The following is a 57671-nucleotide window of genomic DNA, read 5'->3' as shown; positions in this document are numbered from 1 at the left end:
ATGACCCCTGGTGAATATAAAAATGGGGGAGAGAACCTGACCATCAATTATAGCTTTGCTGAAACCCCGTTTGGTAACATCCTGGTCGCTTCTACTGCTAAGGGAATCTGTCATATCGCTTTTGCTGATGTTGCTGAAGATGCACTGGAAATTTTAAAAACCAAATTTCCCAATGCCGTTTACCGGCAATTTGCTGATGCTGCCCAACAACATGCCCTTTATATTTTTACGCATGACTGGGATCGCATCAGTGAGATTAAATTACATTTAAAAGGAACAGATTTTCAGTTGAAAGTGTGGGAGACTTTATTGAAAATCCCGACCGGACAATTGACAACTTATGGTGCAGTTGCCAAAGAGATAGGAATGCCGTCTGCTTCCCGGGCTGTAGGTTCAGCTATAGGTGCTAATCCGGTGGCCTTTATTATTCCCTGTCACCGGATAATTCAGTCTACAGGCACGTTAGGTCAGTATCATTGGGGAAGTACGCGTAAAACTGCTATAATCGGGTGGGAAGCGGCAATGGCAACCAGCGAAGCATAAGATGAAGACAGTTGAAGAAAAAATAGCAGCTGCCGACTGGCAGCGGGTTACAGAAAATATGCATGATCAGGGTTATGCTGTGCTTAAAAATTTATTAACGGCAGAGGATTGTGCCGGATTGATCAGTAGTTATCAAAATCCGGATGGTTATCGCAAGACTGTGGTTATGGAAAGATACCGTTTTGGTATCGGAGAATATAAGTATTTCAATTACCCTTTGCCAGCCTTGATCCAGTCTGTCAGAACAACAGTTTATCCCTATCTTGCTCCGATTGCGAATACCTGGATGAAGGTTCTTCATCTGGATAATCAATATCCGCTGCTTCATAAAGAATTTTTAACAAGGTGTGAAGCGCAGCAGCAGACTAAGGCAACTGTATTGATTTTGAAATATGGGCCGGGAGGATATAATACGCTGCATCAGGATCTTTATGGAGATCTTTATTTTCCGATACAACTTGTACTGTTTTTAAATGAGCCTGGAGAAGATTATGAAGGTGGAGAATTTGTCCTGACCCAGCAAAATCCCAGGGCACAGTCCAAAGTTATTGTATTAAAACCCCGCAAAGGCGATATGTTGTTGTTCACCACCAATTTCAGACCCGCAAAAGGTAGTAAAGGATATTATCAGATGAAAATGAAACATGGGGTCAGTGAGGTACAAAGTGGAGAACGTTATGCGGTTGGGATCATATTTCACGATGCATTAACTTAAATTTGATGAATCCTGTAAATTTGATCAATCATACAGAAATTAGTGCTGTCCGGCTGAGAATGCTGGTCAGACAAGGTATAATTACCTTAGGTGGAAATAAGAAACTAAAAATCTATGGGCTGCTGAACTGTAAAAGCGGAAAGCGAATGAAAGCGGAAAACAGAGTGTTTTTTACCGATGAACAGCAGGCCATAGCAAACGGATTTCGTCCGTGCGGAAATTGCAAAAGAAACTTATATAAGAAATGGATTTATTCAGTACCGGAGAATTAGTGAATTTGTTGCCTTATGATGGTGAGGTAGTTTATTATGGACAATTAATACCCGCTGATAAACTTAATTACTATCTGGAGCGGCTGATGAATGAAGTCATCTGGAAAAATGATGAAGCAGTCATTTTTGGCAAACATATCATCACTAAAAGGAAAGTTGCATGGTATGGAGATGCAGAATATGCCTATACTTATTCTAATACAACCAAACATGCCTTGTTATGGACACCGGATCTGCTGGCCTTGAAAAATTTAGTAGAGCAGCAAACCGGCGCCAGGTTTAATTCCTGTCTGCTTAATTTATACCATGATGGTGACGAAGGGATGGCGTGGCATAGTGACGACGAAAAGTCACTGGGCAGGAATACCACCATTGCTTCTTTAAGTTTTGGTGCGGAACGTAAGTTTGCTTTCAAACATAAAGAGACGAAACAAGTTGTTTCATTGCTGCTGGAAAATGGGAGTTTACTGGTCATGAAAGGAACAACACAAACGCACTGGCTGCACCGTTTGCCAAAGACTACCAAAGTTACCCGGCCAAGAATAAACCTAACCTTCAGGACTATCGTGTAACAAATTCTTTTGATCATTGTTATCTTTACTGGATATTATCAAAACCAGCGAATGATAGATGTTTCCCGGAAAAGTTTTTTAAGCGATGCCAAAGGCAAAATTATAATAGGTTTCACCCTGGCCTTCTTTGCCCTTTTTTTAGCCTGGGGCGTCAGCAAAATAGCCTTTGATGAGATGCTTGATACGGTTGATACGATCTCTACGCCTAACGTTAAGTTGCGCCTGGTTAACATGGTATCCCGGAAAATAGCAAGTCTGGATCAGCAGCAAAAAAACCTGGCTTTCAATTCACCCGGTAATTACAGCAACTTCTTTAAACAATCCGGGCAGCTCAGGCTGATGCTGGATACTTTAGGGGGGATGTATGTGGCTGATTCTGTTCAGTTGAGCAGGATTAAATCTATAGAAAAGCTGCTCGTACAAAGAGACAAACAGTTTATCAGCTACCTTAAAGTCAGAGAGGGGCTGGTCAATAATAAATCATTTACTCAGGAAGTTCAAAAGCTGAATGAGCTGGTTAACAAGGGACAGCAGCAGCAAGACAGCACCATTGTTACGACAGAAAAAAAGACTTCCACGGTTACGATATTGCCTGTTGATGAATCCAAACAACGCAAAGGATTCTTCAACCGCCTGTTTAATAAGAAAAAGGAAGAAGAAGATAAATCTTACCAGGTTACCAATGAAGAAAAGATAAAAAGGGATACCATTGCTTTAGCAGGGGAGACTGTAATCGCAAAGGGACTGGAGAAATCATTGCGTACTATAGCGAAAGAGCAGCAATTGAAAAGTGCGCGTTTTTTAGACAGAGAAGCTATTCTTGCCAATGCGAACGACGTGCTGATCCGTCAGATGCTTGATATTCTGAGAAAAGTAGAAGCAGAGGTGGTTGCGCAGATAGAGCAAAATGGTATCGCAGCAAAAGCAGTGGTGAATACCGGGATTACGAGAATAAGTTTCATTATGATCGGGTTCTTCTTATTGACCGTCGTGTTACTGTATCTGATTTTGACAGATATTACGAAAAGTAATGTTTACAGGAAAGAGCTGGAAGCCGCAAGGGACGAAGCAGAGTATCATGGTATGGCAAAACAACGCTTTCTTTCCAATATGAGTCATGAAATAAGAACGCCTTTGCAATCTATTATTGGCTATGCTGAAATCATCAGGGAGCAAGAACACCCTAAAAAGAAGGATATTGATGCGATTTACCATTCTTCTGAGCATTTGCTCCAGATTGTGAATGAGATTCTGGACTATAACCGGATTATCTCAGGAAAATTTACCTTTCAGCAAAAAACCTTTAATATCAGGGAGCTTTTAGAAGAAGTGATTATGATCATGGAGCCGCAGGCTGAGCAGAAAAACCTGAAAATGCGGACAGAAATAGAGCTTCATGATACTGATTTCGTAGTTGGAGATGCCTTTAGACTGAAACAGATTTTGTATAATCTGCTGAGTAATGCCATTAAATTTACACAAATAGGGGAAGTGCTGCTAAGCGTTTTTTACAAGCGGCAATCAGATAATCTGCATTTTACTTTCATGGTAAAGGATACGGGCATCGGGTTAACTGAAGAAGAAAGCAGTCGTGTTTTTAATGAATTTGAGCAGATTGATTCACCTGATAAAGAAGTGAACAATAAAGCAGGTGCAGGCCTTGGACTTACGATCATTAAATCACTGGTAGAAAACCAGGATGGACGGATTTATGTCAAAAGTAAACCTGGAGAAGGCAGTGTTTTTACCGTATATCTGACTTTCAAAGTCGCGGCTATACCGGTTGGAGAAAGTAAAGCACCACAGCTCAGCGAAAGGACTTATGTGAAGGATAAAGTCTGGGTTGTAGATGATGATCAGCTGATTCTGGATTTGTGTCAGATTATTTTTACGAAAAAGAACATTGCTCATGTCTGTTTTAACACACCAGCAGCTATGCTGGCTGCGGATTGGGATCCTGAAGTTAAATATATCCTGATGGACATGCGGATGCCTGAGATTTCAGGAGCAGAACTTTGCGGCCTGATGAAAGCTAAGATTCCTTTAGATGTTAAGGTATATGCAATGACTGCCCAGGTTTTACCGGAGGAACTGGAATCAGTATTGCAGCAGGGGTTTGATGGATTGATTATGAAGCCATTCCGGGAAAGTGATCTGCTTGATGTTTTCAGTACAACCACGCTGCCAGAAGATACAGTTCAGCAACAAAAAGTTAAATCAGTACCTGAAAAACAATCAACAGATGAATTTGCCGGAATTGCACTGGATACAACAGTTGTAGAAAAGATGACTTTTGGTGATCAGGAATTGTTATTGAGTATTCTGAACAGATTCAAGGAAGACTGCCAGCATGATATGGTGGAACTTCAGCAAAGTATCCACACCAATGATCAGCCTTTGGCGAGGTTAATTGTTCACCGTATTGCCGGCAGAACAGCTCAGATGGGATCAGGACAGCTTGCCGCAGAATTCCGGACGATGGAAATTGAGCTTTCTGAAATACAGGATATCAGGCAAAAGCATCAGGATAAGCTGGAATACCTAATTAAAAGACTCAGCTTACTTATGCAATTAGTAGATCAGAAAATTGGCTGAGCTTATTCGATCTCGTAACGCTCCATTTTACTGTAAAGCGTTTTTCTGTCTATATTAAGAAGTTTTGCTGCTTTTGATTTGTTATACTTCACTTTAATCAATGTTTCCAGGATCAGTGTTTTCTCATTGCTTTCATTGATTGCTTTAAGGTCTGAGCCACCTGGTTTAGGAGTCTGTTTAATGGCTAATATCATTTCATCAGGCAGTGATTCAATACCGGCAGTATCCGTAGGGGTCAGTAAAACCATCCTTTTAATCACGTTCTTCAGTTCTCTCAGGTTTCCTGGCCAGTCATATTGCAAAAGCAGGTCTTTAACCGGGCCGGAAAGATGTTGTACATTCCTGTCCAGTTCAGTATTGGAAAGTTTGATGAAATGATTGATAAACAATTCCAGATCCTTACCACGATCACGTAAAGCAGGTAAAAGAATTTTAAATTCGTTTAAACGGTGATACAGATCTTCCCGGAATTCACCGTTCTGGATGCTGGTTAGCAGGTCGTCATTGGTTGCGGTAATAATACGCACATTAACAGGGATCTTTTTAGTACTGCCCAAAGGCTGGATCACTCTTTCCTGCAAAGCTCTTAACAGTTTTACCTGGACTTCATAACTCAGGTTTCCTACTTCATCCAAAAATAAAGTACCACCTTCAGCAGCTTCGAATTGCCCCTTTTTGTCATTTACAGCGCCTGTAAAAGCACCTTTAATATGACCAAACAATTCACTTGCAGCCAGATCTTTAGAAAGGGCTCCGCAGTCAATTGCGACAAAAGGTTTAGTGTTGCGTTTACTTTGTGTATGCAAGGTACGGGCTGCATATTCTTTACCCGTTCCGCTTTCTCCCTGGATAATCACAGACATATCTGTCGGAGCAACCAGGTCTATATGTGCATATAGCTTATCTGCTGTAGTACTTTTTCCTTTAATGAAATCCTCATGTTCAACCGAAGCAGGCTGGCTCTTTTCTTCTTTTTTTTCCAGAGAGCCTTTGATGATCATCAGCAATTCATCCGGATTCACAGGTTTTGTAATATAATCTATTGCACCAAGCTGGATTGATTTTACCGCAGTTCTTACATCATTAAAACTGGTCATGATCACCACAGGATAATTTAATCCGTTTTCCCGCAAATGTGCAAGTACATCAAGACCGGTTCCATCAGGAAGACGGTAATCTATCAGAAAGAGTTCGAAATTGTGTTGCGAAATGATCTTGAAAGTACTTTTGACATCATGAACAACATGAGGTTCATGACCATGCTTTTTAAGAAAGCCTTCTAACAACTGTGAGAAAGTTAGATCATCTTCAATAATAAGTATTTTCGCCATAAGTATCCGCTTCGCTTTTTGAATATACGGCAAAAATACAAAAGCCGGAGAACTTCCGGCTTTTATATTATTTATATTTTATTGTGTGTAGCAATTATTGTTGAACCACACCGTCAGCACCTACTTTTAAGAAGGCTACTTTATCGTCTTTTTTAACATCTACTTGATAATAAGTTGATTTATCCGCATTGGTAATTAAAAAAGCTGTAGTTGGTGTCCACTCTTTATAAGCATCAGCTTTTAAAGTCGCTTTAACCGGATCAGGTAATGCTTCAACTTTAACAGGCACTTTAGCTGAACTGTCTTGTTTTACTGTATTTATTGCGCTATCTGCCGCTACTGTATATGCTGCACTGTCTGTTCTGAATGTGTTAGCTGTGCTATCTAATTTAACTGAATAAGCTGCGCTATCTGATTGGATTGCAATTGGGTTTTTAATTTCATTTGCTTTAACTGTTGATACTCCTGCGATTGCTAAAACTGCTGCTGATAAAATGAAATTTCTCATATTCTGTTTATTTAAATTTAAAATTCTAATTAACTAATTCTGTTTAGCTATGTATCATAATGGTGCCAGCGTGCCAGAAAACAGTTAATACGCTTTAGTTTAGTTATTTATGTTTTTTGACGGGAAATAACTGTGTAGACATTCTCTACAGTCTGCCCCCATAACACAGCAACTTCAGCAGAACAAATCCTTTTGGCAAACGTTATTAAGCCATAGAAACTTAATTATAACCACTATGACCTATAAAGAAATGCTGGATTCCCTGGCAGAAAAAACCGCCGAGACTTATAATTCTTATTTGCAGGCTAAAATTTCGACAGTAGTTGAGAGTGATGGACTATCTGCTGAAAAAGCTGAACAGCACAGAGCAGAGTATGAAAGACTGGAAAAGAAACTCGTTGCACTGATAGCCACGATTAAAAATGAGGAATCTGTCAATGAACAGGCTCCTGATAACTTCTACGAAGACTTTATTAAATAAAGACTATAAAACTAGTAGTCTTTATTTATATTAGGTATTTTTGAACTGATTAAATCAAAAATGTCCTATGAAGTTACCTTTAAACTACCTTGCTTTCATTATACCTGTATTTTTTATTTTTCTGCTGCTGGAATATAAACTGGCAAAGCGTAAAAAGAAAGAACACTATTTTAAACATGAAAGCTCGGTAGCTAATGTGAGTATTGGCATTGCAGAACGCCTGATCAACTTGTTTGTTACTGCTGGCTTTTACCAGGTGTTTGACTGGATATATACCAATTATGCAATTATTCATATTCCCAATACCTGGTGGGTGTGGATTATACTGATGCTGGCAACCGATTTTCTTTGGTACTGGTATCACCGGCTTGGACATGAAATTAACTTTTTGTGGGCAGCGCACATTGTTCACCATCAAAGTGAGGAATTCAACCTGACAGTCTCTGCACGGATTACTACGCTGCAAGCCTTAATCCGCAATATTTTCTATGCGGTTCTTCCCCTTATTGGCTTTCATCCGGTTATGGTTTTTACCATTCTGCTGGTACACGGCGCTTATTCATTTTTTACCCATACGCAATTGGTTGGTAAATTAGGCTGGCTGGAACATATATTAATTACGCCATCCTTACATGGTGTTCATCATGCCAGTGATGAAAAGTACCTGGACAAAAATTATGGGGATGTGTTTACTTTTTGGGATAAACTTTTCGGGACTTTTCAATTGGAAGAAGAGAAGCCAAATTATGGATTAACCCATCCATTGAAAAGCTATAGCTTTTTGTGGCAGCATTTCCATTATTATCTGGAACTTGTGGAGGCATGCAGGCGGGTTAAAAGCTTTAAAGAAAAATGCCGGATTATTTTCGGGAGCCCTGCCACACTGGATCAGGACATTCGTCCTGCCTTGGAGAAACGGTTCTTAATGCAGGGAAGAAAAGGCAATCACCAGTTTAAAATAAAAAATTACCTCAATGCCCAGGTGATTTTTTCTATTCTCCTGCTTACTGGCTTTACGGCCTGGTTTCCTGTTCTGGGTACAGTTGATAAACTATTTATTGCTGCAACGATCCTGTTGACGCTGATTAACTGTGGTGCACTGATGGAGCAACGCAAGTATATTTATGAACTGGAATGTATGCGGATAATTTTATTGTTAAGTTATGTATTAGGAAAGGCTGGTATTTTCGAATGGATTATTCTTCCGGCGGTGGTCATGTTGTTGATGGAGCAGTACTTTCAGCTTAGCAAATTATATTATCGTTATGTATTGCGTGAGGAAACGTTATATTAAATCCGTGACATTTATCAATACCTAAATCTTTTCTTAACTTTGTTTCTAATATGTTGTCTAAGAAAACAAAATATGCCATTAAAGCACTGGTGGCTTTAGGCAAGAACGTTGAGAATCCTCCAATGCAAATCGTAAGATTGGCAGAACAGGAGATGATACCCAGAAAATTCCTGGAACAGATATTACTGGACTTGCGTAATGCAGGTTATCTGTACAGTAAAAAAGGCGCGGGTGGAGGTTATAGTCTGAACAAGAATGCTGCGGATATATATTTGGTGGATATTCTAAGGATAACAGATGGACCGATCGCTATGGTTCCTTGTGCAAGTTTGAAATTTTATCGTAAATGTGATGAGTGCCACGATGAAAAAACATGTGGGATCAGAAAGACATTTATTGATGTGAGGGATGCAACTCTCGAAGTACTTTCAAAAACCTCTGTAGCAGACGTTATTGCACGTGAAAGCAATGGGGAAATGATGTTTTAAATTTATTATAAAAAAAAGACGACTATTTAAATAGACTTTATTATATTTGTTTATCAGCAAGTATATAAACCTTTAAAATAGCCGGTTATGATTTTAAATAAAATAAAAAACAGCATTCAGGAACCCCGTATTACTTTAGTAGGAGCCGGCCCCGGAGATCCTGATTTAATTAGTTTAAAAGGAGTAAAAGCGCTTAACACCGCAGACGTTGTATTGTATGATGCCTTAGTGAATGGTGCATTGCTGAATCATGCGCCGGAGCATGCCATTAAAATCTTTGTAGGAAGCCAGTCTGATGGAGAATCCTTTTCACAAGATGCAGTAAATAAATTAATGATTGATTACGCTTTGAATTACGGCCATGTCGTAAGGCTTAAAAGTGGTGATCCATTTGTTTTTGCCAAAGGTTTTGAAGAAGTAAATTTTGCTGAATCTTATAGTATTCAAACTGAAATTGTACCGGGTATCTCCAGTGCTATTGGTGTTCCCGGCCTGCACAAAATTCCAATGATCTATGGAAATATGAGCGAAAGCTTCTGGGTACTGTCCGGTGTAAATTCAAAAGGGGAAATCTCTTCAGATCTGAAGGGTGCAGCACAATCCAAAGCAACTGTTGTTGTGTTAATGGGAATTGAAAGAATCAGGGAGATTGCAGCAATTTTTAGGGCTGAAGGAAAAGACAGGTTACCTGTTGCAGTTATTGAAAATGGATCTGCACTGAATGAAAAAACAATTGTAGGCGTTGTAGAGACTATCGCAGAACTTGTTGAAGATCACAAAATTTCGTCACCTGCCTTATTAGTTTTTGGTGATGTAGTTTCTTTACATCCTTCTTTTGCCAGAATCAGAGATTTCTACCATACGCTTTCTGAAGGATAACCAATTAAATATAAATCTTATTAGTTTATAATAAAAATCCAGGAGAAATTCCTGGCTTTTTGATTTATAATCAGGCGCAAACCATTACCTTTGAATATAATGGTGAAAGCCCGCAGTTAAGCTAAATTTGATGGCTGGAGCATAACTAAATATCAATATTAGCGTTTAGAGTATAATTTAATTAACACATATGAACACATTGAAAAATAAAGTTGTATTACGTGGTCTGTTCAGTGCCGCACTTATTGCTGGATTAGGATTCAGCTCTTTTGCTCAGGCTCAGAAAGATAACTGGCATAACCTTGACTTTAAGAAAGATTCTGTATTTGGTGTAAGTACTGAAAAAGCATACCTGGAATTATTAAAAGGTAAAAAATCAACACCAGTTATTGTAGGTGTACTGGATGGTGGAGTTGACATTAAACATGAAGATTTACTGAGTGTAATCTGGGTAAATAAAAAAGAAATTGCCGGTAATGGAAAAGATGACGATAAAAACGGATATATAGATGATGTAAATGGATGGAATTTTATTGGTTCAGCGAAAGGTTCTGTAAGTCATGAAGCATTAGAACTTACCCGCGTACTGCGCAGAGATAAGGCCAGATTTGAAGGGGTAACTGCCGAAACAGTTAAACCAGCTGATAAGGCAGCATTCGAACAATATCAAAAAGAGCAGGCTGATTTCGATAAGCAAACCAATGAAGCTAAAAATGCTGTTGCAAATATCGGCGGTTTAAAAATTGCATTGGATGCAATGGTGAAGAGCATGGGTAAAGAAAATCCAACTTTAGCTGACTTCCAAAACTATAAAGCTTCCTCTGATATGGAAGGCCGTTTGAAAAACATCATGGTTTCTCAATTGCAGAATTCAACCTATGAGGATTTCTATAAAGCACAAATCGTGAAAGGTCTGGAGCACTACCAGGATCAGCTGGCGTATAATTTAAATCTTGATTTTGATCCCAGGGCTGAGTTTGTAGGAGATAATTATGCAGACAGCAAACAAAGAAACTACGGAAATAATGATGTGACAGGTCCTGATGCAAGTCATGGAACACATGTATCTGGAATTATAGCAGCAAACCGTATCAATAATATTGGTATTAAAGGAGTTGCTGATAATGTTCAGATTATGGGGGTTCGCAGTGTACCAGATGGTGATGAACGTGATAAAGATGTTGCTAACGCAATTCGTTATGCCGTTGCAAATGGTGCGAAGGTTCTGAATATGAGTTTTGGTAAAGCTTATTCATGGGATAAGAATGCCGTTGATGAGGCCGTTAAATATGCTATGTCAAAAGATGTACTGATTATTCAGGCCGCAGGAAATGACAATAAAGACCTTGATGTAGAGAAAAGCTTCCCTGACCGCAGATATGAAGGTGGTGGAACAGCAGCAGCTTATATTGTAGTAGGTGCTTCGGGATCTGCTGATGATAAAACTTTGAAAGCAGATTTCTCTAACTATGGAAAAACAACAGTTGATGTATTTGCGCCGGGTGTGAAAATTTATTCTACAGTACCAGGATCAAAATACGAAGCTTATAATGGTACGAGTATGGCTTCTCCTGTAGTTGCAGGTGTTGCTGCATTAATCAGAGAATATTATCCTAAATTAACTGCTGTACAGGTTAAGGATATCATTATGAAATCAGTTGTGAAAGTTGATCACAATGTAGATATAGAAGGTGCTGAAGGAGAAACTCCGAAATCTGTACCTTTTGCAGATATTTGTATCTCAGGTGGAATTGTCAATGCTTATAATGCTTTGAAATTAGCTGCTGATTATAAATAGAAATAAAGTTCCAATAAAAAACGGGTCTGTCTCTAAAAGAGACAGACCCGTTTTTTATTGGAACTTAAAATAGCTGTCTTGAAACATGGTGTTCATCAAGCAGACAAAGTTTCTCGTATTTGTATTCATTGACCAGATCAAACTCTTTAAGGTCAGTATAGATATTAATCAGCAGATTGAACATGAACATCGCGTTCAGCAATACATTGTTTCTTCTGAAAAGTAACAGGCATTCTTTGGTATGGTGAATGGCAATTTCATACTCTTTCCTGTTGTAATATTGCTGAGCCTGGAACATCAGTAAAATCACTTCCTGATATTTGGCGAAATTGGTGCAGTTCCTGTTCGATAAATAGACTATGATATTTTCAATCTGGTCTGTTTTCTTTCCCGGAGCACTTCTGGAACTGTACATTCCATAAACAGCGAGTATATAAATAGTGAAAGTAGTTCTTTTTGCAAATTCTCTTGGATGAAGTTTGACGATATTGGAAATTACCTCGTGGCCGGAAGTGGCATCACCAGTAAACAGGTTCACATAAAGGATCAGAAGATAGGAAATACCTTGCCTGGGATCAATATGATTTTCAGGCCTGATCCCAAAAGGGTTATCACCATTTCTTAAGCTCTCAATATTACCCAGTAAACTCCTTGCAGCGGGTTGTTCCGCATTAATCTTTGCATAGATAATTTCCAGTGCTTCTACAGGGTTGACCATCCAGTCGGTAGCATTCAGCGTACTGATATTTTTTATTCTTGCCTTGATAGCCTCTTTATCAAGCTTAATGACCTCCAGAACTCCTAATATCGAATTATAGACTAATAAATGATCATCATTACTGGCGATATCAATTAAAGCTGCAACGGCCTCCTTATAACAGGAATCAATAAAGTCGAAATTGATAAGTTTCGAGATGATGATCTCATGGAACTGATTTTCGTCCAGTACTCTGATAATGTCAGGATTAAACTTCGATCTGTATTTAATCTCTTCGGCCATGAACAGGATCAGATAATTAGTCTCGAAGCTATTCAGGTTCAATTTGAAAACAGATTTCAGTTCGTGGAAATTGCCAGTTTTAATCAGGAAACGTGTAGTCCACTGTAAAAGCTGGAAACGAACCTGATTAGCCTCGTATTCTGTATTGATATAAGTGAAGAAGTCCATGTTCACCTGGAGGTGGAACTTTTCCAGAATCTCAACAAAAAGGAAATACTCGAACATATGCGGATGCAGAAAGCGTACATATTCTTTGGGATGCGCATTTTCTGTTCTCTTTTCTTCCATCAGAATACCATCTGCCAGTAATTCCATATAGGCATTTCTGAAAGCAGAAAGTTCGGAGAGCAGGCTATCTTTTTCTACCGCATTGGTTTGTTTTCCATATTCAGTAAGCTGAATGATTTTTTTCAGGAAAAGTATCTTCTCCGTATAATAATTTGAACGGTAAATCTTTTCCTGAATAAAACGGGAAACCAGTTCATAAAAAGTAATGTTTGTATAATAGTTAAAATCGGGATCTTCTTCTTTGAGCTGATAATAGAGCTGGATATGCAATGGGAATTTCAACTGAGCTTTGAGTCTCGGATTGATTTCTTTATTGTCCAGGTAGTTGATTTTAGAAATAATCACGTCTACTTCCTTTTCCGTAAGCGGAGGGACGTTGGACAATTCATGAAGATTAAAATAGTTGCCCGGGAACCATTTTGACTTCAGGAAAGAAGAATGGCGGATGCGTTCATAAAATCTCATCCAGGTCGTAGAACGCAGACTCATCATTAACTTGATATTCTTGTAATCTTCCAGTGAACAGATCAGATTAATGATATTATCAAATAAACGGTTTTTATCTTCTTTCTTTAAAATCAGTTCGGCAAATCCATCTAACATGATAATAAACTTACCACCATGTGCCGCCTGAATATTATTAATATATTCGAGTGTGTTTTCAGCAGGGTCTATTTGCAGCTGCAACTTGAGCTGATCTTCCATATTAAGATCTGCATGGTCTTTACTGAAGAAGTTATAGGCCTGAACAAATAAGATGGTTGAATCTTTATAGGCAGCATCCTGTTTATAAAACAGGTCTTCTGCTAAATGGCTGAGTAAAATTGTCTTCCCATAACCAGGTTGTGAAATTACACTGGTGAAGATATAGTCGCCAGCATAAAACTCATCAAAATCATACGCTGCGAATTTCCGGCTGATCGTAATATCATAGGGGATACCGGATCTGTTCCTTATAGTTTTTAACGTGAACTGGGTAATCTTGTCAGCTTTATCTTTAAGATTTTTCCATTCGTCTGTAGGATGACCAGGTTGTGGCAGATCAATTACATCAACCGATGCAATGTCAACATATTCAGCAAGGGTGGTCAGGGTGAACGTAGAAAACTTATGTTTAACAACAGCGAAACCAAATAACCTTTTAATAGTCGTTTCACTTACGTTCTTGTTAAGGTGCTTACTAATCTCAATTGAGATTCTCTTACAGTCAGCAGGCGTAATAAATCGAATACCACATTTTAAGAGAATCAAGCTTTTAAGTTCGTTCAGCCGGTGACTGTATTCCATAGATCCGTTTTTTTCTATTGTATTATTCGAGTTTAGTTAAAAAGCTAGTTAGACACCAATAGTAATCGAATATACACATATACGTGATAAATGAACAGAAAGGATTTAAATAAAAAAAGCAACAAATTATCCTTTAAGCAGATAAATGCTTTTAGAATGCGTTTAAAAGCGGATGCTTGCAATTTTCTGAATTAGAAACGAAAAATTGAACAAAATGAATGGAATGAGCCGTTCATTTTGATCGGCTTAAATGAATGATTTGAACACAAGATTAGAGGTTCCCTTTACTTAAAATTGTCAGAAAGTATTAAAGTTAACCTCTAAAACTGCCGGTATGAAATATACTTCTACTCCCCGAATTTTAAAAAAATACCTCTGTCTTCTCGTTAGTATACTAGCTATAACGCTATTCGGTACACGATCGTATGCACAAACTAAAAATTACGCTACTGTAACTCCTTCTACAGGAATTGCCAGCTATAACATTGGATCGGATAATCCGAATTCCAATCCTGGTAATGTGGCATCGATCGATAATCCTGGAAATGCAATTTTGCAACCACCAGGAGCTCCGGCCACACTGAATGCCAGATATTTCAGCTTACTCGGATTAGGGTATGAAGGGGAGGCGTATATTCAGCTTAAATATGGCAGCCCGCTGATTGCTGGAAAAACTACTTATATTCGTTTTGACCAGCCTACCAATAATGGTTTAAACCTTGATTTGCTGGGAATTGTTGGAGATCTAACCGGTCTGTTCTCCAAAAGGATCGTGCAAATTGATGCTTATACTGGCGCAACCGCTGGCAGTGATGGTACGGTTATACCTGCTACTAATGTTTCAGCTACGGTTGTAACTGATGTTAATGGAAAAACTTATTTTGCAGTTACTTCATCTGTTGCTTACAATTCACTCCGGATTCGTTTAAGAGTACGGAGTAACGCACTTTCAATCAGTCTTGGAAGTTCAATTAATATGAATGTATATCCGGCATTTAATTACGATGCTGATAATTGCAGTTCTTCTATCTTTACGAGTGTAGCAGCCACAGGCCTGAATGTTTCTTTAACCAGCCTGGTTTCTAATCCTCAGAATGCTATTGATGGTAACTTGAATACTTTTTCACAACTTCAGGCAGGAGTAGTGACTTTAGGCTCATCAGTTTCTCAGACTATTTATTTAAACGGACTTTCTTCTGCAACCGATGTGGCCAAGGTCGTCTTTTCACAGGGTGGCTCTGTACTCACTTTGAACGTACTGAAAACGATTACTGTACAAGCCTATAATGGGAACACGGCGGTCGGAAATCTGAATTCACTCGGTACATTAATTAATCTTGATTTACTCGGCTTATTTACAAATAATACCCAGGTTCCAGTATTTTTTACACCGGGTGCGCCATTTGACAGGATAAAAGTTACACTGGATAATGGTCTGGCCGTAGGCGGAAACCTGCTTGCCGGAGGTTTAAATATTCACGAAGCGCAACGTACAGTACCCAAACCATTATTTGACGGTGTAACCGGCAATGCACAAACGCTATGTGGAGGTAGTACATTAACTTTAACCCCTCAAAGTCCTAATGCTGGTTATACTTATAATTTCTACAAAAAAGTTGGCCCTAATGGTCCAAGAACAGCTGCTACAGGGGTAACGGCTAATGTCCTTACAGAAACTGGCCTGGCAGCCGGAGTTTATACCTACTATGTAGCTGCTCAGAAAACAGGATGTATTGCAGAATCTGATCTGGATAGTGTAGTTGTCACTGTTAAACCAACATTGCTGTTTACTGCAACTCCACTCAGCAATGGAACAGTTGGTAAAGCCTATACGAAACAAGTTGGCCCTGCAACCAGCGGAACAGCTCCATATACTTATGCAATTGCCCAGGGGAGCGCATTGCCTTCGGGTTTAACCATGACCTCGGCAGGTTTGATCAGTGGAACACCTACTGCGGCAGCGGCAGCGACAACTTTTAGTTTGATCGCAACCGATGCCAGCGGATGTAAAGCCACTGCAATTCATACGTTAACTATCACAGGCACTTTAACTTTACCAGCGGCAACTTTGCCAAATGGTACGGTCAATAAGGTTTATCCGGATACGCAATTGCCGACTCCAACAGGAGGCAGCACACCTTATACTTATGTTGCAAGCAATCTGCCTCCGGGGATTACTTTAAATCCGGCAACCGGATTGTTAACAGGAACACCTTCAACTGCGGGTACCTATGCTATTCCGGTAACTGTTACTGATGCAGATGGAAATGTCGTGACTACTACCTATACGATTATAGTTAGAAGTCCGCTGGTACTTACAGCTTCTACTTTATCGGACGGTACAAAAGGGCTGCCTTATGCTCCTCAGATTATACCTTCAGCAACAGGCGGAAGCGGTGTCTTTACTTATAGTGCGACAGGCGTGCCGCCTGGATTAAGTTTTGATCCGGTAACCAGGGCAATTACAGGTACACCAACACAAACGGGTACTTTCACTTTCCCGGTCACTGTAACCGATAATGAAAACAATACCGCTACCCTGAACTATACCATTACCGTTAGAGATGCGCTGGCATTAGGTAATGTTGTATTTCCTGACGGAGAGGTGAATGTAGTTTATCCAACCCAGACGATTCCAGACGCCACTGGTGGAACCGGTCCTTATACCTATGCAGGTTTGAACCTGCCTCCGGGACTGACTTTTGATCCTTTAACTAAAACTGTTTCAGGAACACCTGCGCAATCCGGTACTTTCACACTTTCAATCAAAGTAACCGATGCAGCAAACAATACGATCACTGTTCCTTATACTTTAAAGGTTGCCGGTGCACTTACACTACCAACCGCTACTTTAGCAAATGGTAAAGTAGGTACTGGTTATACCTCTCCAAGTTTGCCAGCAGTAACAGGTGGTACAGGTCCTTATACATATAGCATTGCGGCAAATCAATTACCAGCTGGTTTAAGCTTCAACGCTGCAACCCGGGTAATTTCAGGAACTCCAACTGCTGGTGGTAATTATACCATTACGATGAAAGTTACTGATAATGCAGGGAATACGACCAGTACAGATTATGCATTGAATATTACTGTTGATGCACCTGTTGTAGCTGGTACTACTGTTTGTAGTGGTAACTCAGCAACTTTAACAGTTGATAATGTTACTGCCGGGGTAACTTATAATTTCTATTCTTCTACCGGGAATACCCCACTCGGTACCGGAACCACATTTACTACGCCTGCACTAACAGTGACTACCACTTATTATGCAGAAGCAGTTTCGGGATCAGCGGTAAGTGCACGTATTCCGGTTAATGTAACGGTAAACCCTGCGCCAGATGCACCAGCTGTTGTGATTAATAGTGTAACAATCAGTGCCGGCCAGACAGCAACTCTTCAGGCTACCGCTACTTCTGGTTCAACTATCAAATGGTATGTAGCAGCGACAGGTGGTATTGAACTGTTTTCTGGTGGGACTTTTACTACACCAGTGCTGAATGCAAATGCTACTTACTATGTTGGAACCTCGAATAGTTTTGGTTGTACCAGTGCAGTCAGAGTTCCTGTAGTGGTTAGTGTGATTAACGGAACAGTTAATCCAAACTGTTATGCGGCAACCAAACAAGAAAGCGGAATTACAGGTGGCTTACTTTGTGTGGCCTGTGCGATCTTTGATCCAGCCAATTCTACAGATGCTGACCTGACCAACTATACCAGGATATCTCTGCCAGCAGGTATCGGAACTACAGGATATCAGCGTCTGATTTTTCAGAATCCTGGCGTAGCAACAGATAGTGTTCGTCTTGATCTGGAAATACCATCAGGTCTGTTAGACTTATCTGTACTTGGTGGAACTACCATTAATGTGATGAATGGAGCTACTGTTGTAAGCAGCTATCCGCTAAACTCATCTTTGATTCATCTCAATTTATTAGGAGGAAACAGATTTAATGTTACTGTTGCAACAGGTGGTGTTTATGACAGAGTAGAAGTTAAAGTGAATGCAGTGTTATCCGCATTGATCAATGTATATATTTATGGGGCAGATGTTGTGGCTCCAAACCCAACTATAGTTACAGGAAATCAAACTATTTGCTCGGGCTCAACAGCGACTTTACAAGTTGCACCAATAACCGGCACAACCATTGCCTGGTATAGTGCGGCAACCGGAGGTACAATCTTATCGACCGACAATATTTTTACCACACCAGCGCTAACAGCAACTACAGTTTACTACTTACAGGTAAGTAAAAATGGTTGTGCGAATGCCACCCGTCTTCCGGTCACTGTTACGGTAACCACAGGGCTTACGCCTCCGGTTCTGGCCACAGTAGTTCCGGTTTGTGCAGGTTTACCAGCCACCTTATCCGTAGACAGCCCGGTAGCTGGAATTACTTATAAATGGTATGCGGATGCTACAGGTGGAACAGCCTTGTTTACAGGTCCGGTTTTCACAACACCTGCATTAACTGTCAATACAACTTATTACGTAGAAGCTACCAATGGAAGCTGCGTTTCAGCAACCCGTACTGCAGCAAATGTTACTGTTAATGCCCGCCCGGTTACACCACTGATTACTACTGCAATGACTACAGTAGCACAAGGTCAGCGTGTAAGCCTGACAGGAACCTCAACAGAAAACAACGTTACCTTTAACTGGTACACAGATGCTGCTGCAACTACTCCCGTATTTACCGGAGCAACTTATTTAACCCCACCACTTACCGCAACTACTACTTTCTATCTGGATGCGGTTTCTACAGTGACCGGTTGTGCCTCTTCTATCAGAGTACAACAAACGATCACAGTAGTGCCAACCGGAACACCTATACCAGTAGGTTGTGAAGGACCAGCCAGTCAGACCAATGGCGTTGGAGGTTTAGTTTCTATATTAGCCAGGGTAGATAATCCGGAATTAGCAATTGACGGAGATCAGCAAACAGGATCAACCTTAGCAATACCAGTAGGTATAGGCTCAAATGTTTATCAAAAAGCGATTTTCACAGGTCTGTCTAACGTAGGTGATACAGTACGTGTATTGTTAAATTCACCGGGTCAGCTATTGTCACTTGCGCTTGTTCCAAGTATAACTGTAACTACTTACCAGGGCAATACCAGCAACAATGATGGCGTTGCGATTAACAATCCGATTATAAACCTTAAATTATTAAGTGGTGGCAATCTGGCCCTGCTTACATTTGTTCCGGCAGCTCAGTTTGACGGGGTAGAAGTTAAATTGAATTCAGGTCTTCTGGGCGCTTTAACCTCTATTAACTTTAACTATGCTAAAAGAACAGCAACTGCACCAGTTGTTGCTTCGGCTGATGTAACTGCATGTTTAAATGGAACAGCAACTTTATCTGTGCCAGCTCCGCTGCCGGGTATTATCTATAAATGGTACGACGCCGCCGGAACTTACTTAGGTAATGACGGGGCTACTTTTATCACACCAGCGATTACTGCGGATACTAAATTCTTTGTAGAAGCATCAAGAGGGGGCTGCGGAAGTTCAAGAACTCAGGTGAATGTGACAGTTAGCCCTGCACCTTCTACTCCTTTATTACTTGCTCCATCACAGAGTACCTGTGCAGGATCAAGTATACAAATCAAAGTACAAAACCCTCAGGCAGGTGTAACCTATAACTGGTATAAAGCTGGTGTATTGGTTCCAGGGCAGACTACTGCAACATTTACTGATGTGGTTACCGCAGATGTAACTTATGAAGTAGAAGCTGTTAATGCATGCGGTACTACCTCTGCAAAAGCAGCAATAGCAGTAACTGTTGGCAGCTTAACTCCACCGGTACTTACTCCGGCAGCAGTCACTATTAACTCTGGTGAGAAAGCAGTGCTGATCGCAAACTCATCAACTACCGGCTTAACCTATCACTGGTATGGTGCTGATCCGGCTGTTACGCCAGGCACACCAGAATTGTCAACTTTGACCAATGGTGCAAACGGAATGTTTGCAACTAACCCGCTTACTGCAACTACTACTTTCTATGTAACCGCAGAAGGTACAGCAGGAACTTGTGTGTCGGCTGCCGCTTCGGTTGTGGTTACTGTAAATAATACGCCATCAAATCCAGGAACAGTTCCTTGTGAAGGGGCAACAGTTGATCTGGGCAACACAGTAAATGGACCTGCTTTATTCGCAGGTGTTTCAAATCCTGCTTTTGCTTTAGACAACGATTCTACCACAAGTTCTTCACTCTTTATCCCGGTTGGCTTAGCGAATAGTTATGTAAGTCAGCGCGTAGGTTTTGCAGGACTTTCAACTCCTGGTGATCAGGTTAAAGTGAGCCTTACTCAAACAGGGGCATTGCTTACCATGGGGCTTGCTAATAATATTACCGTAACGACTTATAAAAATGGAATAAGTAATAATGATGAAAAGAACATTACTGATCCGCAACTTAATCTGAATGTCGTTACTGCTAATAAAAACTTTGTTGTTCAATTTACTCCGGGCACTACTTTCGATGCCATCGAAGTGAAACTTAAATCCGGAGCAGCAGGTCTGCTGACCTCTATCAACCTGAATTACGCACAGCGGATTATAGCGCCTCCAACAGTTGTTGCAACTAGTGTTTCAGCATGCGAAGGCAACGCTGCAACATTTGCAGTGAGCAATCCTGTAACGGGAGTAACTTATACCTGGTACGATAGCGCAGGTGCTGTAGTGAGTAACACTGCAACTTTTAGTACACCAACAACGCTGACTGCCGGAACTTATACCTATACTGTAAACGCAACCCGTGGTACTTGTCCGGGATTAGTGAAAACAACAGTCACAGCTATCATTACTGGTTCGGCTGCGCCTGCGGTACCAGCAACAGGAAATCCGGCAACAACTTGTCTGAATACTCCTGTTACTTTAAGAGTAGATCCGGTTACGGGTGTGACTTTTAACTGGTACGATGCATTAACCGGAGGAAACCTGATTGCCTCAAATACAAATACCTTTATTACACCGTCGAGTCTGGCAGCAGGAACTACCACTTATTATGTAGAAGCCTCAAACGGTAACACTTGTGGAAATACCTCGGCAAGAACTCCGGTTGCCATTACTATTAATCCACCTGCTACCGCTGATGATATCACCGTTACCGGTGCAGAAAATTCTGTTTGCGTAGGTTCAGGTGCTGTATTAACAGCCACCAGCACATTGACTAATCCAGTATTTACCTGGTATACCGATGCCGCATTAACCAATGCAGTATTTACAGGAGCAACCTATAATGTGCCTCCGGTAACAGTAACTACGAATTACTATGTCACTGTAAAAGCAGATAACAAATGTGCAAATACAGCGGGTACGGCCAAAGTGGTTACCTTAACTGTGAACCCACCAGCTACTGCTGCTGATATTACCGTAACTGGTATACCAGTGAGTACTTGTGCAGGCACTCAGGTTACTTTAACCGCGACCTCAACTACAGTGACCAATCCAGTATTCATCTGGTATAAAGACGCTGCATTAACGATGGTGGCACAGACCGGTCCAACATTCGTTGCAACTGCATCCTCAACAAATACGCTTTATTACGTAACTGTTCAGGGAACCAACAAATGTAAAAATGCAGCAGCTGATGCAAAAATTGTTACCCTGATTGTGAATCCACCAGCAACTGCTTCAGATATCAGTGTGAATGGCATCCCGGCAATTATTTGCTCCGGATCAGGTACAACTTTAACTGCAAGCAGTCTGACTGTAGTTAACCCGGTATTTACCTGGTATACCGATGCTACTTTAATGAACGCGGTATTTACAGGTGATGTTTTCAATGTACCTGCATTAGCCACAACCAAAACCTACTACGTAACTGTAAACGGACTGAATAAATGTCCAAATCTTCCTGGACAGGCACTGGCCGTCACTTTAAATGTTAACGCTCCATTGAACTTTACAGGTAAGGCGCTAAGTGACGGCTCTACAATCAATCCATACAGTGTACAAATTGATCCTGCAACTGGTGGAACAGCACCTTATACTTATGCGCTGGCTCCGGGCAGTGCTTTACCAGCAGGATTATCCTTGTCATCTACAGGATTAATCAGCGGAACACCAACGACAGCTGGAAACTATACTTTCTCAATTAATGCCTCGGACAGTAAAGGCTGTAGTGCTCAAGGCATATTCACGCTGAATATTGGTACTACAGCTGTATTGTCACTACCAGCTGCAACCTTGCCAGACGGACAAGTAGGTACAGCTTATCCTGTACAAACTTTACCAGCTGCAATTGGTGGAACATCCCCTTATACTTACGTAACAACAGGCTTGCCTCCAGGATTAAACTTTGATCAGGCAACCAGGAACATTACAGGAACACCAACTATAGGTGGTATGTTCACCATAACCATGACAGTAACCGACGCAAGTAACAGAAATGCTTCGGCAAACTATTCGCTGAATGTGACTGTACCAGCACCGGTTGTTGCTGACGGATCGAATTGCGGAGGGGGCCGTGTTACTTTAGTGGTAACCAATGCTGTACCTGCAATAACTTATAACTGGTTTGCAGATGCGACTGCGAGAATCCCGATTTTTACAGGAACAAGTTTCCAGACTCCTGCAATCACAACGAACACCATTTATTATGTAGAAGGCCTGGCTGGAATAACCAGTACAAGAGTCGCAGTAAATGTGAACCTGAAAACTCCTGCCAGCTCAGCAGATATTACCATCACAGGTGTACCTTCAGTAGTGTGCGGAGGTTCCGGAGCCAGTTTAACGGCAAGCAGTACAACTGTAAGTAACCCAACATTTAAATGGTACACTGATGCTGCTTTAACTAACTCTGTATTTACAGGAGCTGTATTCAATACGCCAGTACTTACAGCCAATACGACTTACTATGTGACGGTGCAAGGGCCGAATACTTGTGAAAGTTCGCCTGCCACTGCCAAAGCAGTAGTCTTAACGGTGAACCCGGCGTTGATTTACAACGGTGCAACATTAGCTGGTGCCTCTACTTCAACTACTTATTCTGCACAGGTTGGCTCAGCAACGGGAGGTACCCCAGGTTATACTTATAGCCTGGAGTCAGGAAGTACGCTTCCGGCAGGTTTGTCATTGTCATCGGCAGGATTACTAACCGGGACACCAACTACAGCAGGAAGTTATGCCTTCGCTGTCACTGCTACTGATAGTAAAGGATGTACAGCGGTAGCCGCTTTCGTTCTTGGTGTTGGCAGCAGCACACAAATGACCTTGCCACCAGCAACTTTACCAGACGGGCAGGTAGGCAGCTCATATACGCCCCAAACCTTACCAGCGGTAGTTGGCGGAACGGCACCATTTAGCTATGTAGCTACAGGCTTGCCTCCTGGGTTAAACTTTGATCCGGCAACCAGGGTAATCTCAGGAAAGCCAACACTAGGAGGAAGCTTCTCTGTAGTGGTAACTGTTACTGATGGAAACGGATTGACAGCAACCAACACTTATACCGTTAACGTGACCGTACCAGCATCAGCAGTAGGAGATGCGGTAAGCTGCGGAGGCAGCCCGGTTACCTTAACTGTAACCAACGCACTGACAGGAGTGACCTATAACTGGTATAACACGCCAACCGGTGGAAGCGTATTGTTCACAGGGCCAGCCTTCACGACACCGGCTATCACCGCAACGACTGTCTTCTATGTTGAAGCGATTTCAGGAACAGCGACCAGTGGCAGAATTGCAGTCAATGTTACTGTGGCAGCGGCACTTTCATCACCAGTGGTGGTGGTTAAATCAAGCACGCTGAGCAGTATCACCTTTAGCTGGAACGATGTTCCGGGAGCAACCAGTTATGAAGTATCTATGGATGGCGGAACAACCTGGACCAATCCAAGTTCGGGAGCTGCTGGTACTACACACCTGATCTCAGGACTTCCGGCAAACACTAGTGTTAAACTGATGGTGAGAGCAAAAGGAAGTACCACTTGTCAAACCAGTGCCGCGGGCAGTGTAACTGGTACAGCAACCGATGGAACAGTACCTAACGATGTATTTATTCCAAATACATTTACGCCAAACGGAGATGGTAAAAATGATGTCTTCTATGTATATGGAAATGCAATTGCTAAAATGAGAATGCGAATCTATAACCAGTGGGGACAGTTCATCTTCGAATCATTGCAGCCGCAAGTAGGATGGGACGGTTCATACAGAGGGCAAATACAGCCGAACGGTGTATATGTGTACTACGTAGAATTAACCCTCACAGACGGCTCTACAGATAAGAGAAAAGGAACAGTAACCATTTTAAGATAACAGACCCATTAACCTGAAATATGAATAACATGAAGAAACTATCAAAAATCATCGTCTTGGGCTTGTTGTGCATTACGGGAGCTTCGAAGGTTAGTGCGCAGATCGATCCTCACTTTTCACAATATTATGCCAATCCATTATGGCTTAACCCGGGTTTAACCGGGGTAATCGATGGAGACTACAGAGTATCAGTAAATGCTAAACAACAATGGGGATCAATCTCCCATTCTTACCTCACAGCAGGCGCCTCATTTGATATGGCGCCTACTAAAAATCTTGCTTTTGGAGGGATGATCCTGAATCAGAATGCAGGAGATGTGAGTTATAATTACCTGAATGCGCTGGCTTCGGCTGCTTACCGGATTCGTTTTGGCCGTGCCGGTTTAAACATGATCAACTTTGGTTTGCAGGCAGGGATATTAAACAAGAGTTTTGATCCTTCGAAAGTTACACTGGGCAACCAGTTTAACCCTGGAACCGGATACGACCCGGGTTTACCCTTTAATGAAAACTTTACATCCAGTAATACACTCGTGCCTGATGTCAATGTCGGTGCGATGTACTTTGATGGAAGCGGAGACAAACGTGTCAATGTATTTGCAGGAGTTGCAGCCAATCACCTGACCAGGCCAATTGACCGTTTCCTTGGAAATGATGTCAGAATACCTATCCGCTATACTGCGCATGGCGGTGCCCGTGTTAAAGTGAATGATGTATTTGATATTACGCCAAATGGACTTTACATGAAGCAAGGAAATGCCCATGAAACTTCGATTGGGGCTTACGGACAGTTTTATGTTAATCCGGAAGCAGACCTGATGTTTGGATCGAATTACCGTTTTGATGATGCTGCAATAGCTTTCTTCGGGTTGCACCTGAAAAATATGACTTTTGGGGTAAGTTATGACTTTAATACTTCGGGGCTTAACCGTGCAACAGGAAGTAAAGGTGGATTGGAGTTGTCAATATCCTTTACCAGCCGCAAGGGGATTTCAGGTCCTAACTTCTTTTGTCCACGCTTATAACCCACAAATATGAAACCTCTCAGACTATTGCTTTTGATCTGTTTATTAAGTACAGGAGCACAGGCCCAATATGTAACCAATAATAAAAGAGTTGCTGATGTATATTTCCAGAACAAGGACTATTATGCGGCGGCCGAATACTATAAAAAAGCATTAAATATTTCAACAGATACAACGGGTTTTGTTGTGCCTTATGCTTTTGAAGCTAAGGTGAAAAAAGAGAGTCCAAAACGACCTGAATATGAATATTGTGTTTTTCAGTTAGCTTCTTCACTCCGGCTTTATAAGGACTTTAGGGGAGCAGAAGCCTGGTACGCCATTGCCAGAAACTTCAGCGACCCTAAGTATGCCTTAAGCTTATTTTATTTCGGAGAAAGTCAGCGTTCCAATCAAAAATTCAACGATGCAATTATTTCCTTTAAAGAGTTTTTAACTAAATATAAGGGGAATGATGACTATGCAGAGAAGGCAAAACTTGAAATTGCTTCTTGTAATTTCGCGATGTATGAAATGCGTTATCCACGCTTATATAAATTCAGTAAACTGCTGAATCAAATTAATGATCAGGGTTCTAACTATGCACCTCTGCTGATGAACAATAACTTCTATTTTACTTCATCCAGACCTGTTGCGGTAGGTAATAAAACGCAGACTGTCCGGGACAATAAGATGAAGACTAAAGTTGTCAAAGCAGAGAACCCTTTTATCAATGCAATTTATTCGGCTTCCGGAAACCCGCAGAGAACATCAACCACGGTGAAAAAAATGGGTACACCTGAAAAAGGTAAAGAGTTTGCTGCTCCGGCATTCAGTCCTAACGGAAGGGTCATGTATATGACGATCTGGAGCGGGTCAGGTAATAAAAAGATATACCAGGTGAATGTTTCCAGAGGTACCGGAGATGTCTGGGCAGCGCCAAAAGTGCTGGGTACAGAGGTTAATGTGGAAGGGTTTAACTCGATGCAGCCTTTTGTTACTAAAGATGGAAAATACCTTATTTTCTCTTCAGACAGACCTGGCGGATTGGGTAAGTTTGATCTTTGGTATTGCAAGCTTCGTAGTGATGGTACTTTAAGCGAAGCTTCCAATATGGGAAATACAATCAATTCTAAAGAGAATGATGAGGCGCCTTATTATAATGACCGGAATAAAAAATTACTGTTCAGCAGTGATGGAAGAGTAGGCATGGGCGGACTGGATTTCTATGAAAGCTCGGGCGACTTTGGTACCTGGACGGAGCCAAGAAACTTAGGGTTCCCGTTTAACTCTTCAAAGGATGATGCTTATTTTACCCCATCCGATAGTGAGGATAGCGAAGGATATATCAGCTCTGACAGAGAGTCGGTATGTTGTCTGGAGATCTTTCATGTCAAAAAGGATTTCCTGACTGTAGAAGGAACAGTGCTGGATTGTAAAACCAATTTACCATTGGATAGTGCGGTGGTTACCCTGACAGACTCGACACAGGTTATGAAGGTAATTACTGAGGCAGATGGTAAATATAGGTTTAAGGTTAATTCTAACCGTCAGCTAAGAATAAAGGCGGAGAAGAACCTGTATTTCAAAAAGGTGCTGAGTTATAATTATGATGAACTGGCTAAATTAGATACGCTCCTGAATCCGCGGATCTGTCTGGATGGGTTCATTATCAATAAACCAGTTATCCTTGAAAATATCCTGTACGACTTTAATAGTTATAAGCTTAATCCGGCATCAGAAGTTATCCTGGATAAACTCTACCAGAAACTGGTTGACAATGAGACACTGGAAATCGAGCTGAGCGCACATACCGATAATGTAGGTAAGGCTGCTTACAATCTGAAGCTGTCAGAAAGAAGAGCGCAGTCGTGTGTGGATTACCTGGTGAAAAAAGGTATTGCTGCCAGCAGGATAACCGCTAAGGGTTATGGTTTTAGTAAGCCTATTGCACCCAATCAGCTTCCTAGTGGAAAAGATAATCCACAAGGCCGTCAGCTGAACAGAAGAACTGAATTTAAGGTTACCAAACAATAAATACTCAAAGCCTGCCTTGAATAATGAATTCAGGCAGGCTCTTTTAGTAACTGCTTTAGCTTATCCAGCAGCACTGCCATCTCAAATGGTTTTTCCAGGTAAGCATTTGCCAATAAACTTTCCCGCATAATATAGTCTTCAGAAAATCCACCCGAAATTAACATCACTGGAAGATGAGCAGTAGCTGGTCTGGTTCTGATTTCCCTGAATATTGCTCTTCCATCCATTCCGTCCAGTCTGATATCCATCAGGATAATATCGGGCCTGAATTCTTCGATAATCCTGAAGACAGGTCTTCCGTTCATCAGCGGAAAAACCTTATAATTGTTCTCCTCGAGAACCATCTGAATGACTTCCAGTAAATCCGGATCGTCTTCTACAACTAGTATTCTATTCATAATTTTAAAAAACATCCTGAACAAACAGAGTGCCATGATTAGCAGAAAGAATTGATACTTTTGTTTTATTATTTATAAAAGACACATGCAGCCGAAAGAACAAATAGAAGCAATTGCTAATACCTTACTCCCTAGTTTTATACCGAAAGATAATCAGGAAACGACGTTGTCTTTTCATTTTACTTTACCTCCGGATAATAGTTATAAAGTTTTTTTTGAAAAAGATGCAAAGGCAAAATGGCAGTTTATACGCTATGAGCAGGCAGAGCGTTAAGAGATAGGATTAAAGAGTTTAGTCTGTAAAATTTAGAAGCTATTTTAGCTTATTAACCATAGAGGTATGTTGAATTTCGAATTTAAGAATCCGGTAAAAATAATATTCGGTAAGGGGCAGATCGTAAAGATCAGCCAGGAGATTCCGGAAAATGCAAAAGTTTTATTGTTATATGGGGGTGGAAGCATCAAGTCGAATGGTATCTATGACCAGGTGATGTCGGCGCTTAAAGGCTTTGATGTAACTGAGTTTGGTGGTATTCCGGCAAATCCTGAATATAAAGTATTAATGCAGGCATTGCAGGTTATCAAAGAGAAACAGATTACCTATTTGCTCGCTGTTGGTGGTGGTTCAGTTATTGATGGCACTAAATTCCTTTCGGCTGCGGCCCTGTATCAGGGAGATGAGCCCTGGGATATACTAAAAAATAAGATCAGAACGGACAAAGGAATGCCTTTTGGAACTGTATTGACATTGCCGGCTACTGGTTCGGAAATGAATTCTGGTGCTGTGATTACAAGAGCAGATACGCAGGAGAAATTCGGAATGGGCGGACCTGGTTTATTCCCTGAATTCTCTGTGCTGGATCCTCTGGTGGTAAAATCTGTTCCACAACGACAACTGGCCAATGGGATTACGGATGCATTTACACATGTACTGGAGCAGTATATGACTTACCCTGCGGAGGCATTTTTACAGGATAGGTTTGCGGAAGGAATCCTGCAGACACTGATAGAAATTGCGCCCAGGATTCAGAAAGATCCATCAGACTATGAAGCCGCAGCTAACTTTATGTGGTGCTGTACGATGGCTTTAAATGGGCTGATTCAAAAGGGGGTACCTACGGATTGGTCTGTACATGCTATTGGGCATGAACTGACGGCATTGTTTGGGATTGATCATGCGCGTACGCTGGCAATTATTGTACCCAGACATTACCGGTATAATTTTGAGCAAAAGAAGGAAAAACTTGCACAGTACGCAGAGCGTATCTGGGGTATTCAGGAAGGTACGGTTGATGAAAAGGCAGAGCTGGCTATCATCAGAACGGAATCTTTTTTCCATTCTTTAGGTATTGATACTTTACTTTCTCAGTATACTGATGAGTATGAGGGTACTGCGGAGAAAATTGAAGCGCGGTTTACCGAAAGGGGATGGTTAGGTTTGGGAGAGCATAAAAGCATTAAGCCTGATGATGTAAGAAAAATTGTAGCATTAAGTTACTCGTAATTACCTATCTTACACCAAACAGGAATAGGATTATACTCCTGTTTGGTGTAACATTTTTTTGACAGAATATTTTAAAAGGGTATGGTAATTGTATAGGTTCGCAGGTATAAGTTATACAAGTAATAAATAACACATTGGAGAATACTTTTGGAAGGAATATAATTCCACAGAATGAAGAGGCGCGTTTAGAGAACTTAAAAAAGTATAAAATTTTGTATACCAAATCAGAACCGATATTTGATCAGTTAGCTGCGGTTACAGCAACGATGTTAAAAGTCCCTTTGGCGATGATCAACTTTGTTGATAAAGATCATGTATGGACTAAAGCTGACCAGCAGGGTGATTTTGGTAATGAGGTAGAAAGGGGGACAAGTCTTTGCTCGCTGGCTATATTGAGAGACGAACTGACGGTTTTCGAAGATGCATTGGTAGAACCATGTCTGATGTCTAATCCTTTAGTTGTAGGTGAATTTGGTCTTAGATTTTACGCTGCGGTACCAATTACAACTTCAGAAGGTTTTAACATTGGTGCGGTCTGCATTGTAGATAAAAAGGTAAGAACATTCACTCCTGAAGATAGAAAAAAACTAGAGTGGGTTGCTCAGCTTATCCAGATTGAGATAGAAAAGAGAGCATAACCCATTCATATTATTTAGTGCAGATGAATTTCTTAGTATAAGAGTTCTGTCCTATTTTTACGACCATAAAATAAATACCACTCGCATAGTGTGTCAGATCTATCTGACTATAATACACACCTGAAAAATCATTTTTCTTCTCGCTGTAAAGTTTTTGCCCTGATATATTGAACACGTCGATGGTGACATCTTTTTTGTCAGTTAGATTGAAATTAATATTTACTTCATTTTTTGCTGGAACGGGATAAACCACCATATTTAATTCCCCTTCGGTCACCTTATTTGAACCGAAGGCAGCATCACCATTTATTCCGGTCAGCAGGATAGAATAAGCTTGTGCCCCGCGTTTAAGTGTACCTTTATGGGATACGTTAAACCGGTATGTTTTTCCTGCAACTGGCTCATCAATTCTTACCTGTTCTACGTTATCCCTTGTATTGTCTCCTCTTGTTGCCGGTGCCGCTGGTCTGGCAGGATCAAGTATCCATGGTAAAAACGTTACGGATTCCTGAACTGCGCGCAGGTCAAGGTCATTGGCTAACCGCGGAGCTGGGTTGTTGAGTGCATCAAGGGTACTGATTGGGGCTACCTCGGGATCAGTCCAGCAGATTGTACCAGTTAACGGCGTTCCGCCTTTAGCAACTACATCAATAAATTGTTGTTCTCCCTGGGTCAGCAGATTTTCAGCAATTCTGCTTTTAAGATGGTTATCCAGTATCGCCTGTGCGGCAGCTTCCATATTCAATAAGCCCCATCCATAACTATAGTCCGGGCCCGGAGCACTGCCTGCTTCGGCTGCGGTACCAATTGCAACGGCTTTTAATGTGGCAGATCGCATGTAAGCTGAGTTATTCTGACGGCTGTAAAGTTCTTGTAAAAGCAGGAGTGATCCACTGACATTTGGTGTAGACATAGAGGTACCTGACAGGGTCGTATACCTGTCATCTCCTGCATTGCTGGTTGAAGTTACCCTCACGCCATCTGCTACTAAATCTGGTTTAATCCGGCCATCGTCTGTTGGTCCCCAGCTGCTGAATGTAGCCACCTGGATACGATCTGGTGTATAGGGACCAGCTGGTAGCGGATTGATAGCTCCTACAGTCAGAATGTTTTTTGCCGTTCCGTAAGTGGCTATATTATCATATTTATCATTGCTGCTCAGGCCTGCTGGTCTTTTGCCTGCGTCGGCCATCACTTTATCTGCATTGAACCTGTAATAATTTCCTCCTACTGGAGGCCCGTTAGATGACCTGTTATTGCCTACAGATTTGACTGGAAGGTAATAAGGTGCGTTGTAACAGATTTTATCCCAGTCTGAGGATTGAGAGTCGTAGTAGCCAAATTTATAGTCTTCTGTGGCACCTGGTGCGGCATAGAATTCCCAGCGCTCGGGATTGATATCTGTATTTAAAGACCAGCCTGCAACAACGCCATAGGAGTGATTGGAAATAAGCAATCCGGCGGCATTTTCAGACATTTCCGGGGTATCATTGTCGAAGTCAAAGGAGTAGAGTTTCGGAAGCCCGAATGCCATGCCTTTGGCAATTGGATTTACGCCTGCGGCCATCATTGTTCCGGCAACGTGTGTGGAGTGTTCTGATGTGGTCTGGGTTTTGTCCCGGATTTCAACTCTTCCGCCGGTAAATTCGACATGTGTGGTTAAAACACCGTCTCCATCCCATATCGCTACTTTTCCTGCTGGAATAGTGCTGCCACTGAGTGCGAGGCCTAAGCCTCCGCCATCATATAATTTATTGGTACGTGTGGTTGCTGCGGCGATCACATTGTTGTTGGTTGTATAATAAACTGGCAGTCCGGCATCGTCGAGGCGTTGCAGCCGCATTACTGATCCATCACGATCTCTTCTGGTCACGGCCCAGCCTTTCCTGGCGGCGATAGCAAAGGCGCTGAGCCTTTGTTTATTAGCGCTGTTTGTAAGGGCAATACTATTGGTTCTCAGAAATGTGGCATTGGTAACGCCAGGCATAATCACTTGTTGTGCGTGCACGGGCGAAAGTGTAAGACTTGCGCAGAATATTATGGATAATAGTCCACACTTTCGTAAATTGAGAGAATTAATCATAATGCACGGTAAATTGCTTGAATTGCGTTACGGGGTGCTTCAAATTTAACTTTAATACCTATACAGATGAAATTTTATTTAGCTATTTTTTGTTCGGCAATACTCCTGGTAAATTTTTCCTGTGCTTCGAGAACTTCGGGGCAGCAGGGTGGTATTCAGGAGGGTATAAAAGGGACGGTATCGGTGAAGGAGGGTAACTTTATGCCGGGGCCTGATCAGAAGTCTGGGGGCAATACGGGTAGGGTCACAAGACGTACTGTTTATATTTATGCGGTGACTACGGGGGCGCAGGCTGAGGGTGAGGGGCCTTTGTATAAGGCAATCCATCAGCCGTTAGTAGCGAAGGTGAAGGCTGATGAAAAGGGGTTCTTTCAGTGTAAACTGGCTCCGGGAGTGTATTCTGTGTTTACTGGTGAGGATGGTGGGATGTTCTTCGCCAGTTTGTCTAATGGTAAGGGGGAGTTGAATCCTGTAGAGGTTTTTTCGAAGCAGGTTACGGTTTGCAATATCGTGGTTAACCATAAGGCGGTTTATTAAGATTATTCTCTGGGTTTTTCAAGCTAAAAAAAAATAAATATCCTATGTTCGGACGACATTAGAAATGAATGTCCTCACATTAGGATATTCATTTTTTTTTCAGACTCTCCAACTGACGTTCATGTTGCTGGTTGGCGTGTTATAGCGAATGAGCTTATAATGAGAATAATCCGGATAGCTAAATGATTTTTAGATTTATAATCAGAGGTAAATTTTGATTAAGGTGTTTAATAGTTGATAAAGCTGTTTATTGGAGAAATTGGTTGTTGAAAAAAGCTGTTTGTTGGAGAAACTGTTTGGTGAAAAAAAGTTGTTTGATAATAAAGGGAAATTATAAAAATGGGAGTAATCGTCAAAGAAATAGAGGCAGCTGATACCTGGGGTTTACGGCACAGGGTGATGTGGCCTGAAAAATCTATTGACTATGTGAAATTAGACGAAGACAAAGATGGAGTTCATTTTGGCCTTTTTAATGATGAAAGGTTAGTCTCAGTGATCTCACTTTTTATTACTGGCAAGGAAGCACAATTCCGGAAATTTGCAACAGATTCCATAGTTCAGGGAAATGGTTATGGGACAAAACTATTACAACATGTTCTGTTGGTTGCGCAGCAAAATAAGGTGGAAACAATATGGTGTAACGCCCGTGTTGATAAGGCGTCATTTTATAAAAGATTTGGTCTGGTTGAAACTGATCAGAAATTCAATAAAGGTGGGATTGATTATGTAATGATGCAAAAAACGTTAGCTTCCTAAACATCACTTTGACTCTTAATCCGGGATTTTAATATCCTGCGTTAGCATACTATGCTGCTGCAAAAAAAAAATGTTAACTTCTTGAACATCACCGTGACTCGTAATCCGGGAGTGTTAATATCTGTGTACCTTGTGCCTGTGAATTAGGTTATTATATCGTTTTAAGCATGGCCACAATTAAAACATGACTATAATTAATCAGCATCAACAGGGACTGAGCACTCTATCATATTTCGTCCATCAGACTTGTCTTTCAGTTTATTAATCATATCTCAATCTTCATATAAGTATTTCTGATTAATACTTAGAATTATTACATCTGATTAGTATTTCTGACTTCTGACTGGCACATCATATGGATTCTTCTTATAATTCTTCACCTTGCTGCGCAAGAACAGTATCTCTTGTTTTTCTGCCAGCTAACATATCATATTAACACATCTACCAGCAAATGAACGTCAGTTGGAAAGTCTGAAAAAAAAGAATATCCTAATGTGAGGACATTCATTTTTAATGTCGTCCGAACATAGGATGTTCTTTTTTTTACAGCTTGAAAAACCCTAGAGAATCCCCTCTTTTTTCAGAATATAATTATAAATCCCCTCAATCGGCTTCTGCATAATCCTTCCTAACTTCAACCCGTTCAACTCGCAAACCTGTTTCAGCGTATCCTGATAATAATAAGCAACCGACCCTACAAAGTGGCAATCCAGCGTCTTATAATCCTTAAAATTCTTGATATTCACATCAATGAACTCCTGAAAACCATCAATTAATAACTGATTGATAAAAGGATGCTCCCTGTTCGGGTACATAAACCTGCTGAAACCCGCCAGATAAGTATTAGGAAATGGTTTTTGATAAACATTAGTGATAATAGTTTCCTTATCTGTATTAAATTCCTCCGCAAACAGCGTTCGCAAATCCTCAGGCATCTGTTTATACAAATAAGAAGTAACAATCTTTTTTCCGAAAGTAGTGCCGGAGCCTTCATCGCCCAGGATATAACCCAGACCATAATTGCTATCATAAGTAGAGATGCCATCAAAATAAGAAACATTTGAGCCCGTACCCAGGATACAGATCAGTCCCTTCTGATCGCCGCAGGTTGCATAAGCGCAACCAATCAGATCATTCTCCACACTGATAAAAGCCTTCGGAAAATACAAGGATAAACCATTGGAAATGACCTCATGTTTATCAGGAGTAGAACAGCCCGATCCATAAAAATAAATCTCCCGGACGTCAGCAGCAAACTCCTCTGTTACCTTCAATTTGGTGAATATCTTAAAGATATCCTGTGCATTTAAAAAATAAGGATTGATGCCCTGTGTGCTAAAACTGATGGTCTTACCATCTTTATACCCCAGCCAGTCTGTCTTTGAAGAACCGCTATCTGCTACTAATATCATAAACGAAAGTAATCAACTTATTGAACATTTAAAGTACCGCTAATCTCTTTTAAATTAATTTCTGTTAGTTTAGCCTGATATTGGGCATCCAGAAACCGGATAATCGCATTGATCGAATTCCTTTGTGCCTCGCGCAATTCCAGCGGACTGATACTACCCAAACGATACTTTTCAAAAGTAATATCCAGATTTTGCTTAGCCAGATCTACATTTCCGGTTTCCACCTTTAACAAATCAAGATTTGTTATATAATTCTGGTAAGTGGCATTCAGCAAAGCACTCACATCCTGCTTTGTTTTATCCAGGCTTAACTCCGTAGAATTTAGCTGTACTTTAGCATTGCGCTCATTTTGTCTCTGCAAAAAGCCATTGAAAATGTTGAGGCTCGCTGTTAAACCATAAGTAAGTCCGTTAGCCCTGAATTTCTGATTAAACCCCGTTGGGCTCGTACTCCTGGAAAACTCATAACCACTATTAACAGCTACCGTAGGATAACGCTGACCTTTCACCTGTTTCAAACTCAATGCGGCAATTTTTTTGTTGATCAAAGCATTCTGTAAAGTTGGATTCAGTCGTTCCATTGATAACTCCAGGTCAGCCAGCTTCAGATCATTCTCAATATTCAGACGCTCATTTACGGCAAATACAATATTCAGATCTCTTGCCATTAATTGATTTAACGTAATTCTGGAAGTATTCAGAATGTTTCTCTGTTGCAGATATAACGTCGTATCTGTATTGTAATCTACCTTTGCACTTAGCACATCCAGTCTGGAACCACGTCCAATTTTTAATTTGTTGTCTGCTATGGTTACTCTTAAACGGGAAATTTTTAATGCGCTGTCCGTTGCCAATACCAACTGCTGCTGTCTGACTAAAGCATAATAAGCAGCTACCACATCAGAAACAGTATTCAATATGGTCAGCTTACCATTGACTTCACCCTGCTTTTGTAATTCTTTTAATCTATCGTAATTTGCGAACATCTGGAACCCGTCAAAAATTGTCCAGTCCAGCGCAACACCATAGCTTAGATTTGTACTGCGTACACCACTGGATTTTTTCTCCGGGCCGGTTGCAGGGGTTTGAACTGTATTTTGTCTGCTGCCCCCATTACTGAAAGTTCCGGCAAGTCCGGGAAGCATACCAGCGTTTCCGGCATTCAGGTTGTTTTTGGCAATCTGGATTTCATTATTGACCAATCTGATATCATAATTGTTCTTTAAAGCCGTACTGATTGCGCTCTCCAGGCTGAGTGTGTCCTGAGCTACCACTGCTTTTGTGCAGCAGACTATCAGGAAAGCTAAGATATATAAGAGATGCTTATTCATTGTCTATACTAGTTATTTAAGCCGAAGGATTATTTTCTTCAGCCAATGCTGCTTTTAAGGATTCTTGTAAATCAGTATTCGTTTGATGTTCTTTAGACCAGTAAGAGTAAATCGAAGGGATTACAAATAAAGTAAGAACCAGTGAGAAAGTAGTACCACCTACAATCACAACACCCATACCCATACGGCTTTTTGCTGCTGCACCCAATGCCATAGCAATAGGCAGCGCACCGATGGCGATGGCTAAACTGGTCATTAAAATTGGTCTTAAACGAGAAACAGAGGCCTCTCTGATCGCATCATGTACACTTTTACCATTCTCTTTAAGCTGATTCGCAAACTCTACGATCAGGATACCATTTTTGGTTACCAGGCCAATCAGCATGATCGTACCGATCTGACTAAAGATATTCCAGCTCTGGCCAAATAACCATAACGAAAGGAATGCACCTGCTACCGCCATTGGTACAGTCATAATGATGATAACAGGATCTTTGAAACTCTCAAACTGTGCAGATAAAATCAGGTAAACTAACAATAAGGCCAATCCGAAAGCAAACATCGTGTTCGAAGAACTCTCCTGGAAATCGCGCGATTCACCACTCAGATCGGTAGAGAAAGTCTCATCTAAAATCTTATCCCTTATTCTGTCCATCGCCGCAATACCGTCTCCGATACTCTTTCCCGGAGCCAGGCCAGCAGAAACCGTCGCTGCCGTGAAACGGTTATTCCGATATAACTGTGGTGGGCTGCTTTCTTCTTTTGCACTCACCAGGTTGTCCACCTGTATCAGTTCGCCCTTATCATTTCGTACATAAACAGAACTTAAATCCAAAGGGTCTTTCCGGTTGCCGCGGTCAAACTGCCCGATTACCTGGTACTGCTTCCCATTCATAAAGAAATAAGAAAAACGCTGACCACTTAAGCCCAGTTGTAAAGTTTGCGCAATCGCCGAAACTGATACACCAAGGTTTCGTGCCTTATCCCGGTCGATAGTCAGGTTGATCTCCGGTTTATTGAATTTCAGGTTAACATCAGACACGGTAAAAGTAGGATCTTTACTTACTTCATCCATGAACTGAGGTACCTTTTCCCGGAGCTTATCAAAATTCTGAGCCTGTATAATATAACTGATCGGTAAACCTCCGCGGCGGCCTACTGAGATAGTCGGCTGCTGGGTAACCAATACTTTTCCTTCTGTATATTTCCTGGTGATCCGCGTTAGCTGTGCCGCAATCTCTTCCTGAGAACGACCACGCAATTCAGGATCAACCAGACCCATTCTGACAAAACCACTGTTTACAGCACCACTGCCACCAAAACTCGGAGAAGTAATCGTAATGTTTACATTTTTTTCCGGAATAGAGTCCTCGACCATTTTGGCGATTTTCATAATGAACTGATCCGTATAATCGTAAGATGAGCCCTCAGGCGTAGTAATGCTCATATTGATGGCACTTCTATCGTCATAAGGAGCTGTTTCTTTGGGTAAGATCTTCCAGAATAGCACGATAAGGCCTACACAGGCAACAATGATTGGAATGGCCAGCCATCTTTTATCCAGGAATTTATTCAGGTTTTTCGCATAGTTGTCATTCAGCATGACAAAATAGGGCTCAGACCATTCATAGAACCTCGATTTCTTATGTCCTGTTTTTTTCATCAGGTAAGCATTCAGCATCGGGGTTAAAGTCAGGGATACAAAAGCAGAGATTAGTACAGCTGCACCAATCACGATTCCGAATTCCCGGAAAAGCCGGCCTACAAACCCCTGTAAAAATACGACGGGTAAGAATACCGCTGCCAGGGTGATTGAGATGGAAATAACCGCAAAGAAAATTTCATTAGATCCTTTAATCGCAGCTTCAAAAGGAGAGTATCCTTCCTCTACCTTCTTGAAAATGTTTTCTGTAACCACAATCCCATCATCGACTACCAGTCCGGTAGCAAGTACAATGGCCAGTAAACTAAGTACGTTAATAGAGAAACCAAAAATGTACATGATAAAGAATGTAAATACCAGTGATACCGGGATGTCAATCAGTGGCCTGATTGCAATTGCCCAGTCCCTGAAGAACAGGTAGATAATCAGGATAACCAGTACCAGCGAAAGAATAATGGTTTCTGCTACTTCTGTTACTGAATTCTTGATGAAACGCGTGTTGTCCAGCGACACGTTCAGTTTAATATCTTTAGGTATGTCAGTTTTTAACCTTGCAAAACGCTTCTCAAATTCTGTTGAAATATCAAGGTAATTTGCTCCAGGTTGTGGAATTAAAGCTACTGCAACCATCGGCTTACCCGATTCCCTTAGAATAGTCTCCTCGTTTTCAGGGCCCATTTCGGCAAAGCCAACGTCTTTTAACTGGATCACATTGTTCCCGTCATTCTTAATGATCAGATCGTTGAACTCTTTCTCATTCGTTAGCTTACCTAATGTTTTTACTGTTAACTCTGTATTTGCACCAGTAATTTTACCAGATGGAAGCTCTACGTTTTCATTGTCAAGCGCGGTTACGATATCCTGAGAAGTCAAGCCGTAGGCAGCCAGTTTATTGGGGTCAATACGAATTCTCATCGCGTACTTTTTCTGTCCCTGAATCTGCACACTGCTTACTCCTGGAATAGTCTGTATCCGTTCGGCGATTACATTCTCCGCATAATCACTTAATTCAAGCTGATTTCTTTTATCACTCTGAATGGTCATAGTAATGATCGCATCCGAATTGGCATCGGCCTTGCTCACTACAGGATTTCCATCGATATCTTTTGGTAAGTTACGGGTAGCCTGCGATACTTTATCACGTACATCATTCGCGGCTTCTTCAATGTTTTTACCCAGGTTGAACTCTATGGTAATGGTACTGCTTCCCTGGTTGCTGGAAGAAGACATGTTCCTGATCCCGTCAATCCCGTTGATGGATTTCTCCAGAGGTTCAGTAATTTGTGATTCAATAATGTCTGAATTTGCACCGGGATAGGAAGTCCTTACGGAAACTACGGTCGGGTCAATATTCGGGAACTCCCTTACACCCAGAAAATTGTATCCGATAACCCCGAACAGCAGGATCATCAGGTTCATTACAATTGCCAGAACGGGTCTTTTTATACTCGTGGTGGATATACTCATTTCGGTCGGGTTAGTTATTTTACAACTGATACTTTGACAAGGGCATCATCTTTTAATGAAAGAGCACCTGTTGTTAAAACTGTGTCACCGATTTTTAGTCCGGAGTTAATTACTATATTTTCATCGGTACGCGTACCTGATTGCACTTCTATTTGTTTTGCTTTACCGTTTTTGCTAATAAACACAGTTTTGCCTCTTAATACAGGAATAATTGCCTGGTTAGGGATTAATATAGCATTCTCAACTTTATCCAGTGTCAGGGATACTTTAGCAAAAGAGCCAGGCCGTAATTCATTGTTTTCATTTGCAGCCAGTGCTTTCACTTGTAAAGTTCTTGTTTGGGCATTGATACCAGGTTCCAATGCGAAGACTTTTCCCTCAAAAATCTGTGCAGAGCCATCCGTGCGAAAAGTGATAGTAGAATTTACTTTGATCTGTGCCATATATTTTTCTGGTACAGAGAAGTTTATTTTTACCGGGTTTGTGCTCAGTAGATTGGCAATGATTTTAGTTGGGGTGATATATTCTCCCGCAGAAATAGAGCGAAGACCAATTTTTCCACTGAAAGGTGCGAGGATGGAAGTTTTAGCGAGCTGCGCCCTGATGAGTTGTGCCTGAGCTTTTAAAGATTTCAGATCAGCTAGTGCAGTATCATACTCTTCCTGGCTGATCGCTCCTTTTTGCAGCAGCTGTTTGGCCCGGTTTTCATTGGCAGATGATAAATTTTGTTTGGTCAGTGATTCCTGCAATTGTGCCTGAATATCACGGTCATTAATTTTTACCAGCAGCGCACCTTTGGTTACATTGCTTCCTTCTTTAAAGAAGATACCAGTCACTAATCCTGAAACTTCACTTTGCAGGGCAACGGATTCATTGGCTTCAATAGTTCCGGTAATGTCCAGTTTATTGGCGAAGGAGGTGGCCTGAACCACGATGCCGTTAACGGTCATTTGTTGTGGTTTTCCGCCTTTGGAAGAACCGGAGCTTTTTGCACCAGCACCCATTCCCGAGTTTTCAAGTTTTTTGTTGATAGATATCCTGTGATAAATGAGGTAAACGATCCCGACGAAAATAAGGGTGTAAATGACGTATTTCAGTTTCATAATTGGTTCTTGGAGCGACTAATTGTACAAAAATATTTAAATATGCGCGCTGGCGGTACTTGTATTAAGTATGTTACAGCTAATTTCCGATTTAAACCGGTAACAAATGCTATATGTTCTAAATTTGCGTCAAAAGAATTATTATATGCTGTTGAAACGAATAGGAATAGGATTGCTGATGTTAATTGCGCCAGCTCTGGTAGCTAAAGCACAGATTAAAGTCAATTATGAGGTTAGTTTTAAAGAACCTCAAGCCCATTATGCCCATGTAAATATGCAGGTTGGTGGTTTATCTAAAGAATATATTGATGTTAAAATGCCTGTTTGGGCGCCTGGATCTTATTTGATCAGAGAGTTCTCGAGAAATGTAGAGGGATTTACTGCTACCTCAGGCAAAAAAGTACTTAAGACGGAGAAATTAAAGAAAAATACCTGGAGGGTTTATACGGATAAGGCTAGTACTATAGCGATCAATTATAGTGTTTACGCTTTTGAAGTATCTGTGCGTACTCCATTTATAGATGCAACACATGCTTTTTTATCGCCAACTGCAATTTTTATGTATCCTGATAACCAGCTTGCTTTATCGAGCACGGTTAAAATTATTCCTTTTGAAGGATGGAGTAAGGTCTCTACAGGTTTAGAGCCTGTAAAAGATCAGAAATTTACTTATACGGCTAAGAACTATGATATCTTATTTGATAGTCCGATAGAAGTTGGTAACCAGGAGGTTTTTGAATTTACTGCCGCAGGTGTGAAACATGAAGTTGCAATGTATGGTGGCGGAAACTATAATGCAGAGCGCTTGAAGGTTGATATGGCTAAGGTTGTAGAACAGGCAACTGCTATTTACGGAGAGAATCCAAATAAGCATTATACGTTTATTGTACATAATTTCCAGAGAGGCGGTGGTGGTTTAGAACACTTAAATTCTACGGTATTAGGTGCTTCAAGAAATGCTTATGGGACTGAAAAAGGGTATAAAGGATTTTTAGGTCTGGTTGCCCATGAATATCATCATTTGTGGAATGTGAAAAGATTACGTCCGGTTGCTTTAGGGCCATTTGACTATGAGAATGAAAATTATACGACTGATTTATGGATTGCTGAAGGATTTACAGCTTACTATGAAAATAAACTGATGTTACGTGCCGGATTAACTACTCCTGAGGAATTTATTGGGACACTGACCAGTTCTATGTCTGATGTAATCAATACGCCGGGTGGTTATGAGCAGTCGGCTGCGATGTCGAGTTTTGATGCCTGGATAAAATATTACCGCCCGAATGAGAATTCAAACAATAGTGGCATTTCTTATTACAGTAAAGGGGAAATTGTTGGTATGCTGATGGATCTTGAAATTGCACATGCGAGCAACGGAAAGTCTAGTCTGGATGATGTGATGAAAGCTATGTATGAGCAGTGTAAGGTTAAGGGCAGAGGTTATACAGATGCTGAATTCAAAGCCATGGTGGAGAAGATTAGTGGGGTTAGTTTCATAGATTTCTGGGCGAAGTATGTGAATGGTACGGATTCGGTTGATTATAAAAAGTATTTAGGCTATGCAGGAATTAGTGTGAAAGATGCTGGCGAAAAAGATGCTTATCTGGGTGTTGCCTCCAAACCAACAGAAGGCCATGTATTGATTACGGCAGTATCGCGTAATTCGGCAGCATGGGTTGATGGATTAAATGTTGGCGATGAAGTGATCAGTATTGATGATGTTAGGGCTGCACCATCGATTTCGGGTATGGCTGTATTGCGTACTAAGAAGGTTGGTGATGTAATTCGTGTCAGAATTATCAGAGATGGTGTAGATCAGGAGGTTAAAGTTACTTTGAAAGCAAGCCCGAATGTAGATCTGGTTTCTTCAATGGATCCGGAAAGAACGGAATTGCAGAAAGCAGTATTTAAAAAATGGACTGGAATTTAGCAGAAGTTTAACCTGTTATAAAACAAATAAGGCGTATGGAATTGATCCATACGCCTTATTTGTTTTTATGCGCTTAATCTTCTTAGAAAGTGAAACGTAATGACAGTCCAACACCTGAAGCATCAAAATCAGTATCAGGGGCTAATTGAATCGCTGGTTTCCAGTCTAACGAAAGGTTGATAGGGGCATCAGCAAATTTATAATCCAAACCTAAAACACCGTCAACAGAAAGATATAAATCGCTTGAATTGTATGGCTTGTATTTTACAGAACCCAGACTGGCACCACCACCATAGTACCAGTTCAGACCACGCGCACCGCTGATTGGCTGGTAAACTTCATATAATGCAGTTGCACGGAAATAGTTGTAATTATTGTTAGATCTGAAATTGGCAATAATGTCTAACATTTTATTTTCACCAAGAGAGGTTTTAAAAGTTACCCCATTAGCAGCTCCAAAACGACCACCAATAGCGTTTTTGTAGCTTTGAGCTTTAGAAGATGATTGGATCGCAAACATAGCGATTACAGTAAGGCAAAGTATAGTAAATACTTTTTTCATATGATTGTTTAAAGTTTAAATGTAAAAATGAGCTGAGCAATTATTATGCCGGGTATGTCATCCTAATGAAATTTAATCCTGAAAAAAGAAAGTAAATAAGTGGTGTACTAATGGAATTATAGGGTAAAATCAATACAAGACAAGTCTGCTACCAGCCGGGTAGAGGTATCTGTGAATCCACCATGAGTCCACGTTGAGTCCACCTTTTCCTGTAAATACGTGGACTCACTATGGATTTACTATAGAGACGAGGTGCTTTCATATAGAACCATACTAAACCCGTCTGTTTTCAGTGACCTATTCAGAATAAATCGAAAGTGCATATTTGCGCTAAAAGGAATAAAATGTTGTAATTCCTAATTCTAGTTTGCTGGTTTTGGTGCCGGAATTGCTATGAAACCTGATGGTTTTCGGCGTTTAAGAAGACTACGTCAATAAAACATACCAAAATTAAAATTGGTTTTATTACAATAATTAATTTGTTAGATTTGGGAATAGCAAAGTAAACCGGAACAAATTTCGTTCTTGAACCTTACCGGGTTCATCTATAAAAAATATTTAAACTGATAAAATCAATATTATGCCTGTAACTGTAACAAGAGTATTTGATTTACTTAAATACAACTTAGAGAAATTCCCAAAAGATGAGTTTATTAGTGGAAAGAGTAATGGGGTATGGAAAAAATATAGCACTCAGCAATTTTCTGATGCAGCTGATAACCTGAGTAAAGGTCTGTTGCAACTCGGAATGGTTAAAGGAGATAGAATCGCTGTAATGTCTCATAACAGGCCAGAATGGAATATTGCAGATTTTGCTGTAAACCAGTTTGGCGGATACCATGTGCCTTTGTACCCTACACTGGCTGAGCATGATATTAAATTTATTCTGGAAAATGCCGGAGTAAGCGTATTCTTTGTGGAAGACGAAACCCTGTTCAAAAAAGTAAAGCCTATCGGTGAAGCGGTTAACCCGGATCTTAAGATTTATACCTTTGATGAAGTTCCAGGTGCGAATCACTGGAGTAAACTCGTGGAAGCAGGAGCAAAAAGCGAAGGAATTGACCTGGAAACTTATCGTGCCGCAGTAACTCCGGATGATGTACTGACCCTGATCTATACTTCTGGTACTACTGGCACTCCAAAAGGAGTTATGCTGACGCATAATAACCTGGTTCAGAATTTTATAAATTCTGCTGTGGTTGTTCCACATGGTTTGGAAAATGCACTCAGCTTTTTGCCGCTGTCCCATATTTTTGAACGAATGATTGTCTATCTGTATCTCTATATGGGGGTAGCTGTATATTATGCAGAAAGCATGGATACTATTGTCGCAGATATTCAATCCGTTAAACCGAATGCTTTTTCTACCGTTCCAAGGTTATTGGAAAAGGTATACGATAAGATCATGGAAAAAGGGAAGGCGCTTACAGGAGTTAAAAGAGGTATTTTCTTTTGGTCAGTTGCATTGGCTGAACAGTATGATATGAAGAGCGGTTGGTTTTATAACTTTAAACTGGGAATTGCCAGGAAGCTGGTATTTAAGAAATGGCAGGAGGCGCTGGGCGGAAATATTGTTGTGATTGTTTCTGGTGGTGCTGCATTAAATCCACGCCTGGCACGTATTTTCTGGGCAGCTGGAATGCCTGTTTTCGAAGGCTATGGATTAACAGAAACTTCACCGGTTATTACAGTTAATCATTTTGAGAATGCAATGTTCGGCACAGTTGGCCCTGTGATCGATGGGGTAGAAGTTAAGATCGCTCCCGATGGAGAAGTACTGACAAGAGGACATAATGTGATGAAAGGTTATTATAAGCGCGAAGATCTGACTGCCGAAGCAATTGATAAAGAGGGTTGGTTTCATACGGAAGATATCGGAGAACTGGTTAACGGGAAATTTCTGAAAATTACTGACCGTAAAAAAGAAATCTTTAAAACCGCTGGTGGTAAGTATGTTGCGCCGCAAATGCTGGAAAATAAATATAAAGAATCAGTGCTGATTGATCATATTATGGTGCTGGGAGAAAATCGTAAGTTCCCGTCTGCATTAATTGTTCCAAATTTTGAAGCATTGAAATCCTGGTGTACTAAAAAAGGGATTACTTATACTACTGATGTTGAAATGGTTCAAAATTCCCAGGTTCTGGAGAAGTATAATCAGGAAATCGCCAATGGCTCCAAAGACTTTGGTAAATGGGAGCAAGTTAAACGTTTTGTGCTGCTCACTAAGCCATGGAGCATTGAAGGAGGTGAATTTACACCTAAGTTAAGTCTGAAAAGAAAAATTATCCTGGAGAAGAATAAAGATTTAATAGAGAAAATGTATAAGGACGCAGAGGACTATAAATCTGAAAAACATGAATAGAATGTGTTTTAATAGTAATAAATAATCTTCGTGACTGAAAATTATTTGTCAGATTTCTTTATAATCCATACCTTGGCGGCGTTATATTAGTTTCTGTTCATTTAAAATGGCAGATTTTGCTTCATTAAACATACAGTTTACGAAGAAAAAACTGCTCCTATAGTGCTCAAAGGCTTGTAAACTAATTTGGTATAGATATTGCTTAAGTATCAAAAAAAAATACCAGAACTATTTTTTTTTATTAAACTCATATTATGAAACAAAAATTATTCAAAAGTTTGCCGGTAGCTTTAGCTGCCCTTTTAATTGGTGGTGCTGCACAAGCGCAGGAACAACCAGTTACTAACGCTGCTCAGCAGTTCAGTACTTGGTCTATTGGTGTTAATGCTGGTGTTTTAACTCCAACTTCTCCACTAGGTGGCCATAATGATTTCTCTAAGAACAGTTCTAGTTTAGGATATGGTCTTTACATCAAAAAACAATTTACTCCATATTTCTCTTTGAAATTAGACGGAATCAGAGGTAAATTGAAAGGTGATAATTCTAAATCATTCAATGATGGAAAAGGTCCGGCTATCGTAGGTGGAAATTCTAAATTTGAAACTGAATTAAATTATGCTGCTAGTTTAAGCGCAGAAGTTAATATGTTCAACATTGACTTATTCAGAAAACAAGATGCATTACAATTATTTGTAACAGGTGGTGCTGGTTTAGCTGGTTACAAACCAAAAACTACTGCTGGTAATGTAACTACAGAATATCCAAAAAATGTTAAAGAATTAATTATCCCTGTAGGATTAGGTGCTAGATTTAAAGTTTCTGATAAAGTTAACTTTAACTTAGGATGGTCTGTTTATTTTGTTGATGGTGATAACTTAGACGGTACTTACCGTGGTGATCGTCACAGTGATAAATTCAGCTATGCTCACGCTGGTTTAGAGTTTGCATTGGGTAAAGGAAAGCAATTAGCTTTCAGCAATCCAGTTGCTGCTTCTTATGACGAAGCTCTTCAAGCTAAAAACATTGCAAATTCTTTAAAAAGCGATTTAGATGCTCAAAAATCTGAAAATGCTAAATTAAGAACTGAAATGAATGACTTGTTAAAAGATACTGACGGTGACGGTGTTGCTGATAAATTGGATAAATGTCCTAACACTCCATCAGGAACTGTTGTTGATGGTGCTGGATGTCCATTAGTTACTCCTGCTCCAGTTGTTACTGAAAAAGTAATCATCACTGAAGCTGATCGTAAAGTTGTTAAACAAGCAATTAAAGACTTAGAATTTGATTTGTCTAAAGCGACTATCAGAGCTAAATCATACCCTTCTTTAAACCGTGTTGCTAACTTATTAGTAACTAAAAACTTTAGCTTGAAATTAGCTGGTCACACTGATAACACAGGTTCAGCTGATTTGAACATGAGATTATCTAAAGACAGAGCTGAGTCAGTTAAAGCTTACTTAGTTTCTCAAGGTGCTAATGCATCTAGAATCGAAGCTACTGGTTACGGTAAAAACCAACCAATTGCAACTAACAAAACTGCAGCTGGTCGTCAGAAAAACAGAAGAGTAGAATTTACTTTATACTAGTCTGAAACCAATATTTTAGAAGCCGCCAGGGTCAAACCTGGCGGCTTTTTTTGTGCTCTTTTTTTTCATCAGTATGTAATTTTGTTTTTTTTCGAAGTCTTTATTGTTTTTAATTGAACTCAAGAGCACTTCCTGGTTTAGCGGTTATGAAGCTATTATGATTTTGATATTCATTTCGTTATGGGATCTGAAAAATCATAATGGTTTCTTGGTTTCTAGTTTTATATTCTTTAGCTTTGTTATGCAAGCATAGTAATTAATGAAACAACAGGAAACAATAGATTATTTATTGAAAGTGGTTTGGCAGAACATGTCTAACACCTATAACCAGATCGCTTCTGAGTTCGGAATCACACAAGCTATTGGTTATGTGCTGATTAATATTGATAAAGATGGCACAGCAGTCTCACAGCTTGCAGGATTGCTTGGGGTTAAGGCCACCAGCCTGTCCAGGATGTTAAACAATATGGAGGAATCCGGGTTAATATACAGAGAAGCCTCCTCTGGAGATAAAAGATCAGTGAAAGTCTTTCTGACAGACTTCGGCCGGGAGAAACGGCAAGTAGCAAAAGGCGTTGTCCGCTCTTTCAATGAATACCTGAATGATCATTTGACTGTATCAGAAAAGAATAACCTGGTACAAAGCTTACAGAAATTAAATAAACTCACTTTAGGATATACAGTAACTACAGGAAATGATGAACAAAAAGATAAATAAAGTAGCGGTATTAGGCTCCGGTATCATGGGCTCACGCATTGCTTGTCACTTTGCGAATATAGGTGTAGAAGTATTGTTGTTAGACATCGCGCCGAAAGAACTCAGCCCTGAGGAAATAGCCAAAGGATTGACGCTGGAAAATCCGGGGGTTCAGAACCGTATTGTCAATGCAGCTTTACAAAATGCAATTAAAACTAATCCTTCCCCGGTTTATACCAAAAAAGTAGTCAATAAGATTACCACAGGTAATTTCGAGGCTGACATGTCCAAAATTGCCGGTGTAGACTGGATTATTGAGGTGGTAGTTGAAAATCTTGATATTAAGAAAAAAGTATTCGAACAAGTGGAGCAGTTCCGTAAAGCCGGAACGCTGATCACTTCCAATACTTCTGGTATCCCTATACATTTAATGACCGAAGGAAGAAGCGACGATTTTAAGGCTAATTTCTGCGGGACACACTTTTTTAATCCGCCGCGCTATCTGCGTTTACTGGAGATTATTCCTACTCCGGATACTAAACCTGAGCTGGTAGACTTCTTAATGCATTATGGAGATAAGTTTTTAGGTAAAACAACTGTTTTATGTAAGGATACTCCTGCATTCATCGCTAACAGAGTAGGGGTATATTCTATGATGGCTTTACTGCATCTGGTAGAAAAATTAGATTTGACGGTAGAAGAAGTTGACAAATTTACCGGCCCTGCTTTAGGCAGACCGAAATCAGCTACTTTCCGTACTTCTGATGTAGTAGGTTTAGATACAATGATTAAAGTATCAAAAGGGCTATATGACAATTGCCCTGATGATAAAGCCCACGATTTATTTAAGCTTCCTGATTATGTTGTTAAAATGGAAGCTAATAAATGGTTAGGCGATAAAACCAAACAAGGTTTCTATAAAAAAACAAAAACCGCTGACGGTAAAACAGAAATTTTAGCACTTGATTTAAAAACACTGGAATACCGTGTTCAGCAAAAAGTGAAATCTGCAACGCTTGAACTGACCAAACCAATTGAAAATGTCAGAGATAGAATGAAGGTTTTTGCGGCAGGTAAAGATAAAGCAGCAGAAGTGTTCAGGCATTCTTTCTTTGGTTTATTTGAATACGTATCAGACCGGATTCCTGAAATTTCGGATGAACTTTACAGAATTGATGATGCTTTACGTGCAGGATTCGGATGGGATTTAGGCCCGTTTGAAGTCTGGGACGCTGTAGGTATCAAGGAATCACTGGAAGGCATGAAAAAATATGGACATGAGGCTGCCGCCTGGGTTCATGAAATGCTTGCCGCGGGTCACACTACTTTCTATAAAGTAGAAGATGGCGTTAAAAAATATTACGATATTCCTTCCAAGAGTTATAAAGCATTACCAGGGGCTGATTCATTCATCATCCTGGATAATATCCGTACTACTAAGACAATCTGGAAGAACTCAGGTGCTTCTATCCTTGATTTAGGCGACGGGATACTGAATGTGGAATTCCATTCCAAAATGAATACCATCGGCGGGGATACACTTCAGGCAATTAACAAAGCAATAGACCTGGCAGAAAAAGATTACAGAGGCATAGTAATAGGTAATGATGGTGCTAACTTTTCGGCAGGTGCAAATGTTGGAATGATTTTCATGATGGCTGTAGAGCAGGATTGGGATGAGTTGAACATGGCAATCAGGGCATTCCAGAATACTTCGATGCGAATCAGGTACTCTTCTATTCCAGTTGTCGTAGCTCCGCATAACCTTACACTAGGTGGTGGATGTGAATTCAGTTTACATGCAGACCATGTACAGCTGAATGCAGAAACTTATATGGGACTGGTTGAATTTGGTGTAGGTGTGATCCCTGGTGGCGGGGGGACAAAAGAATTTGCTCTGCGTGCTTCTGATGAGTACAAAGATGATCAGATTGTTCAAAATGTCTTAAAAGATCGTTTTCTGACTATAGGAATGGCCAAGGTTTCGACTTCTGCACTGGAAGCTTATGAGTTAGGCTATCTGCAAAAAGATAAATTCTCTGTTTCTATGAACCGCAGCAGATTGATTGCAGATGCCAAAGCAAAAGCAATTGAGCTGGCAGATGCTGGTTATACACAACCTGTGAGAAGAAAAGATATCAGAGTGCTGGGTAAACAAGGCTTAGGAATTGTTTATGCGGGTGCAAATACGATGTATTCAGGGCACTACATTTCTGAACATGATAAAAAGATCTCGGAAAAACTGGGTTATGTAATGTGTGGTGGTGATTTATCGTCTCCTACAGAAGTAACTGAGCAGTATTTGCTGGATCTGGAAAGAGAAGCTTTCTTATCACTTTGCGGTGAGCGGAAGACTTTGGAAAGGATTCAGAGTATTGTGACTAAGGGGAAACCACTTCGTAACTAACCAGAGGATTTAAAGAAAATATAATGTTTAACAGCAAAGGATCAGCAGAATTATTCAACTGAGACTTTTCTTAACTACATCAAAAAATGCAAGAAGCATATATCATAGCAGGTTTACGTACAGCAGTGGGCAAAGCACCACGTGGCGTATTTCGTTTTACCAGGGCCGATGATCTGGCTGCTGAAGTCATCAAACAATTAGTAGCCTCAGTTCCGAACCTGGATAAAGATCAAATAGATGATGTCATCGTTGGTAATGCAACTCCGGAAGCAGAACAAGGATTGAATATAGGCCGTATGATTTCCCTGATGGGATTGGATACAGTTAAAGTTCCGGGTGTAACCCTGAACAGATACTGTGCATCGGGATTGGATACCATCGCTACTGCGGTTGCTAAAATTAAAAGTGGAATGGCAGACTGTATTATCGCCGGTGGTGTAGAAGTCATGTCTGGTATGCCTTTTGGCGGATGGAAGGTTGTTCCTAATTTCGAAGTTGCTAAAAAGAACCCGGACTGGTATTGGGGAATGGGGCTTACTGCCGAAGCTGTAGCCAATGAATATAAGGTGAGCAGAGAGGATCAGGATGAATTCGCTTTCAGGTCAAATATGAAGGCAGTTGAGGCTATAAAGAACGGGCATTTAAAAGCCGGCGTAGCTCCAATTACAGTGACTGAAAATTATCTGGATGGCCAGCAAAAAAAGAAGACCAGAAGTTACGTAGTGGATACCGATGAGGGGCCGCGTGCAGATACTTCTCTGGATAAGTTAGCTAAACTTAAACCGGTTTTTGCAGCCGATGGAAGTGTAACTGCCGGTAACTCTTCTCAGACTTCTGATGGCGCAGCTTTTGTGATCGTCGTTTCTGAAAGTAAGTTGAAAGAATTGGGTGTTGAGCCAATTGCCCGCCTGGTAAGTTATGGTGTGGTAGGTGTTCCGCCAAGAATTATGGGGATAGGCCCGATTGAGGCTATTCCTCTGGCTTTAAAGAAAGCTGGTCTGACATTAGAACAAATGGACTTAATTGAGCTGAATGAAGCTTTTGCTTCTCAGTCACTGGCTGTAGTCAGAACTTTAGGCATCAATCAGGATATCGTGAACGTGAACGGTGGTGCGATTGCTTTAGGTCACCCACTGGGCTGTACAGGTGCAAAACTTTCTGTGCAATTGTTTCATGAGCTGAAACGCAGAAATGGTAAATACGGAATGGTGACGATGTGTGTGGGTAGCGGACAGGGTGCTGCTGGTATTTTTGAACTTCTTTAGCGGTTATTTTCAGCGCTTCATTATAAAATATAAAAATGAAAGCTCCGGGGAAATCCCGGCAGCTTCCAACAAGAAAGAATATGGAAACTACAGACAAAACAAAAGTAAAAGGTGGCGAGTTCCTGATTAAGGAAACCACATACCAGGATGTATTTATTCCTGAAGAATTTGATGAAGAACAGCAAATGATTGCACAGACGTGCAGGGATTTTCTGACGACAGAAGTATATCCGAATCTGGATCGCATTGATAAAATGGAAGAAGGCCTGATGGCTTCATTGGTAACTAAAGCGGGCGAATTAGGCCTGCTGGGTGTTTCTATTCCGGAAGAGTATGGTGGTTTCGGTAAAAACTTCAATACTTCTATGCTGGTTGCTGATGTAATTGGTGCTGGTCATTCGTTTGCAGTTGCAATTTCTGCACACACTGGTATCGGTACTTTGCCTATTCTGTATTATGGAAATGAAGCGCAGAAAGCGAAATATATTCCAAAATTGGGTTCAGGTGAATGGAAAGCAGCTTACTGTTTAACGGAGCCGAATTCAGGATCGGACGCAAACTCTGGTAAAACTAAAGCTAAGTTATCAGCAGATGGTAAACATTATGTGATTAACGGACAAAAAATGTGGATTACCAATGGTGGTTTTGCAGATATTTTTATTGTGTTCGCGAAAATCGATGATGATAAAAACCTGACTGCATTTATTGTAGAGCGTGAGTTTGGTGGGGTAACCATGAACCCTGAAGAACATAAAATGGGGATTAAAGGGTCGTCAACACGTCAGGTGTTTTTCAACGATTGTGCAGTTCCCGTAGAAAACATGCTTTCGGAACGTGAAAATGGATTTAAGATTGCTGTTAATATTTTAAATATTGGCCGTATTAAATTGGCTGCTGCTGCTGTTGGGGCTTCTAAAGCTGTAATTAGTACTGCAATCAATTATTCAAATGAGCGTATCCAGTTTGAGCGTCCGATTTCAAAGTATGGTGCTATTCGTTATAAGATTGCTGAAATGGCAACCAAAGTTTATGCGGTAGAGTCTGCTAATTATCGTGCTGGTCAGAATATTGACGATGCTTATGAAGCATTGGTTGCTGGTGGAATGGATAAAAGTAAGGCGAAACTAAAATCTACGGAGCAATTTGCGGTAGAATGTGCGATCCTTAAAGTATGGGGTTCTGAGGCATTGGACTATGTAGTGGATGAAGGTGTTCAGATTTATGGCGGAATGGGCTTCTCGGCCGATGCCCCAATGGACAGAGCCTACCGTGATGCAAGGATCAACAGAATTTTTGAAGGTACAAACGAAATCAACAGATTATTGACTGTTGATATGATGTTGAAAAGAGCGATGAAAGGTGAATTAGACTTAATGACCCCGGCTACTGCTGTAGCTGCTGAGTTAATGTCTATTCCTGATTTCGGTGAAGAAGATGATACCCTTTTTGCAGCGGAGAAAAAAATCATTCAGAACCTGAAGAAAGCAACATTAATGGTTGCAGGGGCAGCAGTTCAGAAGTTAATGATGAGCCTTTCTAAAGAACAGGAAATCCTGATGAACATTGCAGATATGGCGAGTTATGTTTACGTAGCGGAATCAGTAATGCTGAGAACAGAGAAATTGGTTAGTTTAAGAGGTGCTGAAGCTTGCGAAGGACAATTGAACATGATGCGTATCTATTTTGTAGAGGCAGTTGATGCTTTGCAAAAAGCTGGAAAAGAAGCTTTATGGGCTTTTGCCGAAGGTGATGAACAACGTATGATGTTAGTAGGGCTAAAAAGATTTACTAAAGTGGAGCCATTTAACGTGAAAGACGCACGTCAGAAAGTTGCACAACAACTGATTGCTGAGAATAAATATTGTTTTTAACGTCTTGAAATAAGACAGCTGAGGCCGGTTCATTATACATGATCCGGCCTTTGTTTTTTGTGGTAATTGTTAAAATTGGTTAAATATTGTACCATCCCTAATAAAAGACTATTTTTGTGCAATATGTCTAAAAGCAAAACTCTGTTATTGTTGATAATCGCCGCTTGTTCTTTCGCAGCCTGTAAAACAGCTCCTGCCTATGATAAAGCTGCGCAATTGGCAATTGATGATGATTTGATTAAGATCTATATAGATTCAATTAACAAAACGGGGGTTGATTCAACTAGGATAACCGCGAAAAAGACTGCTGAAGGGTTATATTATCAGATATACGATGCCGGAAAAGGTAATGCAACTTATGATCCTACAGATACGATAAGGATGCGTTATACTGGAAGTACGATTAAACATTTGTTGTATGATATGACTCCGGTAGTCACTGACGACCTGGTTCCTAAGTTTATTTTTAGCTCGGCTATAGAAGGCTGGCAAAAGGGGCTGAGATTGATCCAGCCGGGTGGACATATCAGATTAATTATACCTTCAACAATGGCTTACCAAAACAGGGTAGTTCCTGCAACGCAGCAGAGTAACGGATTACCTGCATTTTTGCCTGCAAATTCAATATTAGATTTCGACATCAAATTAATCGGAGTAAACAAATACGTACCAATAGTCCAACCAAAATAAAAATAATGCTTAAAAAGTTATCACAATTTACTCTTGCCTTGATTGGCTTAACTGTTCTTTTTAGTTCTTGTAAAAAGACTTATGATTCTATTCAGGTTGTAGACGGGAAGAAGATAGAGGATTATATTAAAGCCAATAATCTGACTGTTACACCAGATTCATTGAAAACTGGTTATTACTATCAGATTCTGAATCCTGGAACTGGTACTGCTCTATATGCAACCAGTGATTCTGTGTTATATAATGTTTCGGTAAAAGGACTGGAAAATGGTACGGTGTACTGGGCTTCTTCTTTAAATGGAAATTTTGGTACCCTTGCCGGATATACAAATGCACTGGTTCCTGTTGATAATACTGTTTTTTCTACAATAGGAGTTACTGCATTACGTGACGTAATTTTGAGACTTAAACCAGGTGGTTCTGCAAGAATCCTGCTTCCATCTTATCTGGCCTATGGAAAAAATGGTAATGCAAGTATTCCTTCGAATGAAAATATTGATTTGACTGTAACTACAGCGCCTGAAAAATCACAGATTGCTTTAGATGACCGCATCATCAATGATATCATTAAAAAGAATAATCTAACTATGATTAAAGACCCTTCAAGGGTTTATTATAGTATTTCAACTCCAGGTACAGGTACAGATAAGATCTCACTCAGCTCAACGCTGATCGCTAATTATACATTAAGATTTGCTGATGGTACTGTATCTCAAACAAATGTTGATGGTACTTTTAGTTTCACTTTGGGAAGCTTAGGGGTTAAAGGCTGGGGTGATGTAATTCCCGGTAAATTAACCAAAGGGGGTAAAATACGACTTCTTATCCCTTCTGATCGTGGTTATGGACCACTTGGAATTGTGCCTACACTACCTAGAAATGCAGTATTGGATTTTGATATTGAGATTGTTAGTGTAACGAACTAAGAAATAAATAATAAACATAAAATCCCTGCTAAGATTTAAACCTCAGCAGGGATTTTTGCGTTTAAAGCTAGTTAATTACTTATAGATTGGTTGTTAAACTAATAATTTTATTATTTTCATAATAATTATTATTTGGTCAAAATTCTGGACAAAATATCATTATGTTGCTTAATATTTAATTAAATAATCTTATAGTTTGTTTAATGGGTTATTTTATATATTTTTAAAGAAATATATAAAACGTATGAAAGTAAATTACAAATTTTTGGCAGTAGCAGCTATTTCGTTAGGACTGCTTTGGTCTTGCAAAAAGACTGATGATGGTAACACCTCAAAAAAAAGTCTTGCTGCTTCTGAGACAGAGGTGACTTTAGAAAATGGATATCTGAAGTTTAGCGATCAAAAATCATTTGATTCAATTTCAACCGTACTGATCAGTAAGCAAGGAGTAGATCTGGAAGCTTGGGAAGCACGATTTTCGGGGTTCAAATCTTATAGGACTATTTTTAAAAATATTCAGGATGAATATGAAAAAGTGAATAGCAGCGAATCATTTCAGGCCTTTAAAAACAAGTATAACGATCTTGTGACTATAAAAGCCGATAGTTCACTAACGTATAAGTTTGGTTCACCGCTTTCGGCTTTATTTACCAATTCTAAAGGAGAAGTGAAAATTGGTGAGGATTTGAAAATTTATACTAAAGATGGAAGAATAATTTCTTCTGTAAATGGTTCAAAAACAACTCAGAATGCAATGCCGGTTCCACTTATAGGACGTCTTTTCTTAAACACATACTATAATGGTGATTCCAAAAGGAGGTTGCATATAGAATTGTGGTATGATGAAACTACAGGCACAGATCCAAAGCAGCAACAGGGTAGATTTTATTTCGCAGTTACTCAGGAAGGAACGAAAACTTTTGGAGGATGGGGTGCTAACGAAACTGATCTGAATTTTAGAAATATTTATTGCCCGATAACTCATCAATCCTATCATATGGTGAATGTACCTGTTAGATATGACTATAGATTAACATCTTACGATGCTAAAGATTTCAAGGGTACCTTCATCGTTGATATGGGTAGAATGGCTGGTTATGGACAGAGTATCTCTGGATCAGGATCAATTAATTCCAGAGGTGTTCCATCAGCTCCTCAGCTTGACTTTGCTTTGGCACGTGTTGGGTCGGGAGGATGGTTGAATCCAAATATACCTCATTAACTGTTTAAAGCCTCTTTAAATACTTTGAGAATTCGTTCTCTCGCAAAAGCATGGTCAACTATAGGTTGACTGTGCTTTTCTTGTTTATATTCAGGTGCCCACTTGTAGATATACTTATTCTCCGGATCAAATTTCTTCGCTTGTAACTCCGGATTGAATACTCTGAAATAAGGAGCTGCGTCATTGCCGCAACCGCAAGCCCATTGCCATCCACCAACATTACTGGCCAGTTCATAATCCAGTAACTTTTCTGCAAAATAGGCTTCTCCCCAGCGCCAGTCAATCAAAAGATGTTTAGTCAGGAAGCTTCCCACAATCATTCTGACGCGGTTGTGCATATAACCTGTTTGATTGAGCTGATTCATTCCTGCATCCACTATGGGGTATCCTGTTTTACCGTTTTTCCAGGCTTCGAAATCCTGTTCCCTGTTTAACCATTTAATCTGATCATAAGCTGGTTTAAAGGACTGTGTGGTAATATGAGGAAACTGAGATAAAATCATCATGTAGAAATCTCTCCAGGCCAGTTCAGATAACCATTTCTCAGCACCAGCATTTAATGCTTTCGCTGCTGCCTCTCTGATACTGACTGTGCCAAATCTTAAATGGATACCCAGATGGGTTGTCGCATCGTCCGCAGGGAAATCTCTTCTTTGTTCATAAGCGGCTAATTTATCCTCAAAACTGGCTGAAGGAAATTGTAAATCTGATTCCTGAAAGCCTAAAGTGCTTAACTCAGGAAAAACAAATGGTTCAGTTTGTAACAGGTTTTTCTGGTATTTCTCTACCGGATAGGCTTTAAGATAGAAATCATTTAATTTCATTTTCCATTGACGGAAATAAGGGGTGAAAACAGTATAAGGCTTTCCATCAGCTTTTACAATTTCCTTTTTCTCAAAGATTACCTGATCCTTATAGGTGTGAAAGGTAACAGACTCCGAACGGAGATATTCTGCTAAAGTGTCATCACGTTCCATCGCATAAGGTTCGTAATCATGATTCGCATAAACTGATTTTACCTGGTAAGCTTTTAGCAATTCCGGCCATATTTGCTCTGGAGTGCCATATTTGATGCATATGGAAGAACCTTTTTGCTGCAAGGTGGTTTCCAGTTCTTTTAATTTTCGGTAGATGAAGGTTACCCGGGCATCCTTTGGATCATTTAAATCATTCAGGATATTACGGTCGAATATAAAAAGCAGTAAAACCGGAATACCTTCTTTTAATGCGTGGTATAATGCCGCATTATCTTTTAATCTTAAATCTCTTCTTAACCAGCAAATGTTTACCTCTGTTTTCATGCGCCGTAAATATCGGTTAAAGCTTGTTCCAACTGTGTATATTTGAAGATAAATCCACTGGATTCTATTTTTTGTGCTGTGGTATGGGTACTGTTCAGTACCATTGAGCTCATTTCTCCTAAAATAAGCTGTAATATTTTCTCAGGAACACTAAATGGCCATACAGGGCGGTGTAATTGCCTGGCAATGGCTTTGGTCATTTCTTTATTAGTGACAGGAAAAGGGGCAGTAGCATTGTATACACCTGTTAATGAACTGTTATCCAGCGCATGGAGGTAGATCCGGGTCATATCCTGATAATGGATCCATGGAACCCATTGTTTTCCGCTTCCCAAAGGCGCACCAGCAAATAATCTGATCGGCGTTGCCATGGCTTTCAATGCGCCATCATTTTTTGCCAGTACGACACCAGTCCTTATCTTCACTATCCTCAGCTTCAGTTGCTGCCCCTGATCTATAGCTTTTTCCCATTGGATACAGCATTCTGCAAGAAAGTTATGCCCGGGAGTACTTTCTTCTGTCAATAGTTCATCTCCACGGTTACCGTAATAACCAATAGCAGCAGCAGAAATAAATTTTTTGACCTGATTCGGAACAGTTG

40 protein-coding genes (2 of these 40 cut by a window edge) are annotated in these 57671 nt (G+C 40.4%); 28 read left to right on the top strand and 12 right to left on the bottom strand.

Going from position 1 to position 57671, the window contains the following annotated elements:
- The 5 genes in view from HDE70_RS17995 to HDE70_RS17975 are tightly spaced (at most 51 nt apart) and all read left to right on the top strand, a layout consistent with a single transcriptional unit that may run on beyond the window.
- On the top strand, window positions 1-543 hold the 3' portion of the coding sequence (locus HDE70_RS17995; protein WP_183891455.1) for a bifunctional helix-turn-helix domain-containing protein/methylated-DNA--[protein]-cysteine S-methyltransferase. 306 nt of this gene lie to the left of the window's left edge; only the last 543 of its 849 coding nucleotides appear in the window; the start codon falls outside the window, past its left edge; its stop codon occupies window positions 541-543.
- Between the two features lies 1 nt (window position 544).
- Window positions 545-1258, top strand: coding sequence for a 2OG-Fe(II) oxygenase (locus tag HDE70_RS17990; protein WP_183891454.1), 714 nt, complete (start codon window positions 545-547; stop codon window positions 1256-1258).
- Window positions 1259-1263: 5 nt separating this feature from the next.
- Window positions 1264-1530 carry an Ada metal-binding domain-containing protein gene (locus HDE70_RS17985; protein ID WP_221302101.1) on the top strand — a complete coding sequence of 89 codons (267 nt, stop codon included), beginning with the start codon at window positions 1264-1266 and terminating at the stop codon, window positions 1528-1530.
- Window positions 1503-2102: an alpha-ketoglutarate-dependent dioxygenase AlkB family protein gene (locus HDE70_RS17980; RefSeq protein WP_183869986.1), complete on the top strand. Its 600-nt coding sequence runs from the start codon at window positions 1503-1505 to the stop codon at window positions 2100-2102. The genes HDE70_RS17985 and HDE70_RS17980 overlap by 28 nt, the downstream gene beginning before the upstream one ends.
- A gap of 51 nt (window positions 2103-2153) precedes the next feature.
- Window positions 2154-4697: a hybrid sensor histidine kinase/response regulator gene (locus HDE70_RS17975; RefSeq protein WP_183891453.1), complete on the top strand. Its 2544-nt coding sequence runs from the start codon at window positions 2154-2156 to the stop codon at window positions 4695-4697.
- A 2-nt stretch (window positions 4698-4699) separates the two neighbouring features.
- Here the strand turns inward: HDE70_RS17975 and HDE70_RS17970 are convergent, their stop codons facing one another.
- Together HDE70_RS17970 and HDE70_RS17965 are read right to left on the bottom strand one after the other, a co-directional pair.
- The gene (locus tag HDE70_RS17970; RefSeq protein ID WP_183869988.1) at window positions 4700-6028 is read right to left on the bottom strand and encodes a sigma-54-dependent transcriptional regulator; all 1329 of its coding nucleotides are present in this window, start codon (window positions 6026-6028) and stop codon (window positions 4700-4702) included.
- Between the two features lie 94 nt (window positions 6029-6122).
- Complete coding sequence (locus HDE70_RS17965; protein ID WP_183891452.1) at window positions 6123-6536, bottom strand: hypothetical protein; 414 nt, start codon at window positions 6534-6536, stop codon at window positions 6123-6125.
- Between the two features lie 235 nt (window positions 6537-6771).
- Between HDE70_RS17965 and HDE70_RS17960 the strand changes: the two genes are divergently transcribed.
- From HDE70_RS17960 to HDE70_RS17940, 5 genes are all read left to right on the top strand, one after another.
- Entirely contained in the window at window positions 6772-7017 is a 246-nt protein-coding gene (locus tag HDE70_RS17960) for a hypothetical protein (RefSeq protein WP_183869990.1), read from the top strand.
- Window positions 7018-7084: 67 nt separating this feature from the next.
- Window positions 7085-8311, top strand: coding sequence for a sterol desaturase family protein (locus HDE70_RS17955; protein WP_183869991.1), 1227 nt, complete (start codon window positions 7085-7087; stop codon window positions 8309-8311).
- 50 nt (window positions 8312-8361) lie between these two features.
- The gene (locus HDE70_RS17950) at window positions 8362-8799 is read left to right on the top strand and encodes an RrF2 family transcriptional regulator (RefSeq protein ID WP_111632967.1); all 438 of its coding nucleotides are present in this window, start codon (window positions 8362-8364) and stop codon (window positions 8797-8799) included.
- Between the two features lie 87 nt (window positions 8800-8886).
- On the top strand, window positions 8887-9678 hold the full coding sequence (cobA, locus tag HDE70_RS17945; RefSeq protein WP_183869992.1) for a uroporphyrinogen-III C-methyltransferase: 792 nt from the start codon (window positions 8887-8889) through the stop codon (window positions 9676-9678).
- Window positions 9679-9868: 190 nt separating this feature from the next.
- Window positions 9869-11476, top strand: coding sequence for a S8 family peptidase (locus HDE70_RS17940; RefSeq protein WP_183891451.1), 1608 nt, complete (start codon window positions 9869-9871; stop codon window positions 11474-11476).
- A gap of 64 nt (window positions 11477-11540) precedes the next feature.
- Here the strand turns inward: HDE70_RS17940 and HDE70_RS17935 are convergent, their stop codons facing one another.
- Complete coding sequence (locus HDE70_RS17935) at window positions 11541-14051, bottom strand: hypothetical protein (RefSeq protein ID WP_183891450.1); 2511 nt, start codon at window positions 14049-14051, stop codon at window positions 11541-11543.
- Window positions 14052-14385: 334 nt separating this feature from the next.
- Here HDE70_RS17935 and HDE70_RS17930 point away from each other — a divergent pair, with 334 nt between their 5' ends.
- Genes HDE70_RS17930 through HDE70_RS17920 form a run of 3 tightly spaced genes read left to right on the top strand, consistent with a single transcriptional unit; the run spans window position 14386 to window position 27350 of the window.
- Window positions 14386-24312, top strand: coding sequence for a putative Ig domain-containing protein (locus HDE70_RS17930; RefSeq protein WP_183891449.1), 9927 nt, complete (start codon window positions 14386-14388; stop codon window positions 24310-24312).
- A 29-nt stretch (window positions 24313-24341) separates the two neighbouring features.
- A complete protein-coding gene (locus HDE70_RS17925) occupies window positions 24342-25337 on the top strand; it encodes a PorP/SprF family type IX secretion system membrane protein (protein WP_260161201.1) in 996 nt (331 codons plus the stop codon).
- Window positions 25338-25346: 9 nt separating this feature from the next.
- Window positions 25347-27350 (top strand): OmpA family protein, encoded by a 2004-nt coding sequence (locus HDE70_RS17920; protein WP_183891448.1) that lies wholly within the window; start codon window positions 25347-25349, stop codon window positions 27348-27350.
- 29 nt (window positions 27351-27379) lie between these two features.
- On the opposite strand, the gene HDE70_RS17915 is transcribed toward HDE70_RS17920, so the two are convergent.
- Entirely contained in the window at window positions 27380-27748 is a 369-nt protein-coding gene (locus HDE70_RS17915) for a PleD family two-component system response regulator (RefSeq protein WP_183869998.1), read from the bottom strand.
- 85 nt (window positions 27749-27833) lie between these two features.
- Between HDE70_RS17915 and HDE70_RS17910 the strand changes: the two genes are divergently transcribed.
- The 3 genes from HDE70_RS17910 (at window position 27834) to HDE70_RS17900 (ending at window position 29890) form a co-directional block, all read left to right on the top strand.
- Window positions 27834-28022 carry a hypothetical protein gene (locus HDE70_RS17910; RefSeq protein WP_183869999.1) on the top strand — a complete coding sequence of 63 codons (189 nt, stop codon included), beginning with the start codon at window positions 27834-27836 and terminating at the stop codon, window positions 28020-28022.
- Window positions 28023-28088: 66 nt separating this feature from the next.
- Window positions 28089-29252, top strand: a complete 1164-nt coding sequence (locus HDE70_RS17905; RefSeq protein WP_183891447.1) for an iron-containing alcohol dehydrogenase — start codon at window positions 28089-28091, stop codon at window positions 29250-29252.
- A 134-nt stretch (window positions 29253-29386) separates the two neighbouring features.
- Window positions 29387-29890 carry a GAF domain-containing protein gene (locus HDE70_RS17900; protein ID WP_183870001.1) on the top strand — a complete coding sequence of 168 codons (504 nt, stop codon included), beginning with the start codon at window positions 29387-29389 and terminating at the stop codon, window positions 29888-29890.
- 10 nt (window positions 29891-29900) lie between these two features.
- On the opposite strand, the gene HDE70_RS17895 is transcribed toward HDE70_RS17900, so the two are convergent.
- Window positions 29901-31898, bottom strand: coding sequence for a S8 family serine peptidase (locus HDE70_RS17895; RefSeq protein ID WP_183891446.1), 1998 nt, complete (start codon window positions 31896-31898; stop codon window positions 29901-29903).
- A 141-nt stretch (window positions 31899-32039) separates the two neighbouring features.
- Here HDE70_RS17895 and HDE70_RS17890 point away from each other — a divergent pair, with 141 nt between their 5' ends.
- Both HDE70_RS17890 and HDE70_RS17885 read left to right on the top strand, forming a co-directional pair.
- Window positions 32040-32510: a carboxypeptidase regulatory-like domain-containing protein gene (locus HDE70_RS17890; protein ID WP_183891445.1), complete on the top strand. Its 471-nt coding sequence runs from the start codon at window positions 32040-32042 to the stop codon at window positions 32508-32510.
- Between the two features lie 339 nt (window positions 32511-32849).
- Window positions 32850-33266, top strand: coding sequence for a GNAT family N-acetyltransferase (locus HDE70_RS17885; RefSeq protein ID WP_183891444.1), 417 nt, complete (start codon window positions 32850-32852; stop codon window positions 33264-33266).
- A gap of 560 nt (window positions 33267-33826) precedes the next feature.
- Here HDE70_RS17885 and HDE70_RS17880 read toward each other — a convergent pair.
- The 4 genes from HDE70_RS17880 to HDE70_RS17865 are packed head-to-tail and all read right to left on the bottom strand — an operon-like array spanning window position 33827 to window position 40242.
- On the bottom strand, window positions 33827-34678 hold the full coding sequence (locus HDE70_RS17880) for an N-acetylglucosamine kinase (RefSeq protein ID WP_183870005.1): 852 nt from the start codon (window positions 34676-34678) through the stop codon (window positions 33827-33829).
- A 17-nt stretch (window positions 34679-34695) separates the two neighbouring features.
- Window positions 34696-36009 carry a TolC family protein gene (locus HDE70_RS17875; protein ID WP_183870006.1) on the bottom strand — a complete coding sequence of 438 codons (1314 nt, stop codon included), beginning with the start codon at window positions 36007-36009 and terminating at the stop codon, window positions 34696-34698.
- Between the two features lie 16 nt (window positions 36010-36025).
- The gene (locus HDE70_RS17870) at window positions 36026-39139 is read right to left on the bottom strand and encodes an efflux RND transporter permease subunit (protein ID WP_183891443.1); all 3114 of its coding nucleotides are present in this window, start codon (window positions 39137-39139) and stop codon (window positions 36026-36028) included.
- 14 nt (window positions 39140-39153) lie between these two features.
- On the bottom strand, window positions 39154-40242 hold the full coding sequence (locus HDE70_RS17865; protein ID WP_183891442.1) for an efflux RND transporter periplasmic adaptor subunit: 1089 nt from the start codon (window positions 40240-40242) through the stop codon (window positions 39154-39156).
- Window positions 40243-40348: 106 nt separating this feature from the next.
- Here HDE70_RS17865 and HDE70_RS17860 point away from each other — a divergent pair, with 106 nt between their 5' ends.
- Window positions 40349-42175, top strand: a complete 1827-nt coding sequence (locus tag HDE70_RS17860; RefSeq protein ID WP_260161196.1) for a M61 family metallopeptidase — start codon at window positions 40349-40351, stop codon at window positions 42173-42175.
- Window positions 42176-42257: 82 nt separating this feature from the next.
- On the opposite strand, the gene HDE70_RS17855 is transcribed toward HDE70_RS17860, so the two are convergent.
- Window positions 42258-42737 carry a hypothetical protein gene (locus HDE70_RS17855; RefSeq protein WP_183870009.1) on the bottom strand — a complete coding sequence of 160 codons (480 nt, stop codon included), beginning with the start codon at window positions 42735-42737 and terminating at the stop codon, window positions 42258-42260.
- 580 nt (window positions 42738-43317) lie between these two features.
- Here HDE70_RS17855 and HDE70_RS17850 point away from each other — a divergent pair.
- The 9 genes from HDE70_RS17850 (at window position 43318) to HDE70_RS17810 (ending at window position 55769) form a co-directional block, all read left to right on the top strand.
- Window positions 43318-45102, top strand: coding sequence for an AMP-dependent synthetase/ligase (locus HDE70_RS17850; RefSeq protein WP_183891441.1), 1785 nt, complete (start codon window positions 43318-43320; stop codon window positions 45100-45102).
- Window positions 45103-45356: 254 nt separating this feature from the next.
- Window positions 45357-46691 carry an OmpA family protein gene (locus HDE70_RS17845; RefSeq protein WP_183870011.1) on the top strand — a complete coding sequence of 445 codons (1335 nt, stop codon included), beginning with the start codon at window positions 45357-45359 and terminating at the stop codon, window positions 46689-46691.
- A gap of 259 nt (window positions 46692-46950) precedes the next feature.
- The gene (locus tag HDE70_RS17840) at window positions 46951-47409 is read left to right on the top strand and encodes a MarR family winged helix-turn-helix transcriptional regulator (protein ID WP_183870012.1); all 459 of its coding nucleotides are present in this window, start codon (window positions 46951-46953) and stop codon (window positions 47407-47409) included.
- Window positions 47390-49795, top strand: a complete 2406-nt coding sequence (locus HDE70_RS17835; protein WP_183891637.1) for a 3-hydroxyacyl-CoA dehydrogenase/enoyl-CoA hydratase family protein — start codon at window positions 47390-47392, stop codon at window positions 49793-49795. The genes HDE70_RS17840 and HDE70_RS17835 overlap by 20 nt, the downstream gene beginning before the upstream one ends.
- An 86-nt stretch (window positions 49796-49881) precedes the next feature.
- The gene (locus HDE70_RS17830; RefSeq protein ID WP_183891440.1) at window positions 49882-51060 is read left to right on the top strand and encodes an acetyl-CoA C-acyltransferase; all 1179 of its coding nucleotides are present in this window, start codon (window positions 49882-49884) and stop codon (window positions 51058-51060) included.
- A gap of 80 nt (window positions 51061-51140) precedes the next feature.
- Window positions 51141-52931, top strand: coding sequence for an acyl-CoA dehydrogenase family protein (locus HDE70_RS17825; protein WP_183870015.1), 1791 nt, complete (start codon window positions 51141-51143; stop codon window positions 52929-52931).
- Between the two features lie 147 nt (window positions 52932-53078).
- On the top strand, window positions 53079-53621 hold the full coding sequence (locus HDE70_RS17820) for an FKBP-type peptidyl-prolyl cis-trans isomerase (protein WP_183870016.1): 543 nt from the start codon (window positions 53079-53081) through the stop codon (window positions 53619-53621).
- Between the two features lie 5 nt (window positions 53622-53626).
- The gene (locus tag HDE70_RS17815; RefSeq protein WP_183891439.1) at window positions 53627-54547 is read left to right on the top strand and encodes an FKBP-type peptidyl-prolyl cis-trans isomerase; all 921 of its coding nucleotides are present in this window, start codon (window positions 53627-53629) and stop codon (window positions 54545-54547) included.
- Between the two features lie 244 nt (window positions 54548-54791).
- Window positions 54792-55769 (top strand): hypothetical protein, encoded by a 978-nt coding sequence (locus tag HDE70_RS17810; protein ID WP_183891438.1) that lies wholly within the window; start codon window positions 54792-54794, stop codon window positions 55767-55769.
- On the opposite strand, the gene HDE70_RS17805 is transcribed toward HDE70_RS17810, so the two are convergent.
- A complete protein-coding gene (locus tag HDE70_RS17805; protein ID WP_183870019.1) occupies window positions 55766-57070 on the bottom strand; it encodes a cryptochrome/photolyase family protein in 1305 nt (434 codons plus the stop codon). The genes HDE70_RS17810 and HDE70_RS17805 overlap by 4 nt on opposite strands.
- A protein-coding gene (locus HDE70_RS17800; RefSeq protein ID WP_183891437.1) for a TIGR01777 family oxidoreductase crosses the window boundary here: on the bottom strand, window positions 57067-57671 show its 3' portion. The gene runs 304 nt beyond the window's last position; the window shows 605 of its 909 coding nt (coding positions 305-909); the start codon falls outside the window, past its right edge; its stop codon occupies window positions 57067-57069. The genes HDE70_RS17805 and HDE70_RS17800 overlap by 4 nt, the downstream gene beginning before the upstream one ends.

It is taken from the genome of Pedobacter cryoconitis, from assembly GCF_014200595.1.
GTDB lineage: Bacteria > Bacteroidota > Bacteroidia > Sphingobacteriales > Sphingobacteriaceae > Pedobacter > Pedobacter cryoconitis_C.
This window is presented reverse-complemented; position numbering and strand designations above follow the sequence as displayed.

What these genes read in the sequence shown, in the direction of transcription:
- HDE70_RS17840 (WP_183870012.1), top strand. Translation starts at nt 46,951, where the DNA reads ATGAAACAACAGGAAACAATAGATTATTTATTGAAAGTGGTTTGGCAG.
- HDE70_RS17825 (WP_183870015.1), top strand. Translation starts at nt 51,141, where the DNA reads ATGGAAACTACAGACAAAACAAAAGTAAAAGGTGGCGAGTTCCTGATT.
- HDE70_RS17875 (WP_183870006.1), bottom strand. Translation starts at nt 36,009, where the DNA reads ATGAATAAGCATCTCTTATATATCTTAGCTTTCCTGATAGTCTGCTGC.
- HDE70_RS17940 (WP_183891451.1), top strand. Translation starts at nt 9,869, where the DNA reads ATGAACACATTGAAAAATAAAGTTGTATTACGTGGTCTGTTCAGTGCC.
- HDE70_RS17970 (WP_183869988.1), bottom strand. Translation starts at nt 6,028, where the DNA reads ATGGCGAAAATACTTATTATTGAAGATGATCTAACTTTCTCACAGTTG.
- HDE70_RS17870 (WP_183891443.1), bottom strand. Translation starts at nt 39,139, where the DNA reads ATGAGTATATCCACCACGAGTATAAAAAGACCCGTTCTGGCAATTGTA.
- HDE70_RS17850 (WP_183891441.1), top strand. Translation starts at nt 43,318, where the DNA reads ATGCCTGTAACTGTAACAAGAGTATTTGATTTACTTAAATACAACTTA.
- HDE70_RS17890 (WP_183891445.1), top strand. Translation starts at nt 32,040, where the DNA reads ATGAAATTTTATTTAGCTATTTTTTGTTCGGCAATACTCCTGGTAAAT.
- HDE70_RS17860 (WP_260161196.1), top strand. Translation starts at nt 40,349, where the DNA reads ATGCTATATGTTCTAAATTTGCGTCAAAAGAATTATTATATGCTGTTG.
- HDE70_RS17990 (WP_183891454.1), top strand. Translation starts at nt 545, where the DNA reads ATGAAGACAGTTGAAGAAAAAATAGCAGCTGCCGACTGGCAGCGGGTT.
- HDE70_RS17910 (WP_183869999.1), top strand. Translation starts at nt 27,834, where the DNA reads ATGCAGCCGAAAGAACAAATAGAAGCAATTGCTAATACCTTACTCCCT.
- cobA (WP_183869992.1), top strand. Translation starts at nt 8,887, where the DNA reads ATGATTTTAAATAAAATAAAAAACAGCATTCAGGAACCCCGTATTACT.
- HDE70_RS17830 (WP_183891440.1), top strand. Translation starts at nt 49,882, where the DNA reads ATGCAAGAAGCATATATCATAGCAGGTTTACGTACAGCAGTGGGCAAA.
- HDE70_RS17965 (WP_183891452.1), bottom strand. Translation starts at nt 6,536, where the DNA reads ATGAGAAATTTCATTTTATCAGCAGCAGTTTTAGCAATCGCAGGAGTA.
- HDE70_RS17810 (WP_183891438.1), top strand. Translation starts at nt 54,792, where the DNA reads ATGAAAGTAAATTACAAATTTTTGGCAGTAGCAGCTATTTCGTTAGGA.
- HDE70_RS17915 (WP_183869998.1), bottom strand. Translation starts at nt 27,748, where the DNA reads ATGAATAGAATACTAGTTGTAGAAGACGATCCGGATTTACTGGAAGTC.
- HDE70_RS17980 (WP_183869986.1), top strand. Translation starts at nt 1,503, where the DNA reads ATGGATTTATTCAGTACCGGAGAATTAGTGAATTTGTTGCCTTATGAT.
- HDE70_RS17975 (WP_183891453.1), top strand. Translation starts at nt 2,154, where the DNA reads ATGATAGATGTTTCCCGGAAAAGTTTTTTAAGCGATGCCAAAGGCAAA.
- HDE70_RS17935 (WP_183891450.1), bottom strand. Translation starts at nt 14,051, where the DNA reads ATGGAATACAGTCACCGGCTGAACGAACTTAAAAGCTTGATTCTCTTA.
- HDE70_RS17805 (WP_183870019.1), bottom strand. Translation starts at nt 57,070, where the DNA reads ATGAAAACAGAGGTAAACATTTGCTGGTTAAGAAGAGATTTAAGATTA.
- HDE70_RS17930 (WP_183891449.1), top strand. Translation starts at nt 14,386, where the DNA reads ATGAAATATACTTCTACTCCCCGAATTTTAAAAAAATACCTCTGTCTT.
- HDE70_RS17865 (WP_183891442.1), bottom strand. Translation starts at nt 40,242, where the DNA reads ATGAAACTGAAATACGTCATTTACACCCTTATTTTCGTCGGGATCGTT.
- HDE70_RS17885 (WP_183891444.1), top strand. Translation starts at nt 32,850, where the DNA reads ATGGGAGTAATCGTCAAAGAAATAGAGGCAGCTGATACCTGGGGTTTA.
- HDE70_RS17925 (WP_260161201.1), top strand. Translation starts at nt 24,342, where the DNA reads ATGAAGAAACTATCAAAAATCATCGTCTTGGGCTTGTTGTGCATTACG.
- HDE70_RS17880 (WP_183870005.1), bottom strand. Translation starts at nt 34,678, where the DNA reads ATGATATTAGTAGCAGATAGCGGTTCTTCAAAGACAGACTGGCTGGGG.
- HDE70_RS17815 (WP_183891439.1), top strand. Translation starts at nt 53,627, where the DNA reads ATGCTTAAAAAGTTATCACAATTTACTCTTGCCTTGATTGGCTTAACT.
- HDE70_RS17835 (WP_183891637.1), top strand. Translation starts at nt 47,390, where the DNA reads ATGAACAAAAAGATAAATAAAGTAGCGGTATTAGGCTCCGGTATCATG.
- HDE70_RS17985 (WP_221302101.1), top strand. Translation starts at nt 1,264, where the DNA reads ATGAATCCTGTAAATTTGATCAATCATACAGAAATTAGTGCTGTCCGG.
- HDE70_RS17855 (WP_183870009.1), bottom strand. Translation starts at nt 42,737, where the DNA reads ATGAAAAAAGTATTTACTATACTTTGCCTTACTGTAATCGCTATGTTT.
- HDE70_RS17905 (WP_183891447.1), top strand. Translation starts at nt 28,089, where the DNA reads ATGTTGAATTTCGAATTTAAGAATCCGGTAAAAATAATATTCGGTAAG.
- HDE70_RS17920 (WP_183891448.1), top strand. Translation starts at nt 25,347, where the DNA reads ATGAAACCTCTCAGACTATTGCTTTTGATCTGTTTATTAAGTACAGGA.
- HDE70_RS17950 (WP_111632967.1), top strand. Translation starts at nt 8,362, where the DNA reads ATGTTGTCTAAGAAAACAAAATATGCCATTAAAGCACTGGTGGCTTTA.
- HDE70_RS17845 (WP_183870011.1), top strand. Translation starts at nt 45,357, where the DNA reads ATGAAACAAAAATTATTCAAAAGTTTGCCGGTAGCTTTAGCTGCCCTT.
- HDE70_RS17960 (WP_183869990.1), top strand. Translation starts at nt 6,772, where the DNA reads ATGACCTATAAAGAAATGCTGGATTCCCTGGCAGAAAAAACCGCCGAG.
- HDE70_RS17955 (WP_183869991.1), top strand. Translation starts at nt 7,085, where the DNA reads ATGAAGTTACCTTTAAACTACCTTGCTTTCATTATACCTGTATTTTTT.